This is a genomic window from Rhizobacter sp. P5_C2 (assembly GCF_054049715.1).
The window spans coordinates 54,191-110,082 of the sequence record NZ_JBFULV010000004.1 but is presented as its reverse complement, the minus strand read 5'-3'; the positions used below and the strand labels follow the sequence as shown (position 1 = coordinate 110,082).

The window sequence follows — 55,892 nt, the reverse complement described above, 5'->3', positions numbered from 1 at the left end:
GCGCGCAGGCCTCGTCGGGCGTCACGCGGTGCAGCGTGGCCGGGTCGCGGGTGCGGAACGGGCCGCCCGACGCGGTGAGCAGGATGTGGTCGATGCGGGCCGGCCAGGTGGAGCGGTCTTCGGGCAGGCACTGGAAGATCGCCGAATGCTCGCTGTCGACCGGCAGCAGCGTGGCGCCGCCGGTGCGCACCGCGTCCATGAAGAACGCGCCGCCGACGACCAGCGCCTCCTTGTTGGCCAGCAGCAGCCGCTTGCCGGCGCGGGCCGCGGCCAGGCACGACGGCAGGCCGGCGGCGCCGACGATCGCGGCCATCACGCTGTCGACCTCGGGGTGGGCGGCCATGTCGTCCAGCGCGGCGGCGCCTTCCAGCACCTCGGTGGCCGACCCGGCCTCGCGCAGCGCGGCGCGCAGGCGCTTCGCGTGCGCGGCGTCGGTCATCACCGCGAAGCGTGGTTTCCATTGCAGGCACTGCGCGAGCAGTTCATCGCTGCGGCTGTGCGCCGACAGCGCGAACACCTCGAAGCGGCCGGGATGGCGCGCCAGCACGTCGAGCGTGCTGCTGCCGACGCTGCCGGTGGAGCCGAGGATGCACACCCGCTGGCGGTGAGACGAGACTTCTGACATCGGTGAGCCTGGCGAAAGAGGGCGTGGTGCCGGGGGATGCTGCCGAGGAGTGCTGCCGAGATCGGCTACTACAGCGAACTGAGTGCCATCGCGATCGGGAACACCGGCAGCAACGCGTCGACGCGGTCGAGCACGCCGCCATGGCCGGGCAACAGCCCGCTGCTGTCCTTGGCGCCGGCCGCGCGCTTGACCAGCGACTCGACCAGGTCGCCGACCACGCTCATCGCGGCCAGGAACACCAGCGACAGCACCAGGCCGAGGACCCCGAAGCGCTGCAGCAGCAGCGTGTAGAGGCTGGCCGAATCGGGCTGGACAGCCCGGTCGAGCGCGATCCAGGCGCCGGCCAGCACCAGCACGCCGAGCATGCCGCTCCAGACGCCTTCCCAGCTCTTGCCGGGGCTGATGGCCAGGGCCAGCTTTCGGCGACCGAAGGCCTTGCCCCCGAAGTAGGCGGCGATGTCGGCCACCCACACCAGGCACAGCACCGACAGCAGGTAGTTGACGCCGATGGTCTTGGCGCTGGCCAGTGCCAGCCACGCCGTCCACAGCGCGGCGAAACCGAGCACCCAGCGCGCCACGGCCGGCAGTTGCGGCCAGGCCGACGGCCCGACGCGCAGCGCCAGCGCACCGCCCAGCACCCAGACCGCAAACGCCAGCCACCAGGCCGGGCTCGCCCCGGGGTGCACCCAGCCGGCCGCCATCGCAGCGGCACAGGCGGCGGCCAGCAGCACACCGAAGCCGATCGCCAGCGCCGGGCCGGCTGCATTCAGGCGTGCCCATTCCCAACCGGCCGCGCCGATCATCAGCAGCGTGATCAGCGCGAACGGCCAGGCCATCGGCGCGAACATCGCCGGCAGCAGGATGATCAACAGCACGACGGCCGTGATGATGCGTTGCTTCAGCACGCTCAGGCCCCCGCCTCGGCGGTCACGTCGCCGCTGTTCACGCGGCCGAAGCGGCGGTCGCGGCTCGCGTAGTCGGCGAGCGCGGCATCGAGCTGCGCGACGCCGAACTCCGGCCACAGGCATTCGCTGAACACCAGCTCGGAATACGCCACCTGCCACAGCAGGAAATTGCTGATGCGCACCTCGCCGCCGGTGCGGATGAACAGATCGGGATCGGGCGCGAAGTTCATCGCCATGTAGCTGCCGAGCTTCGCTTCGTCGAGCTCGTGCGCCGGCACGCCGGCGGCGATGGCCTGCTGGCAGGCCTGCACGACGTCCCAGCGGCCGCCGTAGTTGAACGCGACCGACAGCGTGATGCGCCGGTTCTCGGCGGTGGTGCGCTCGGCCTCGTCCCAGGCGGCACGCACCTTGTCGGACACCTGCGAGCGGTCGCCGACGATGCGGATGCGCACGCCCTCTCCCGCCAGCTTGGCCAGGTACTTCGACACCGCGACCAGCACCAGGCTCATCAGCCCCGACACCTCTTCGGTCGGACGCTTCCAGTTCTCGGACGAGAACGCGAACACGGTGAGGTACTCGATGCCGCGGTCGGCGCAGGCCTCGACGGTGCGCACCAGCGCATCGACGCCCTGCTTGTGGCCGAAGAAGCGCGGCATCAGCCGCTTCTTGGCCCAGCGGCCGTTGCCGTCCATCACGATCGCCACGTGGCGCGGGACGCGGGCGGCGGCTTCCACGACAGGCGCTCTGGAAAAAAGAGAAGAAACGATGCTGGTGTTCATGGCCACGTCGTCAGACGGCCATGATCTCCGCTTCTTTGCCGGCGATCAGGCGATCGATCTCGCCGATCGTGCGGTCGGTCAGCTTCTGCACCTCGTCGAGCGAGCGGCGCTCGTCGTCTTCGGTGATCTCCTTGTCCTTCAGCAGCTTCTTCGCGTGCTCGTTGGCATCGCGGCGCAGGTTGCGCGCCGCGATCTTGGCGTCTTCACCGGCGTTGCGCACGACCTTGGTCAGGTCGCGGCGGCGCTCTTCGGTCAGCGCGGGCATCGGCACGCGCAGCAGGTCGCCCTGCGACGACGGGTTCAGGCCCAGGTCGGATTCGCGGATGGCCTTCTCGATCTTCGCGCCCATGCCCTTTTCCCAGGGCTGCACGGTGATCGTGCGCGCGTCCAGCAGGGTCACGTTGGCGACCTGGCTGATCGGCAGCATCGAGCCGTAGTAGTCGACCTGCACCTGGTCGAGCAGGCCGGGGTGGGCCCGGCCGGTGCGGATCTTCTGCAGTTCACCCTTGAACGATTCGATCGTCCGGCCCATCTTCTGCTCGGCCGTCTTCTTGATGTCGGCGATGCTCATGTCGGTTTCCTCACACGCTCATACGTGGACGAGAGTTCCCTCGTCCTCACCCATCACCACACGCTTCAGTGCGCCGGCCTTGAAGATGCTGAACACCTTGATCGGCAACTTCTGGTCGCGGCACAGTGCGAACGCCGTGGCATCCAGCACCTGCAGGTTGCGGGTGATGGCCTCATCGAAACTGATCTGACTGTAGCGCGTCGCGCTCGGGTCTTTCTTGGGGTCGGCACTGTAGACGCCGTCGACCTTGGTCGCCTTCAGCACGATCTCGGCGCCCATCTCGGCACCGCGCAGCGCGGCGGCCGTGTCGGTCGTGAAGAACGGGTTGCCGGTGCCGGCCGCGAAGATCACGACCTTGCCTTCCTCGAGGTACTGCAGGGCCTTCGGCCGCACATACGGCTCGACGACCTGCTCGATGCTGATGGCCGACATCACGCGCGCCGTCATGCCTTCCTGGCGCATCGTGTCGGCCAGCGCCAGCGAGTTCATCACGGTGGCGAGCATGCCCATGTAGTCGGCGGTCGCGCGGTCCATGCCGACCGCACCGCCGGCCACGCCGCGGAAGATGTTGCCGCCGCCGATCACGACGGCGACCTCGCAGCCGAGCTGCGTGACCTCTTGCACCTCGCGCACCATGCGCACGATGGTGGCGCGGTTGATCCCGTAGGCGTCGTCGCCCATCAGGGCCTCGCCCGAGAGCTTGAGCAGGATGCGCTTGTACGCCGGCATGCGATTTTCTCCCCGTGTTGACCAAGCCTTGCGGCGCTGAAGTCTAACCATCGCGGCGGAGCGCCTCGTGAGCGCCCCGCCGTTTCAATCGCGTTGTGCGATCAGCCGCCCTTGGCAGCAGCGACCTGCGCCGCCACTTCGGCCGCGAAGTCGTCGACCTTCTTCTCGATGCCTTCGCCGACGACGTACAGCGTGAAGCCCTTGACCGACGTGTTCGCGCCCTTGAGCATCTGCTCGACGGTCTGCTTGTCGTTCTTGACGAAGGTCTGGTTCAGCAGGCTGACTTCCTTCAGGAACTTCTGCACCGAGCCTTCGATGCGCTTCGTGACGATCTCGGCCGACTGCACCGGCTTGCCGGCGGCTTCGGCAGCCTTCGCATCTTCGGCGGCCTTGCCGGCGGCCACGGCGCGTTCCTTCTCGATCAGCTCGGCCGGCACTTCCGACGAGGCGAGCGACACCGGCTTCATCGCGGCGATGTGCATCGCGACGTCCTTGGCGGCGGTCTCGTCGCCGTCGAACTCGACCAGCACGCCGATGCGGGTGCCGTGCAGGTAGCTCGCGAGCTTGGCGCCTTCATAGCGCTTGAAGCGGCGGATCGTCATGTTCTCGCCGATGGTGCCGATCAGGCCCTTGCGGACGTCGTCGAGCGTCGGGCCGTAGCCGTCCTGCGAGTACGACAGCGCGGCCAGCGCGGCCAGGTCGGCCGGGTTCTTCTCGGCGGCCAGCTGCGCGCAGGCCTTCGCGAAGTTCAGGAACATGTCGTTCTTCGAGGTGAAGTCGGTCTCGCAGTTGACTTCGACCAGCGCACCGGCGCTGCCGACGACCGCTGCCGTGACCACGCCTTCAGCGGTGACGCGCGAGGCGGCCTTGCCGGCCTTGCTGCCCAGCTTGACGCGCAGCAGCTCTTCGGCCTTTTCCATGTCGCCGCCGGCTTCCGTCAGCGCCTTCTTGCATTCCATCATCGGGGCGTCGGTCTTCGCGCGCAGTTCGCCGACCATGCTTGCAGTGATTGCAGCCATCTTGAATCTCCGTTTGCTGGACGCCCCGCCGGAGGCCGGGCGCCTGAATCATCTCGGGTTGAAAAAAAGGGGCTGTAAAGCCCCTTTGTGTGCTCGCCTTTCAGCGCGCAGGGGCGTCGTGATCAGGCGTTTTCGCTGACTTCCACGAACTCATCGCCCTCGGCCGAAACGGCTTGCACCACTTCGTTGGTCGCGTTCGCGCGGCCGTCGATGATGGCATCGGCCACCGCCTTGGCGTACAGCGCCACGGCCTTCGACGAGTCGTCGTTGCCGGGGATCACGTAGTCGATGCCTTCGGGCGAGTGGTTCGAGTCGACGATGCCGATCACCGGGATGCCGAGCTTCTTGGCTTCGGCGACGGCGATCTTGTGGTAGCCGACGTCGATCACGAACATCGCGTCAGGCAGCGCGTTCATGTCCTGGATGCCGCCGATGTCCTTCTCGAGCTTGGCCAGGTCGCGCTGGAACATCAGCGCTTCCTTCTTGATGCGGATCTCGGTGCCGGCTTCGATCTGGGCCTGCATGTCCTTCAGCTTCTTCAGCGAGCCCTTGACCGTCTTGAAGTTGGTCATCATGCCGCCCAGCCAGCGCTGGTCGACGAAGGGCATGCCGGCGCGGCGGGCTTCCATCGCGATGACGTCGCGAGCCTGGCGCTTGGTGCCGATCATCAGGATGGTGCCGCGGCGTGCTGCCAGCTGGCGGATGAATTTCAACGCGTCGTTGAAGAGCGGCTGCGTCTTCTCGAGGTTGATGATGTGGATCTTGTTGCGATGGCCGTAGATGTACGGAGCCATCTTCGGGTTCCAGAAGCGGGTTTGGTGGCCGAAATGGACGCCGGCTTCCAGCATCTCACGCATGGTGATGGTCATGTGAACTCCAAAGGTTGGTTCTAGAATCCGTCTCGAATTGCAAGGGTCTTGTCACTGAGTGACATCTGCCTTCGCAACACCTTTCAACAGCCGGATTCGCGATTTGTTTTCTGCTGCACAAACCTCCCTCGACATGAGTGAAGAAGTGCATTCAGATAAACCCGTAGAGTGTAGCACGGCCTCCTCCCCTCCCCATGCCTCTTGACCTCACCGCTGCCGTCAGCGACATCCAGCAGCGTCGCTCGACCGCCGTCGACGCCCTCGCGCGCAGCCAGGCCGCCGCCGACCTCCCCGTCAACCGGCACACCTTCATCCGACGCTTCGCCGGCACGCAGGCCGTCGCGGCCGGCATCGACGCGCAGGCCGCGGCCGGCCTGCCGCTGCCGCCGCTCGCGGGCCTGGCCGTCAGCATCAAGGACCTGTTCGACGTGGCGGGCCATCCGACAACCGGCGGCTCGCGCGCCCTCGCCGACGCGCAGCCTGCCAAGCGCGACTGCAGCGCCGTGTCGCGCCTGCGAGCCGCCGGCGCCGCGCTGGTCGGCCACACGAACCTGACCGAGTTCGCGTTCTCCGGCGTCGGCATCAACCCGCACCACGGCACGCCGCTGAATGCAGCCACCGCCGTGCTCGATACACCGCCGCGCATTCCCGGCGGCTCGACCTCGGGCGGCGCGACCTCGGTCGCGAGCGGCGCCGCCTGGGCCGCGCTCGGCTCCGACACCGGCGGCTCGATCCGCATCCCGGCGGCGCTGCAAGGCCTGGTCGGCTTCAAGAACACCGCGCGCCTGACGCCGCTCGACGGCGCGATCCCGCTGTCGACCTCGCTCGACACCGCGAGCGCGATCACCCGCTCGGTGCGCGATGCGGTGCTGCTGCATGAAATCCTGTCCGCGCGCCGCGTCGTGCTGGCGCACCGGCCGGTCGCCGCGTTGACGCTGGCCGTGCCCGGCGGCGCCTTCCTCGAAGGCCTCGACACCGCCGTCGCCTCGGCCTTCGAGCGCAGCCTCGCGACGCTGCGCCGCGCCGGTGCCCGCCTGCAGGAGATCGCGCTGCCCGAGGTCGACGAGCTGGCCGCGATCAACGCCGCCGGCGGCCTGCCCGCCGCCGAGAGCTGGGCCTGGCACCGCTCGCTGCTGACCGCACGCGAAGCCGACTACGACCCGCGCGTCGCGCTGCGCATCCGCCGTGGCGAGCGCATGAGCGCCGCCGACTACATCGCCGTGCTCAATGCCCGCGCCGACTGGATCGCCCGCATGACACCGCGGCTCGCACCGTTCGACGCGCTGCTGAGCCCCACCGTGCCGATGCTCGCGCCGCTGGTGGCCGATCTGCACAGCGACGACGCCTTCTTCTCGACCAATGCGCGCCTGCTGCGCAACCCGTCGGTCGTCAACATGCTCGACGGCTGCGCGCTGTCGCTGCCCTGCCAGCGTGCCGGCGAGCTGCCGGTCGGCCTGATGGTGTGGAGCAGCGCGCTGCGCGACGACACCGTGCTCGACGCCTCGCTCGCGATCGAGCGCGCGCTGTCCGACGCGGAGGCCGCCTGATGCGCGTCGCCGTGATCGGCGCCGGCATCGTCGGCGTCACGTCCGCCTATGAACTGGCCGTCGACGGCCATGACGTGACGGTGTTCGAACGCCGCGGCAGCGTGGCCGCCGAAACCAGCTTCGCGAATGCCGGCGTGATCGCCCCCGGCTACGTGACGCCGTGGGCCGCGCCGGGCATGCCGGGCAAGGTGCTGCGCCATCTCTTCAGCAAGCATTCGCCGGTGCGCGTGAACCCGACGCTCGACCTGGCAACGCTCGGCTGGATCTGGCGCTGGTGGCGCGCCAGCAGCCTGCACAGCTTTCGTGCCAACCGCACGCGCATGCAGCGGCTCGCGCTGTTCAGCCGCGACCGCCTGCACAAGCTGACGGCCACGCTGCAGCTCGAGTACGAGCGCACCGACGGCTACCTGGTGCTGTGGCGCAGCGCGCGCGACGCCGCCCATGCGCAGGCCGGCATCGCGATGCTGCACGACCTGGGCATCCGTTTCGAGACGCTCGATGCCGCGCAATGCCGCCGTGTCGAACCCGGCCTGAACCCCGACACGCCGCTGCACGGCGGCCTGTACCTGCCGAACGACGAGGTCGGCAACTGCCGCCAGTTCGCCGGGCTGATGCGTGCCGAGGCGCAGCGCCTGGGCGCGCGCTTCAACTTCCATTCCACCGTCAGCCGCATCGAGCCCGGACTGCGGCCGCAACTCACGCACCTGCAGCTGTCGGCCGACGAATCGACGCTCGCGACGCCGAGCAGCGACAGCGGCCGCCGCAGCACGCCGCCGGCGATCGCCGAATCGCAGACGCTGACCTTCGACGCGATCGTCGTGTGCGCCGCGATGGGCGCGCCGGAGCTGCTGTCGCCGCACGGCCTGCGCCTGCCGCTCGCGCCGGTCTACGGCTACTCGGTGACCGCGCCGCTGCGCCACCACGAGGCGCATCCCGACGTCGGCCCCCGCTCGGCACTGATGGACGAGCGCTACAAGGTCGCCGTCAGCCGCATGGGTGCCCGCGTGCGGGTGGCCGGCAGCGCCGAGCTGGGCGGCTCGCCGCAGGCGATGAACAAGGGCTCGCTCGACACCTTGTACAAGGTGCTGAACGACTGGTTCCCGGGGGCGGCGCGCATGAGCCAGGCGCAGCGCTGGAAAGGCGCGCGGCCGATGCTGCCGGACGGACCGCCGGTGCTGGGCGCAAGCGGGCTGGCCGGCATCTGGCTGAACCTCGGCCACGGCTCCAGCGGCTGGGCGCTCGCCTGCGGCTCGGCGCGCGTGCTGGCCGACCAGGTCGCGCAGCGCGCACCGGCGATCGACGTCGACGGCCTCGGCATCGAGCGCTTGCGGCGCTGACCGATCGCGATGCTGCAGCGGATCCACGCCACCCCCGCGCCGTGGCCGCTGCACGGGCTGGCGCGCACGCGGGAGATCGAGGGCGCGGCACTGCAGTCGCTGCCGCCCTTCACGCTGATGCAGCGCGCCGGCGATGCGGTGGCGCGCCTCGCCCGGGCGCTGGCGCCGCACACGCGGCGCGCGTGGGTGGCGGCCGGCCCCGGCAACAACGGCGGTGACGGCCTGGTCGCCGCCATCGCGCTGCGCCGGGCCGGCATCGAGACCTTCGTGACGCTGGCGGGCGATGCCGCGCAGTGGCGCGGCGATGCGAAGCAGGCCCATGCGCTGGCGCTCGCCGAAGACCTGCACTGGGTCGACCAGGCGCCCGCCGGCTTCGGCCGTGCTGGCGACCTCGCGCTCGACGCGCTGCTCGGCATCGGCGCGAGCCGCGCGCCCGAGGGCCGGCTCGCGGCGTTGATCGACGCGCTGAACGCCCTCGCCTGTCCGGTGCTCGCGATCGACGTGCCGTCGGGCCTGGCCGCGGACACCGGCCAGCCGCACGGCGACGCGTGCGTGACGGCGACGCACACGCTGTCGCTGCTGACGCTGAAGCCCGGGCTGTTCACCGGTCAGGGGCGTGACCACTGTGGCGAGGCCTGGCTCGACGATCTCGATGTCGACCCGGGGCTGGCCGACGCCTGGCTCAGCGCGCCGCCCTCACCCGCCGGATGGCAGCGCGCGCACGCGCAGCACAAGGGCAGCTTCGGCGACCTGGTCGTGATCGGCGGCGCGCCCGGCATGGCGGGCGCCGCCTTGCTGGCCGCGCGCGCCGGGCATGCCGYCGGCGCCGGCCGCACCTACCTGAGTTTTCTCGACGACACCGGCCCGGCGCTCGATGGCGAGCATCCGGAACTGATGATCCGCCGCGCGCTGTGGCAGGACGACCTGCTGCGCGAGGCCACCGTGGTCTGCGGCTGTGGCGGCGGCGATGCGGTGCGTGCCGTGCTGCCGCGGGTGATCAGCCTGGCCGGTCGGTTGGTGCTCGACGCCGATGCGCTGAACGCGGTCGCGGCCGACACCAGCTTGCGGCAACTGCTGATCGCGCGCGGCCGCGGCGGCCGGCCGACCGTGCTGACACCGCATCCGCTGGAAGCCGCGCGGCTGCTCGGCAGCAACACCGCGAGCGTGCAAGCCGATCGCCTGCGCGCCGCGCAGACATTGGCCGATGACCTGACAGCCATCGTGTTGCTGAAGGGATCCGGCAGCGTGATCGCCGCATCGGCTTGCGTGCCGCTGATCAATCCGACCGGCAACGCCGCGCTGGCCACCGCCGGCACCGGCGACGTCCTCGCCGGCTGGATCGGCGGACGCTGGTCGACTGCGCATTCATCGTCGACGGACGGCGCCCGATGGGCGGCGAGCGCAGCCGCGTGGCAGCACGGCCTCGCGGCCGATCTGTCGCCGACGACGCCGTTGCGGGCGTCGGACCTGATCGCCGCGCTGCATGCGCAACTGCGGCGCGGCTGACTTAAATCCTCAGCGCCGGCGAGCCGTCTTCGCCGCCGTCTTGCCGCCGCCCTTGCGCGCCGCCGACTTGGCCGCCCGCACCGGATGCGGCGCCCTGCTCTTGGCCGCCTTGGTCCCGGCCTTGGCCACGCGGTCCGCGCCCTTCACCGATGCCAGCTCGGCCGCCGCGCCGCCGGTCTTGTCGACCACCTTGCGCGGACGTGCGGGAATGCCGTCGTCCGTGCCTTCGTGCACCATGCGGAAGTCGATCTTGCGGCCGTCGAGGTCGACGCGGCTGACCTGCACCCGCACGCGCGCGCCGACGGTGTAGCGCACACCGGAGCGCTCGCCGCGCAGTTCCTGGCGCGCCTCGTCGAACTTGAAGTACTCGCCGCCCAGTTCGGTGATGTGGATCAGGCCTTCGACGTACAGGCCGTCGAGCGTGACGAACAGCCCGAAGCTCGTGACGGCCGTGACGGTTCCGCCGTATTCCTCGCCGAGGTGCTCGCGCATGAAGCGGCACTTGAGCCAGGCTTCGACATCGCGCGAGGCCTCGTCGGCGCGGCGTTCGTTCGCGCTGCAATGCGTGCCCGCGGCCTCCCAGGTCTCTTCCTCGGTGTGTGCGCCGCGCTTCGCCTTGGATGCTGGCTCGAGCGCGCCGGTCACGATGCTGTAGCGCTTGCCGTGCAGCAGCGCCTTGATCACGCGGTGCACCAGCAGGTCGGGGTAGCGGCGGATCGGGCTCGTGAAGTGCGTGTAGGCCTCGTACGCGAGGCCGAAGTGGCCGCTGTTGATTGGCGTGTAGATCGCCTGCTGCATCGAGCGCAGCAGCATCGTGTGGATCTGCATCGCATCCGGCCGATCCTTGGTGGCCGCGGCGATCGCCTGGAACTCGCCCGGCTTCGGGTCGTCGCTGACGCTCAGGCCCAGGCCGAGCGCCTTCAGGTAGTTCTGCAGCAGCGTCTTCTTCTCGGGCGTCGGGCCCTCGTGCACGCGGTACAGCGACGGGTGCTTGTGCTGCGCGATGAAATCGGCCGAGCAGACGTTGGCGGCGAGCATCGCCTCTTCGATCAGCTTGTGCGCCTCGGTGCGCGTGCGCGGCACGATCTTCTCGATGCGGCCGTTGTCGTCGCAGACGATCTGCGTCTCGGTGGTCTCGAAGTCGACCGCGCCGCGCTTGGCGCGCTCTTTCAGCAGCGCGCGGTACACCTCGTGCAGGTGCAGCAGGTGCGGCACCAGATCCTTGCGGCGCGCCGCCTCGGGGCCGCGCGTGTTGCCGAGGATCGCGGCGACCTCGTTGTAGGTGAAGCGCGCCTGCGAGCAGATCACCGCCGGGAAGAACTGGTAGGCGTGGATCTCGCCGCCGGCCGTGATCAGCATGTCGCACACCATCGCGAGGCGGTCCTCGTTCGGGTTCAGCGAGCACAGGCCGTTCGACAGCTTCTCGGGCAGCATCGGGATCACGCGCCGCGGGAAGTAGACCGAGGTGGCACGCTCGTAGGCGTCCTCGTCGATCGGCTCGTTCGGCTTCACGTAGTGGCTGACGTCGGCGATCGCGACGACCAGGCGCCAACCGTCGAAGGCGGCCTTGCCGCGGCCGAGCTTGACCGGCTCGCAGTACACCGCGTCATCGAAGTCGCGCGCGTCCTCGCCGTCGATCGTGACCAGCGCCACGTCGGTGAGGTCGATGCGGTCCTTGCGGTCGACCGCGCGGATCTTGTCGGGCAGGCCCGCGGCCTGCGCCAGCGTCTCGGGCGAGAAGCGGTGCGGCACCTCGTACTTGCGCACCGCGATCTCGATTTCCATGCCGGGGTCGTCGATCTCGCCGAGCACCTCGGTGACGCGGCCCATCGGCTGCGAGTACAGCGACGGCGGCTCGGTCAGCTCGATCGCGACCACCTGCCCCGCGGTCGCGTTCGCGATCGCGTTCTTCGGGACCATGATGTCCTGGCCGTAGCGCTTGTCTTCGGGGGCGACCAGCCAGATGCCGCTCTCGTGCAGCAGCCGGCCGATGATCGGCGCCTTCTTGCGCTCGATGATCTCGAGCACGCGGCCCTCGGGCCGGCCCTTGCGGTCGTAGCGGATCACGCGCGCCTTCACGCGGTCGCGGTGCAGCACCGCGCGCATTTCCTGCGGCGAGAGGTAGAGATCGGGCTGTCGGTCGTCGCGGACCAGGAATCCGTGACCGTCGCGGTGCCCTTGCACCGTGCCCTCGACTTCGCTCATCAGTTCGTTGCTGACCGGCGTTGCATTGGAGAAGTTGTTGTTTTTGATGATATAGTCCAAGACTTCCTGAAATGCCCAGGTGGCGGAATTGGTAGACGCACTAGTTTCAGGTACTAGCGGGTAACTCCGTGGAGGTTCGAGTCCTCTCCTGGGCACCAAGAATAATCAATAAATGCGGGAATTTTGAGAAGGCCAGCACCAACGTGTTGGCCTTTTGCTTTTGTGAGAGCGATTGTTGCCTGCAACTGAAGAGAGCGTAAATGCTCATGCTATAGTCGCAGGCTTCCTGAGATGCCCAGGTGGCGGAATTGGTAGACGCACTAGTTTCAGGTACTAGCGGGTAACTCCGTGGAGGTTCGAGTCCTCTCCTGGGCACCACGATCGAAAGATCGGTTTCGAAGGAACAAGCAAAGCCAGCACATCGTGCTGGCTTTTTGCTTTGTGCGATCGACTCGATGGATCTCGTCAAATCGCAAACTTCTTGGCGAGGCCGTCGGGACGGAGTTCGTCGTACTCCTCGAACGGCTGGTGGATCCACGGGCTCGTCGGCAGCAGCTCGACGTAGTAGTCCGGCGTGTAGCTCGACACGCCCTTGGTCCAGATCACCGCCGAGCGCAACTCGGCGATCGCCGGCATGCCGCGCAGCCGGTCGACCACCGCGCGCAGCGTGATGCCCGAATCCGCCAGGTCATCGACCAGCAGCACGCGCCCGGCCAGCTCGCCCTTCGGCAGGGTGATGTACTTCGCCATGTCGAGCCGGCCCTGGATGGTGCCGGCCTCGGCCCGGTACGAGCTCGTCGACATGATGCCCAGCGGCTTGTCGAACACGCGCGACAGCACGTCGCCCGGTCGCATGCCGCCGCGCGCCAGGCACAGGATCTGGTCGAACTCCCAGCCCGAGGCATGCACCTTGAGCGCGAGGCGCTCGATCAGCATGTGGTACTCGTCCCAGGACACGTAAAGGTGTTTGCCGTCGTCGGTCAGCATGTTCAAAGGCTCCAGGCGTCAGGCTTGATAAGGGTGGCGCAGCAGGATCGTGTGCTCGCGGTCGGGGCCGGTCGACACCATGTCGATCGGGCGCCCGATGAACTCCTGCACCCGCTCGAGGTAGCGCCGCGCGTTCAGCGGCAGCGCATCCCATTGCGTGATGCCGGCGGTGCGCTCGGTCCAGCCCGGGAAGGTGTCGTAGATCGGTTGGCAGGCTTCGATGTCGTCGGCATCCAGCGGCAGGATGTCGATGCGCTTGCCACCGAGTTCGTAGCCGACGCAGACCTTGATCTCCGGCAGGCCATCGAGCACGTCGAGCTTGGTGATGCACAGGCCCGAGATGCCGTTGATGATCATCGAACGCTTCAGCAGCGCGGCATCGAGCCAGCCACAGCGGCGCGGGCGGCCGGTGACGGTGCCGCGCTCCTGGCCGACGGTCGACAGGTGGTGGCCGACCGTGCCGGGCTCGTTCATGTCGAGCTCGGTCGGGAACGGCCCACTGCCCACGCGCGTGGTGTAGGCCTTCGTGATGCCGAGGATGTAGTGCAGCAGGTCCGGCCCGACGCCGGCGCCTGCCGCCGCATTGCCGGCGACGCAGTTGCTGGACGTGACGTACGGGTAGGTGCCATGGTCGATGTCGAGCAGCGTGCCCTGCGCGCCCTCGAACAGGATGTTGGCGCCCTCGCGGTGCTTCGTGAACAGCGTGTAGCCGACATCGGCCAGCATCGGCTTCAGCTGTTCGGCGACCTTCATCGCCAGGTCGAAGATCGGCTGGAACTCGAGCGGCTTCGACTTCAGGTAGCCGCCCAGCGCGAAGTTGTGCAGCTCCAGCAGATCGCGCAGCTTCTTCGCGAAGCGGTCGGGGTGCTTCAGGTCCTGCACGCGCAGCGCGCGGCGCGCCACCTTGTCCTCATAGGCCGGGCCGATCCCCTTGCCGGTGGTGCCGATCTTGCCAGCACCGCTGCTCTCGCGCAGCGCCTCGCGCGCCTTGTCGACCTCGACGTGGAACGGCAGGATCAGCGGGCAGGACTCGCTGATGAACAGGCGCGAGCGCACCTCGAGCCCGATCGCTTCGAGCCGCTCGATCTCGCCGAGCAAGTGCACCGGGTCGACCACCACGCCGTTGCCGATGTAGCAGGCCACGCCCTCGCGCATGATGCCCGACGGGATCAGCTGCAGCGCGGTCTTCACGCCCTTGATCACCAGCGTGTGGCCGGCGTTGTGGCCGCCCTGGAAGCGCACCACCGCCTGCGCGTGGTCGGTCAGCCAGTCCACCACCTTGCCCTTGCCTTCGTCGCCCCACTGGGTGCCGACCACGACCACGTTGTGGCCGCCGCGTGTCTGTTCCATGTCTGTCCTGTCCAATGTCTTGAATGGGGTGGGGCGGCAGGCGGCGTCAGAGCGCTCGCACCTGCCACTGGCCGGCCTGCGCGACCAGTTCGCGGTCGCAGTCGAATTCCTGGCCTTCGTGTTCATGCCCCGGCAGGATGCAGACGACCGACTCGCCCTGCTCCCTCAGCTGCCGGATCGCGGCGCGCAGCGCGGCATCCTCGCCCCAGGGCGCGCGGATCGCCGGGCGCATCGCCCGGGGCGGCGCGAGCAGCACCAGCTCCTTCAGGTCGATCAGGCTGAAGCCGACCGCCGGGCGGGTGCGGCCGAACACTGCACCGACCTCGTCGTAGCGGCCGCCTCGCGCCACCGCGTCGCTGGAGCCGGCGGCATACACCGCGAAGCGCGCGCCGCTGTAGTAGTCGTAGCCGCCCAGGTCGGCCAGGTCGAAGCCGATGCGCACGCCCGGGTGCGCCTGCTTCAGGTGCTGCGTGAGCCACTGCAGGTCGTCGAGCGCCGCGGTGAGCATCGGCAGCGCGGGCAACTGCGTGCGCGCCGCGGCCAGCACCTCGTCGCCGCCGTAGAGGCGCAGCAGGGCCAGCAGGCCGTTGCGCGACGGCTGCGGCAGCGTGGCCGTGAGCTCGGCCACGGCGGGCTGGTCCTTGGCGGCGAGTGCCGCATACAGCGCGGCGACCGCCACCGCCGGCAGCCCGCTGTCAGCCAGCAGCGCGCGCACGATGCGCGCGTCGCCCATGTCGAGCGTCAGCTGGCTCGCGCCGGCGCGCTGCAGCAGGTCGAGCGCGAGTTCCTGGATCTCGAGGTCGGCCTCGAGGCCGCGGTGCCCGTAGATCTCGGCACCGAACTGCAGCGGCTCACGCGTCACGTGCAGCCCGGCCGGGCGGGTGTGCAGCACCGGTCCGCAGTAGCACAGCCGGGCCACGCCCTGGCGGTTCAGCAGGTGGGCGTCGATGCGGGCGACCTGCGGCGTGGTGTCGGCGCGCACGCCGATCGTGCGGCCGCTGAGTTGGTCGATCAGCTTGAAGGTCTTCAGGTCGAGCTCGCGACCGGTGCCCGACAGCAGCGATTCGATGTGCTCCAGCAGCGGCGGCATCACCAGCTCGAAACCATAGCTGCGAGCCCCGTCGAGCAGGTCTCGGCGCAGATCCTCGATGCGCCGTGCCTGCGCAGGCAGGACGTCGGCGATGTGCTCGGGCAGGAGCCAAGCAGACGACATAAAAATCACCGGGGGATTTAAAAACAGGATTGTACGTGGGGCTACGTCAACCCAGGCAGAGGTAAAGCGCGATCAATCCGGCGAGCATGCTGCTCAGGCCGATGAATCGGATCTGGCCGTCAGACAGCCGGGTCGCCCGCTCGAACACGCGGCGCCATGCGCCGGGGCTCAGGAACGGCAACACACCTTCGAGCACGAGCATCAGCGCCAGCGCGGCCAGCAGGGTGTCCCACATGAGGCGCGGGGATCACTCGGCAGCGGCGGCAGAGGCAGCGTGCTTCTTGGTGCGGGCCGGCGATGCGGCCGACTCGCGGCCGGGGCCGCGCATCGCCTTGAAGAACTCGCCCGACGGATCGATCACCATCACATCGGACTTGCTGCGGAAGGTCGCGCGGTAGGCCTCGAGACTGCGGTAGAACTGGGCGAACTGCGGGTCGCGGCCGAACGACTCGGCATAGATCGCCGACGCCTTCGCATCGCCATCGCCCTGCACCTTCTGGGCATCGCGATAGGCCTCGGCGACGATCACTTCGCGCTGGCGGTCGGCATCGGCGCGGATCTTCTCGCCTTCGGCCGAGCCGGTCGAGCGCAGCTCGTTGGCCACGCGCTTGCGCTCCGATTCCATCCGGCTGTAGACCGAGCTGGTGACGTTGGCCGAGAAATCGACGCGCTTGATGCGCACGTCGATGATCTCGATGCCGAAGGCCTTCGCCTCGTCGGTCAGGCGCACCCGCACGCCCTGCATCACGCGGTCGCGGTCGGTCGCGAGCATCGCCTGCACCGTGCGCTTGGTCACCTCTTCATTGAAGGCAGCCTGCACGATCGGGCTCAGCCGGTTCTCGACATTGCGCATGTCGGTGCCGTTGTTGCGGATGAACTGCTTCGGATCGATCACGCGCCACTTGACCAGCCAGTCGATGACCAGGCTCTTCTTCTCGGCGGTGAAGATCGGGCGCGTCTCGGGGCTGTCGAGCGTCTGCACGCGGCGGTCGAGGAAGACGACGTTCTGCAGCGGCGGCGGCAGCTTGGCTTTCAGGCCCGGTTCGGAGATGACTTCCTTGATCTCGCCCAGTGCATAGATGACCGCGAACTGGCGCTGGTCGACGATGAACAGGACGGAGGACAGCAGCATCAGTGCCACCAGGGCACCGGCGACGAGCATGGCGAGTCGATTCATGGTGAGCTTTCTGCGGTTCTCTTCGCCGTCGGGTCAGCGGCCGTCGCGGTCGCGGCTGCGTTGGCCGTCGCGCGAGCGGATGTCCACGCTGCCGGTGGTGCTGCTGGGAGCTTCGGTCGGCGTCGTCGGCGCCACCGCGGCCGGCACGGCGCCGCCCACCTGCTGCATCAGCTTGTCGAGCGGCAGGTACAGCAGGTTGGAGTTGTCGCGCGTGTCGACCATCACCTTGCTGACGCTCGAATAGACCTGCCGCATCGTGTCGATGTACATGCGGTCGCGCGTGACGCCGGGCGCCTTCTGGTACTCGGTGAACACCTGGTTGAAGCGTTGCGCATCGCCGTCGGCCGTCGCGACGACGCGGGCCTTGTAGGCCTCGGCCTCCTCGCGCAACCGTGCGGCCGTGCCTTGCGCCTTCGGGATCACGTCGTTCGCATAGGCCTGCGCCTCGTTCTTCGCGCGTTCACGGTCGGCACCGGCGCGGAACGCGTCGTCGAACGCGGTCTGCACCTGCTCCGGCGCCTGCACGCTCTGCACGTTGACGTTGACGATCAGGATGCCGGTGCGCAGCCGGTCGAGCTGGGTCTGGATCAATTTGACGAGGTCGATCGCGATCGCGTCGCGCTGCTCGTACAGCACCGAGTCCATGTTCGCCTTGCCGACGATCTCGCGCACCGCCGATTCGGCCGCCTGCTCGACGACGATGTCATCGGGGTTGCGGTTCTCGTACAGGTACGAGCGCGCATCCTTCAGCCGGTATTGCACGCTGAAGCGGATGTCGATGATGTTCTCGTCCTGCGTCAGCATCGACGAGTCGCGCAGCCCGGTGGCCTGCACCACGTTGCTGCGGCCGATCTCCTTGGTGCGCAGCTGCGTGACCGGCACGGTCTCGTGCGCCTGGAACGGGTATGGGAAGCGCCAGGTGAAGCCGGCATCGACGGTGTGGCTGTACTTGCCGAACGAGGTGACGACCGCCTGCTGGCCTTCCTGCACGATGAAGAAGCCGCTGAAGGCCCAGATCAGCACGACGACGCCGGCGACCAGGCCGACGCCGATGCCGGCGCTGCGCATGTCGGGACCGCCGCCGTTGCCGCCACCACCACCGCCCGAACCGTTCGAACGCGAACCGCCCTTGCCGCCGAACAGGCCGCTCAGCTTGCGGTTGAAATCGCGCCACAGCTCGTCGAGGTCGGGCGGGCCGTCGCCGCGGCCGCCGCTGTTCAGCACCGGGGCCTGGACGCCGGAACGCACACCCTGCAAGCGTGCGAAGGCGGCGTTGCCCAGACCGGACAGCAAGGCCTTGACTGCCTGGGCCACGTCACGAACCTGCGAGGCGGGGCCGGCGGCAGGCAGAGGGGGGATGGGGCTCATGGTCATGTGGTGTGCAGAGGATTCGGGCTCACGCGGCGGCGTCGGGCAACTCGGGCTGGTCGGCATCATGGGGCGTCAGGTCGACCGGAAGCTGGGGGCTTGCCAGCAGCGAAGTTGAGGATGAATGCATGGCGTTCAAGTCGGCCTGCAACGTGCCGGACACCGCGGCCGACAGGATGCGGCGCAGTTCCGGCAGGCCGCGGCCATCGAGCGCGCTGACGAAGACGCGTGGGACACGCACGCCGCCTTCAAGTTCCAGCACATCGGTGTGGTTGCGCGGATGCTGCGCGAATTCGAGCTTGTCGAGCTTGTTGTAGACCAGCACCTGCTGGATGTCGGCCGCGCCGATGTCGCCCAGCACGCGTTGCACCTCGGCCATCTGCTCGGCCAGCACCGGGCTCGCGGCATCGATCACGTGCAGCAGCAGGTCGGCATCGGCCGCCTCCTGCAGCGTCGCCTCGAAGGCCTCGACCAGCTTGTGCGGCAGGTCGCGGATGAAACCGACGGTGTCGGAGAGCGCAGCCGAGCGACTGATGTCTTCGAGGTAGAGCTGGCGCGTGGTGGTGTCGAGCGTCGCGAACAGCTGGTCGGCCGAATAGCTCTTGGCCTTGACCAGCGCATTGAACAGCGTCGACTTGCCGGCGTTGGTGTAGCCCACCAGCGAGACGCGGAAGGTGCCGCTGCGCTCGCGCGAGCGGCGCTGCGTGTTGCGCTGCTTCTTCACGCGCACCAGCCGTTCCTTCACGGACTTGATGCGCTCGCCGATCATGCGGCGGTCGAGCTCGATCTGCGCCTCGCCGGGGCCGCCACGGTTGCCGATGCCGCCGCGCTGGCGCTCCAGGTGGCTCCAGCGGCGCACCAGGCGGGTCGACAGGTATTGCAGCCGTGCGAGTTCGACCTGCAGCTTGCCCTCGTGGCTCTGCGCGCGGGCGGCGAAGATCTCGAGGATCAGCATCGTGCGGTCGGCGACCGCCACGCCCAGGTGGCGTTCGAGGTTGCGCTGCTGCGCCGGCGACAAGGCCTGGTCGAACAGCACCGCTTCGGCCTGGTGGCCGAGCACCAGGGCCTTGATCTCGTCGGCCTTGCCCGAGCCGACGAACAACGCCGGGTCGGGCGACTTGCGCCGCGCGATGACCCGCGCGACCGGCAGGTCGCCGGCCGACTCGGCCAGCAGCGCCAGTTCATCGAGGCTGGCATCGAAATGCGAACCACCGTGCGAACTACCGTGAGAACCACTGCCGAAATCGACGCCAACCAGGATCGCCCGCGGCAACCCCGGCTGCGTCGTGGCGTGGGAGCCGGCGGCCGTCATGCGGGGCACCGCCTCGGAAGTTGGTGGCGCACCCACCCGAGCGGCCTCAGCGGTCTCAGGTCTGCTCCGGCGCCTCGGCGGCGTGGAAATTCACCGCGCGGCCGGGCACGACGGTCGAGATCGCGTGCTTGTAGACCATTTGCGTCACGGTGTTGCGCAGCAGGACGACGTATTGATCGAAGGATTCGATGTGGCCCTGCAGTTTGATGCCGTTCACGAGGTAGATCGACACCGGAACATGCTCTTTGCGAAGCAGGTTCAGAAACGGGTCTTGTAGAAGCTGCCCTTTATTGCTCACGATATGCTCCGTGATGGAAAGTGATGGAGGTCGTCACGTTAACACAGCGCCGTGCTGCATCGCAGCGCAGGCCGCCAAATGACTCAATCTTTGTCCGCGAACGGATTGCTCGACGAGCGCATCTCGATGCGCAGCGGCGTGCCGACCAGCTTGAAATGCGCGCGGAAACGCCCTTCGAGGAAGCGCTTGTAGACGTCGGTCACGTGCTCGAGCGAATTGCCGTGGATCACGATCAACGGCGGGTTCATGCCGCCCTGGTGGGCGTAGCGCAGCTTCGGGCGGAACGCGCCGGCGCGCTTGGGCGTCTGGAACTCGACCGCCTCGTGCAGCAGGCGGGTCAGCACCGGCGTCGTCATCTTGCGCGTCGCCGACGCATGCGCATCGGCGATGCCCTTCCACACCGGGCCGAGCCCCTGGCGCTTGATCGCCGAGATCAGCAGCACCGGCGCGAACTTCAGGAACGCGAGGCGCTGATCGATCGAGCGCTCGAGCGTCTGCTTCTGGTAGTCGTCGACCGCATCCCATTTGTTGACGGCCACCACCACCGCACGGCCGCTCTCGAGGATGTAGCCGGCGATGTGGGCATCCTGGTCGGTCACGCCCTGGGTCGCATCGAGCAGCAGCAGCACGACGTTCGCGTCGGCGATGGCCTGCAGCGTCTTGACGACCGAGAACTTCTCGATCGCCTCGAACACCTTGCCCTTGCGGCGCAGCCCGGCGGTGTCGATCAGCTCGAACTTCTGGCCATGGCGCTCGAACGGCACGGTGATCGCATCGCGCGTGGTGCCCGGCTGGTCGAAGGCCACCAGGCGCTCTTCGCCGAGCCAGGTGTTGATCAGCGTCGACTTGCCGACATTCGGCCGGCCGGCGACGGCCAGGCGGATCGGGGCGCCCTCTTCCGGCTCCTCGGGCTCCTCGTCGAACACGAAGTCCTCGAGCGCGGCCTCGGTCAGGCTGCGGATGCCCTGGCCGTGCGCCGACGAGATCGGGTGCGGCTCGCCCATGCCGAGCTCGTAGAACTCGCCCAGCAGCGGCGAGTCGACCATGCCCTCGGCCTTGTTGACGGCCAGCAGCACCTTCTTGCCCACCGAGCGCAGGTAGCGGGCGATGTCGTGGTCGTGCGCCGACACGCCGGCGCGCACGTCGACGACGAAGATCACCGCATCGGCCTCGGCAACGGCCTGGCGCGTCTGCTTGGCCATCTCCTTGACGATGCCGGTGGTGCTGTCGGGTTCGAAGCCGCCGGTGTCGACGACGATGAACTCGCGGTCGCCCAGGCGGCCGTCGCCGTAGTGGCGGTCGCGCGTGAGGCCGGCGAAGTCCGCGACGATGGCGTCGCGGCTCTTGGTCATCCTGTTGAACAGGGTCGACTTCCCCACGTTGGGGCGGCCGACAACCGCGATCACAGGTTTCATGGGAAGGCTCTCAGTCTCACTCGGGGCGGAAGGCGTAGAGCCCGCCGTTGCGCGTGGTCACCAGCAGCGTGGTGCCGTTCAGCACCGGCTTGCCGATCACCGGGCTGCCATCGGTCGGCAGGCGCAGCTTGAACGTGCCGTCGGCGGTCGAGAGCCAGTGCACATAGCCTTCGACATCGCCGAACACGGCCATCTTGTTGACGACGATCGGCGACGAGAGGCCGCGGTACAGCAGCTTCTCGACGCTCCACGCCACCTCGCCGCTGGCGGTGCGCCAAGCGGTGACGCGGTCGCTGGCATCGGCGGCGACGGTCACGTCGTCATCGGCCGCAACCCCTTGCAGGCCGCCGATGTTGCGCGTCCAGGCGAGGCTGCCGCGGTCGGCGTTGACGCAGGCCACCGCGGCCTGGAAGGCCCGCGCGCAGACGTTGTCGCCGATGCGTGCGGCCGGGGCGACCAGGTCGGCCAGCCGCTCGATCTCGTTGGTGCCGCGCGGCGAGGCGAGCGACACCTCCCAGCGCACGGTGCCGCGCAGCGGGTCGAGCCCGGCGAGCTTGGCGCCCTGCCCGACCAGCAGCGTGTCCTTGAACGCCATCACGACGCCCGGCTGCGACAGCGTCAGCGCATCGCCCGGGCGCTGGAAGGTCCAGAGCTTGCGGCCGTCGAGCACGTCGAAGGCCTGCACGACGCGGTCGACGCTCATCACGAAGACCCGCTCGCCGGCCACCAGCGGCGCGCTGCTGACGCGTGCCGGCAGTTGCTTGCGCCAGATTTCCTTGCCGGCATCCAGCGTGACCAGCTGGTTGTCGCGGGTGACGACGCTCGCGAACCGGCCGTCGCTGCCGACGCCGGCGCTGAGTCGGCCGTCGGCCGTGCCGCGCCAGACTTCCTGGCCATTGTCGGCCCGGTAGGCGAAGACGCTGCCGTCATCGCTGGCCGCGATGAAATTGCCGCCGGCCGCGACGACCGCCATCGGGAACTTCAGCGTGCCGATCGATTGGGTCCAGACCTGACGACCGGCGATCGACGGCGTCAGCTCCTCGAGCACCGTCGGGTCGGGACGGGTCGACTTGCTCGCGCACGCGGCCAGCACCGCGACCGCCATGCCGAGCGCGAGACGGGTCAGTCCCCTCATTGGCCGGCCTTCTTGACGACAACAGCACCCGCGGCGGCGCTGGCCGCCGGCGCGGCGCCCAGCGCCGTCAGCTTGGCCTCGACCAGCTGGCGGTAGTCGATCGTGCTGTCGAAGGCCTTCCAGGCCTGGTTGTAGGCGGCCTTGGCTTCTTCGGCCTTGCCCTGCGCCAGCAGCACGTCGCCGCGGCGGTCGGCCACCAGGCCCTCGAAGCCGGGCGTGGTGGCGGCATCCAGCGCCTTCAGCGCTTCGTCGTACTTCTTCTGGTCGAGCAGCAGGCCGGCCAGGCGCAGGCGGGCGATGGTCTGGTACTCGGCTTCGCTCGCGTTCTCGCTGGCCCAGGTCAGGCTGGCGCGGGCGGCGTCGGCCTGGCCCTTGTCGAACTGCAGCTTGGCAGTGAGCAGCGCGGCCTGCTGCGCGAAGGCGGTGCGCGGGAAGCGCTCCTTCATCTCGCCGAAGACGCGGCCGGCCTGGTCGGTGTTGCCGGCGGTCACCGCCTTGTCGAGCTCGTCGAACAGCATGCCGGCCTTGGCCGACTGCTCGCGCTGCCAGTAAGTCCAGCCGTTCCAGGCAGCGAAGCCGCCCAGCGCCAGGATCAGCACCCAGGTGATCAGGTTGCCGTACTGGCTCCAGAACGCCTTCAGCTGGTCGATCTGTTCTTGTTCTTCGAGGTCGAGGTGGGTGGCCATGGGGATCGTTGGAAATTTCGGACGAAGCCGGGATTATGCGTTGAGCAGTTCAGCTGCCCAATCGGACACGCCGGAGAGCGGCAAGTTGCGTTGTGTGACAGCCGGGTCACGCAATGATTTCAACGCCACCTCGCCGGCCGCCAGCTCCGATTCGCCGAAGATCAGCGCCCAGGCGGCACCGCTCTGGTCGGCCTTCTTGAACTGCGCCTTCATGCCGCCGCCGCCGGCATGCATCTGCACCGAGACGCCGGCCGCGCGCAGGGCGTGCAACGTGCTCATGGCCTGCGGCAGCACCGCGGGCGACATCAGCACCGCATAGGCGCGCGGCGCCGCCGACGGCACCGGCAGCTTCAGCTCCTGGATCAGCAGCAGCAGCCGCTCGATGCCCAGGCCGAGGCCCACCGCCGGTGCCGGCTTGCCGCCGAGCTGCTCGATCAGCCCGTCGTAGCGGCCGCCGCCGCACACCGTGCCCTGCGAACCGAGGTGGTCGGTGACCCACTCGAAGACCGTGAGGTTGTAGTAATCCATGCCGCGCACCAGGCGCGGGTTGACGCGGTACGGCAGCCCGGCCGCGTCGAGGATCGCGCGCACCGCATTGAAATGCGCGAGCGAGGCCTCGCCGAGGAAATCCATCAGCTTCGGAGCCGCCTCGATCAGCGCCTGCAGCGCCGGGTTCTTGCTGTCGAGGATGCGCAGCGGGTTGCTGTGCAGGCGGCGCTTCGAATCCTCGTCGAGCGACGCGGCATGCTGCTCGAAATACGCGACCAGCGCCTCGCGGTGCGCGCGCCGCTCGTCGGGCTGGCCGAGGCTGTTCAGCTCGAGCCGCACGTGCGAGCCCTCGACCAGGCCGAGTTCGCGCCACAGCAGGCGCGTCATCAGGATCAGCTCTGCATCGACATCGGGGCCTGCGAAACCGAGCGCCTCGACGTCCAGCTGATAAAACTGGCGATAGCGGCCCTTCTGCGGCTTCTCGTGGCGGAACATCGGGCCGAGCGTCCAGATGCGCAGCGGGCCGTTGTACAGCGCGTTGTGCTCGACCATCGCGCGCACGATGCCGGCGGTGGCTTCCGGGCGCAGCGTCAGGCGGTCGCCGTTCATCGCATCGGTGAACGAGTACATCTCCTTCTCGACGATGTCGGTCACCTCGCCGAGGCCGCGCACGAACAGCGCGGTCGGCTCGACGATCGGCGTCAGCAGGTACTGGTAGCCGTGGCGCGCGAGCACCGAGCGCACCGTGGTCTCGAACCACAGCCACAGCCCGGCGTCGGGCAGTTTCTCGGTGCGCGGCACGCTGGCCGGCAGGATGTCGTTCATGCCCTTCACGGCCTGGAGGGCGGCTTGCTTGGTGTCAGCCATGGAGACCTTGGATCAACGTGGATCAATGGACGATGGAGCCGCCCGGAGGCGGCCGCGGCAACGCGGGTGCGGCGGCGAGAACGCGGCGGGGCGCGCGCGTCAGGCCGTCGCGGTCGAATGCTGGGCGGTGGCCGAGCCGAAGCGCTTCTCGATGTAGTCCTCGACCAGCGTCTGGAACTCCTGCGCGATGCGCTCGCCGCGCAGCGTCAGCGCCTTCTCGCCGTCGATGAAGACCGGCGCGGCCGGCGCTTCGCCGTTGCCCGGCAGGCTGATGCCGATGTCGGCATGCTTGCTCTCGCCCGGGCCGTTGACGATGCAGCCCATCACCGCGACCTTCATCTTCTCGACGCCCGGGTAGCGGGCGCGCCACACCGGCATCTGCTCGCGCAGGTAGTCGTCGATCTGCTTGGCCAGCTCCTGGAAGGTGGTGCTGGTCGTGCGGCCGCAGCCGGGGCAGGCGGTGACGCTCGGGTTGAACGCCCGCAGGCCGAGCGACTGCAGGATCTCGAGCGCGATCACGACTTCTTGCGTGCGGGCCTCGCCGGGCTGCGGCGTCAGCGAGACGCGGATCGTGTCGCCGATGCCCTGCTGCAGCAGCAGCGAGAGTGCCGCGGTGGAGGCGACCGTGCCCTTGGTGCTCATGCCGGCCTCGGTGAGCCCGAGGTGCAGCGGGTAGTCGCAGCGCTTCGCGAGCGCCTGGTAGACGCTGACCAGGTCTTGCACGCCGGACATCTTGCACGACAGCACGATCTGCTCGCGCCGCAGGCCGATCTCTTCGGCGCGCTTCGCGGACTCGATGGCCGACGTGATGATCGCGCGGTACATGATCTGCTGCGGCTCGAACGGCTCGGCGCGGCGGCCGTTCTCGTCCATCATCTGCGCGAGCAGTTCCTGGTCGAGGCTGCCCCAGTTGACGCCGATGCGCACCACCTTGTCGTAGCGTGCGGCGGCTTCGATCATCTGGGCGAACTGCTTGTCGCGCTTGTCGCCCTTGCCGACGTTGCCGGGGTTGATGCGGTACTTCGACAGCGCCTCGGCGCAGGCCGGGTGCTCGGTGAGCAGCTTGTGGCCGTTGTAGTGGAAGTCGCCGATCAGCGGCACGTCGATGCCCATGCGGTCGAGCTGGTCGCGGATGTGCGGCACGGCCGCCGCTGCCTCGGGCGTGTTGACGGTGATGCGGACCATCTCGGAGCCGGCCACCGCCAGCTCCTTCACCTGGATCGCGGTCTCGATCACCTGCACCGTGTCGGTGTTGGTCATCGACTGCACGCGCACCGGTGCGCCGCCACCGATCGTCACGATGCGGTCGCCCCAGCGCACCTTCGCCTGGACGGTCGAGCGCTGCAGCGGGCGGGCCGGTTCGATGAACTCGTCGTCCAGCAGGGAGGCCGACGGTGAGGGGATGGCGGTCATGGCTTACTCGAGATCGAACTTGGCGATGTTGTCACGCGTGGGCGTCATGGAAACGGCGCGGCCCCGGTAAGTGACGGTGGTGGCCGAGACGTTCCCGATTCTGACGTGAAGCGGAGAAGCCCCGTCCAGCCCCAAGGATTCCCCGGGCTGCAGCGAGCGCGACACCAGCACGGTGCCGCGGCCGTCGATCACCTCGATCCACGATTCGGCGCTGGCCTTCAGCAGCAGCGCACCGGACGTACCCCGTGGCGCGGCGGCGCTCGCGATGCCGGCGGCAGGCAGCGCCGGCGCCGGGGCCACCGGCGCGGTGGATGAGGTCAGGGCGGAAGTCGGGGCCGTCGTCGCCGAGCTCGTCGGCACCGAGGGCGCTGCAGCAGGCGCCGAAGCGGCCGGCAGCGTGACGGTCTCGACCACCGTGTTGGGCGGCAGCACGGGCGGCATCAGCGGGTCCGACGCAGCGGGATCGGCTGGGCCGGGCGCCGGTGCAGACACCGCCTCGGCGACGCGCGGCAGGTTGGACGCGATCCAGCCGCTGGGCAGCAGGTAGACCGCCGCGGCCGCCAACGCCAGCAGCACCGCGCCGATGACGCCCGGGTTCCTCAGGAAGCTCAGGTCGGTCGGCACGCCGCCCAGCGGCTTGTCGCGGAACGGCGCGTTCAGGCCCTGGCTCAGGTGGTCCAGCCGGTGCGCCTGCGGCTGCGGCAGCAGCGCGAGCACCGGCGCCGCATCGATCTTCAGCGTGCGGCAGACGGTCTGCGCCAGCGCGCGCGTGAACGTGGCATCGGGCAGTTCGTCGAAGCGGTCGGCCTCGAGCATCTCGAGCTTGCGCGGCGCGACCTTGATCGAGGTGGCCAGCGCGGCGATGTGCAGGCCGCGCGCCTGGCGGGCCTGGCGCAGCAGCATGCCGGCGGTCACCGTTTCGGCGACCGGGGCCGGCGCCGATGCGGGTTCCGCCGCCGGCGCGGCGTCAGCGGACGCGGCGCCTTCGGAGTCGGGTTCAACCGGCACCGGATCACTCATCGAACTGCCCCCGTTCGAACGCCGACGATTCGCGCGATTGCGGATAGCGGTCGCGCAACTGGCGCCCCAGGTCGACCACGCCTTGCCGGTTGCCGAGCTTGTTCTCGACGCGCGCGGCCAGCCACAGCGTCTGCGCGCTCGATTGATCGGCCACCGCGTTGACGCGGCGGATGTAGAAACGTGCGCGCTCGAAGTCGCCGCGGCGCAGCAGCACCTCGGCCAGGTTGACGCCGGTCGCGGCGTTGGCCGGATCGAGCTCGTAGGCGCGCAGCAGCGTCGCCTCGGCCTCGGGCCACTGGCCGGCGCGCGCCTGGCACACGCCCTTGGCCAGCATCGAACGGGTGTTGCCGGTGTACTGCGGTGCCGTCATCGCCTGTTCGAACAGCGGGAAGGCCTCGTCGAAGCGCTTCTGCTGGCACAGGTACCAGCCGTAGTTGTGCAGCGTGTCGCCGTCGCGCGGGCTCAGTTGCAGCGCGCGGCGAAAGCTCTCCTGCGCCAGCACGTCGTCGTTCAGCCCGGCATAGATCAGGCCGCGCAGGTTGTAACCCTCGACCAGGTCGGGCTGCGCCTGCAGCGCCATCTTCACTTCGTCGAGCGCCGTGGTCAGCTGGCCGCGCGCGAAATACGCACTCGCGAGCTCCATGCGCACACGGGCGCGCTTGCCGGCCTCGGTCTCATCGGACGACGTCACCCGGTCTCGGGTCGGCGCCTGCTCGACACCGTTCACGGTGGTGGTGGTGGTACAGCCTCCGATCAACGCGGAAAGGGCCGCAACGGCCAGCGTGGTCGACAAGCAACGACGTCCCCAGGTCATGAACGGCCCTCCTTCGAGCGTGATGTGATGTCTGCAGATTCGGAGGCAGGCCGGTGCACGCGGATCGGTGCACGGGTCATGCGCTTGTGGGCCTGGGTGCGGTCCTGCACCTCGCCGGCGAGCTGGCCGCAGGCGGCGTCGATGTCGTCGCCGCGCGTCTTGCGCACCGTCGTCACGACACCAGCCTCTTGCAGCACGTGCGCGAAGGCGGTCACGCGCTCGCGCGGCGAACGCTTCAGGCCGGATTGCGGGAACGGATTGAACGGAATCAGGTTGAACTTGCACGACACCGCCTGGCTGATGCGCACCAGTGCATGCGCGTGCTCCGGCGTGTCGTTGACCCCGTCGAGCATGCAGTACTCGAAGGTGATGAAGTCGCGCGGCGCCTTGTCGAGGTAGCGGTTGCAGGCCTCGAGCAGCTCGGAAATCGGGTATTTGCGGTTCAGCGGCACCAGGTCGTCGCGCAGCGCGTCGTCGGGCGCATGCAGCGACACCGCCAGCGCCACCGGGCAATCGTCGCGCAGGCGGTCGATCATCGGCACGACGCCCGAGGTCGACACCGTGACGCGGCGGCGCGACAGGCCGTAGCCGTGGTCGTCGAGCATCACGCGCAGCGCGGGCACCAGCGCCGAATAGTTCTGCAGCGGCTCGCCCATGCCCATCATCACGACGTTGGTGATGGCGCGGTCGCCGGCGGCCAGGTTCAGGCGGCGGCGCAGGTGGTGTTCGGCGAACCACAACTGGGCGACGATCTCGCCGGTGGTGAGGTTGCGGCTGAAGCCCTGGTGGCCGGTGGAGCAGAAGCGGCATCCGACCGCGCAGCCCGCCTGCGACGAGATGCACAGCGTGCCGCGATCGTCTTCGGGGATGAACACCGTCTCGACGGCATTGCCGCCGCCGACGTCGAACAGCCACTTGATGGTGCCGTCGGTCGAGGCCTGCTCGCTGACGACCGCCAGCGGCGTCACGCACGCGACACCCGCCAGCTTGTCGCGCAGCGACTTGGCGAGGTCGGACATCGCGTTGAAGTCCGACGCGCCTTTCTGATGGATCCAGCGGTACAGCTGGGTCGCACGAAAGCGCTTCTCGCCGAGCCGCTCGCAGTAGGCAGCGAGCCCGTCGAGGTCGAATTCGAGGAGGTTGGTGAGACTCATGCCAGCCTCCATCGCCACGGACGTCGCTCGCTCGGCTTCTCGCTCAGCGCGAGTAGACGTTCATGCCGGGGAAGAAGAACGCGATCTCGACAGCGGCCGTTTCCGGGGCGTCCGAGCCGTGCACGGCGTTGGCGTCGATGCTGTCGGCGAAGTCGGCGCGGATCGTGCCCTTCTCGGCCTTCTTCGGATCGGTGGCGCCCATCAGGTCGCGGTTCTTGCCGATGGCGCCTTCGCCTTCCAGCGCCTGGATCATCACCGGGCCGGAGATCATGAAGTCGACCAGGTCCTTGAAGAACGGACGGGCCTTGTGCACCGCGTAGAACGCTTCGGCTTCGCCGCGCGACAGGTGGGCCATGCGTGCAGCCACGACCTTCAGGCCTGCGCCTTCGAAGCGGGCATAGATCTGGCCAATCACATTCTTCGCGACGGCGTCGGGTTTGATGATGGAAAGAGTACGTTCGATCGCCATGATTTTTCTCCTGAATCAAGCACTTGGCAAAGCTTCGGATTGTATCGCTTGAAGCACCGGCGGCGCCTGCCGCCGAGTGCGTGAAGCGGTCTTGTCGCGCCGTGGACTCAGCGTCCGCCGCGGCGGCCACCACCGCCACCGCCGCCGCCATAACCCCCACCGCCACCACCACCGCCGCCGAATCCGCCGCCTCCGCCACCACCGCCCCGGTTGCTGCCGCCGCGGCCGCCACCGCCACCACCACCCTTGCCGCCACGGCGGTGGAAGGCATCGGCGCCGAGGTAGCCCATCGAGGTCTGCAGCGGATCCGGCTCACGCGGGCCGCCACCCTTCTTCGGCGCAGCCGGCCGCGGCGGCGCACTGCCGCCCGGGCCGAAGCCGCCACCGCCGCGGCCGAAACCGGCACCGCCTGCGGGCGTGCGCGGCTTCTGCACGAAGCGCTTGTCGAAGGTCTGCTCCAGCGGATTCGGGATCTTGGACGGGTCGAAATCCAGTCCTTCGTCGTCGCGGTCGAAGTCATCGGGCTGGCGCTCGCGCGCCTGCTGCGCCTGTGCCGGCACCTGCTGCGGCGGGTTCTGGCCCGGGGCGTTGCGGTTGTTGCCGCGCGGCCCCCGGTCCTGGCGATCGTTCGGACGCTGCTGCGCGTCGCGGTCGTTGCGCGGCCTGTTCTGGCCGCCGGCGTTGTTGCTGTTGCCACGGCCGCGGTCGTTGCCGCGGTTGTCGCCGCCACGGCCTTCATTGCCGCGGTTGGCGTCCCCGCGGTTTTCGCCACGGTTCTCGCCACGGCCTTCCTGGCGCGGCTGCGGCTGCTGGTTGCCCTCGCGCCGCTGGCCTTCGCCGCCGCCGGCAAGGCGCCGGATCGTGCGCACGTCACCTTCATCGAGGTCGACCCAGACGCCGCGCTTGAGCCCGCGCGGCAGCACCACGGTGCCGTAGCGGATGCGGATCAGGCGGCTGACGGTGAGACCGACCGTGTCGAACAGCTTGCGCACCTCGCGGTTGCGGCCTTCGGTGATGACGACGCGGTACCAATGGTTCGCACCCTCGCCGCCGCCGTCGACGATCGACTTGAAGCCCGCGATCTGGCCCTCGACCATCACGCCGGCCAGCAGCTTGGCCTTGTCGCCCTCTTCCAGCGTGCCGAGCACGCGCACCGCGTACTCGCGCTCGACGCCGAAGCGCGGGTGCATCAGCTGGTTGGCCAGTTCGCCGGAGTTGGTGAACAGCAGCAGGCCTTCGGTGTTCAGGTCGAGGCGGCCGACCGATTGCCACTTGCCCTGCTGCAGGCGCGGCAGGCGGCGGAACACGGTCGGACGGTGCTGCGGATCGTCGTGCGTGACGACCTCGCCGACCGGCTTGTGGTACGCGATGATGCGCGGCGCCGGCGGCACGATGCGCACGCGCACCGGCTTGCCGTCGACCTTGATGCGGTCGCCGAACGAGATGCGCTGGCCGGTGTGGGCCGGCTGGTCGTTCACGGTGACGCGGCCGTCGGCGATCATGTCTTCCATGTCGCGGCGCGAGCCGACGCCGGCCTGGGCCAGCACCTTGTGCAGCTTCGGCGCATCCGGATCGGCCTGCAGCACGCGCTTGCGCTCGGCGACTTCTTCGGGGGTGAACTCGGTGGCCTGTTCGCCGGCCTCGTCGGACTCATCGGCGTCATCGCCTTCGGCATCCTCGCCGGCGGCATCGTCGCCATCGCCGTCGCCAGCGTCGTCGGAAGCCGATTGCGCGACCGGCTCGCCGGACGGCAGGCCTTCGGGCTCGGGCACCTCGGCATCGAAATCGCCCGACACCACGATCGCGAACAGGTCGCCCGCGTCGGGCATCGCCGGTGCGGACAGGTGCGCGTCGGCAACGCCGAGCACGGCATCCTCACGGCGGCGATCCTTGCGCCCGCCGCGGCGGCGGTTGCGCGATGCACGGGTCGGCTGGCCGTTCTCGTCGACCTCGCGTTCCAGGCCGGGCGGATCCCAATCCGGCGGCAGTTCGGCACCAGGCTCCTTGACCACCGTGAAGACCGGCGCGTCGGCGGCGGCCGCAGCCGGGGACGACTCCGCGGACGCCGTCGCGGCGGCCGGTGCCGCCTCGGAGACGGCAGCAGCCGCCTCGACGGGCTTGCGCGGCCGCTTCGTCTCGACCTGGATCATCTGCTCGACCGGCGGGGCTGCAGCAGCAACGGCAGAGCCCTCGCCGGCATCCGCTTCAGCCTCGGCCTTCACCGCCGGCTTGCGCTTGCGCGCCGGCTTGGCCGCCGGCTCGGCCGCGTCCTCCGCGGGAACGTCAGCCGGTCCCGCTTCGACCGCTGCCTCGGGGGCGTCGGCGGCCGTGGCCTTGGGGGCGCGTCGACGCTTGGGCTTCGCGGCCGAAGCCTCGTCGCCCGGGGCGTCGGCAGGCAGGGTCGTCGAAGAGTCGTCAGCTTGGTTCATGCGGTGTGTCCTCGGAGGCGGCATCGGCCGCTGGCTCGGAATGGGAAAGCGATGGGGTGGGGGAATCGGCGACGGTGTCGGCGACGGGTTCGGCTGGGGGGGCAGCCGCGGGTTCGGCAAAGGGTTCGGTCGCGGTTTCGGCGACAGGTTCGGCAGGCACTTCGGCGACCGTTTCAACGACCGCTTCGGCCGGCAACGACACCTCGATCTCCAGCTCGCCGTCGAGCGCCAGCGCGCCCTGCTCCGGCTCCAGCAGCGACGGCTGGCCGGCCAGGGCCTCGGCCATCGCGCCGGGGTTCAGCGCCGAGCTTTCCAGCATCGGCAGCTGCTCCAGGCTGGCGAGCCCGAGGTCGTCGAGGAACTGCCGGGTCGTCGCGTACAGCGCCGGTCGGCCGGGCGCTTCGCGGTAGCCGATCGCGTCGATCCAGCCGCGGTCCTCGAGCTGCTTGACGATCTGGCTGCTGACGGTGACGCCGCGGATGTCCTCGATGTCGCCGCGCGTGACCGGCTGGCGGTACGCGATGATCGCGAGCGTCTCCATCACGGCGCGCGAATACTTCGGCGGCTTCTCGGGGTTCAGGCGGTCGAGGTACTCGCGCATCTCGGGCCGGCTCTGGAAGCGCCAGCCGTGTGCCAGCGCCACCAGCTCGACCCCGCGCTCGTCCCAGTCGCGCATCAGCTCGTCGAGCAGCGCACGCAGGGTGTCGGGGCCGAGTTCGTCGGCAAACAGCGCACGCATGTCCCGCAAGGGCATCGGCTGCTGGGCGCAGATGAGCGCGGTCTCAAGGACGCGCTTTGCATCCTGTGTGTTCATTGACGTTCGTTCACATCCTAGGCCGGCTCTGCCGGCAGGCATTCAGGGGGCTGGCTCCGTTCGCATCAGCCTTCGGGCGAATCGGTGAACGCACCGATATGTCGTTGACGAAGGCTGTCGAGTGCTGGAGCGTCTGGCTCGGAGCGTCTTTTGACGGCATGACGCTGGGAACCGTGCTGCGCGCCACTCGTGTTGGCGCATCGGGCACGATCGCTTCCTGGGGTGGGAGCGATTGTGCGCCATTGTATAGGCCCTCGGGCCAGCGTGTCACGGGGCTTTCTATGGCGTTTTCGCCGAGACCTCGATCACCTGCTGCCAGGCGCGCGCCAAGTCAGCCGGCGGCGCGGCCTCGAACAGCATCGGCTGGCCGCCCGCCGGGTGCGCGAAACCGAGCCGCGCGGCATGCAGCGCCTGCCGCGTCAGGCCGAGGCCCGGGCGCCCGCCGTACAGCGCGTCCGACAGCAGCGCATGGCCGCGCGTGGCCATGTGCACGCGGATCTGGTGGGTGCGCCCGGTGTGCAGCTTGCAGCGCACCGCGCTCACGGCGCCCTCGTCGAACTCCGCGAGCGCGACCCGGCTCACGTCGGTCTGCGCCGGCTTGCCGCTGCCCACCACCGCCATCTTGACGCGCGATTGCGGGTCGCGCGCGAGCGGTGCATCGATGCGGAACGGTTGCGACGGCACCCGCCCGTGCACCAGCGCCTGGTACTCGCGCTGCACCTCGCGGGCGGCGATGGCGCGCACCAGCGCCGTCACCGACTGCAGCGTCTTGCCGACCACCAGCAGCCCCGAGGTGTCCTTGTCGAGCCGGTGCACGATGCCGGCGCGCGGCAGCGTCGCCGAGGCCGGGTGGTGCGCCAGCAGCCCGTTGAGCAGCGTGCCCGACCAGTTGCCGGCCGCGGGGTGCACCACCATGCCGGCCGGCTTGTCGACAATGATCAGCGACTCGTCCTCGAACATGATCGGCAGCACCATCGCCTCCGGGCGGAACGCGCGGCTCTCGGGCGTCGGCACCAGCTCGACCACCAGTTGCTGGCCGGCCGACACCTTGCGCGAGGCCTGCGTCATCGGGCGATCGTCGACCCACACATGGCCGCCTTCGATCAGCGTCTGCAGGTGGTTGCGCGAGAACTCGCCGGCCATCGCGACCAGCGCCTTGTCGAGCCGCACGCCGTGCAGGCTGCGGTCGATCAGCGCGACGCGGCGCTCGGGCGCGTCGGCAACGCCGGCCTCGAGCGCCTCGTCGCCGGGCTCGCCGGGATCGATGCCCTGCACGGACTCAGGGGGGAGCGACAGGTCGCTGGGGGGGTGAACCATATAATCGCCGCTCTTCTTTCGACAGGAAGCGCCGCGGCAGTGGCGCCACGAGGCTCATGAATGTGATTCGCTTGGTTGGCCGGTGGTCGGGCCTGGCATCGGTGGCCGTTCTGGCCGCCCTGCTCGCAGCCTGTGGCTCGACCCCGAAAGACGAAACGGCCGGGATGACCGTCGAGAAATTGTATGCAGAGGCGAAGTCCGAAGCCGATGCCGGCAGTTACGAGCGCGCGCTGAAGCTCTACGAGCGCCTCGAAGGCCGTGCGGCCGGCACGCCGCTCGGGCAGCAGGCCACGCTGGAGCGAGCCTACCTGAATTACAAGACCGGCGAGAAGGCGACCGCGCTGTCGATCCTCGAGCGCTTCCTGAAGCTGCACCCGACCAGCCCGGCCTTCGACTACGCGCTGTACCTGCAAGGCGTCGTCAACTTCAACGACAACCTCGGCCTGTTCAGCAGCATCGCGCGGCAAGACCTGTCCGAGCGCGACCAACAGGCCTCGAAGGACTCGTTCCAGTCGTTCAAGCAGCTGGTCGACCAGTTCCCGCAATCGAAGTACACGCCCGACGCGCAGGCGCGCATGCGCTACATCGTCAACTCGCTGGCCGCGTACGAGGTGCACGTGGCCCGCTACTACTACCGCCGTGGCGCCTACGTGGCAGCCGCCAACCGGGCGCAGCAGACGGTGCAGGAGTTCCAGCAGAGCCCGGCGACCGAAGAGGCGCTGCACCTGATGGTGATGAGCTACGACAAGCTCGGCCTGGTCCAGTTGCGCGACGACGCGGGCCGGGTGCTGCGCCAGAACTACCCGAACAGCGAGTTCATCGCGTCGGAACCGATCCCCGCCACCACGCCCTGATCAGAACGGCAAGGCCTGCGCCTGCAGGCTTTCCAGCCATTCCAAGGCCTCGCCCTCGCTCATCACCCGCGTCATCGGCGGCAACGCATCGCGCAGCCGCTTGCCGTAGTTCATGCCCGCCATGCGCGGATCGCAGATCACCAGCAGCCCGCGGTCGGTCTCGCTGCGGATCAGCCGCCCCGCGCCCTGCTTCAACGACACCGCCGCCTCGGCGATGAAGTACTCGGAGAACGGGTTGCGGCCCTCGCTCTCCAGCCGCTTGACGCGCGCCTCCACCAGCGGATCGTTGGGCGGCGGGAACGGCAGCTTGTCGATCATCACGCACTGCAGCGCATCGCCGGGGACGTCGATGCCCTCCCAGAAGCTCTGCGAGCCGACCAGCACCGAGCGCGGCTGCGCGAGGAATTGCTGCAGCAGCTGCCGCTTCGGCATCGAGCCCTGCATCAGCACCTGGATGTTGTCGCCCTCGGTCTCGAAGGTGTCGCGCAGGCGGTCGCCCACCGTCTGCAATGCCCGCAGCGTGGTGGTCAGCACGAAGGTGCGCCCGCCGAGCGCACGTGCGCAGCGCGCCGCCAACGCGGCCACCGCCGGCGGATGCCCGGGCTCGTTCGGCTTCGGGAACGCGGCCGGGATGTACAGCCGCGCGTGCGCCTCGTAGTCGAACGGGCTGCCGACGCGCAGCGTCAGCGCGTCGTCGAGCCCGGCCGATTCGGTGAACCACGACAACCGCTCGTCGTCGCCGAGCGTGGCCGACGTGAAGATCCAGGCGCGCGGCGCCGCCTCCATCTGCTCGCGCAGCGCGTCGCGGATGTCGAGCGGCGATTCGACCAGCCGCGCCTGGTGCGGCGACAGGTCGATCCAGCGCACCCGTCCCGGCGTCGCCGGCTGCTCGAACAGGGCCGCCATGCGGCGGAAGTTCTGTGCCCGCTCCATCAGCTTCGAGAAATCGGGGGCGATCTCGCTGACGGTGTCCAGTCCCACCTGCGCCGCCTCGCAGGCCTGCGCCACGCCCTGCAGCGCGGTGCTGAAATCGGCGCGCTCGGCGCGTTCGTCCCAGCGCAGCTTCAAGCTGCCGCGCACCTCGCGCATCGGCCCGGCCGCGGCCATGCGCAGCTCGCGCGCGGCCTTGTCGCAGGCGGCTGCCAGGTCCTGCCACGGCGCGAGGCCGCGGGCCAACTGCAGGCCGGCGCCGAGCATGTCGCGCGCGAAATCGATCACCTGCCCGGTGCCGAGCGTCGTGCCGAGGAACGCGACCCCGGCCTCGGCGAGCTGGTGTGCTTCGTCGAACACCGCCACCTCGACGCTCGGCAGCAGCTCGGCCACGCCGGAATCGCGCAGCGCCATGTCGGCGAAGAACAAGTGGTGGTTGACGACCACCAGGTCGGCGGCCATCGCGTCGCGCCGGGCCTTCATCACATGGCACTGGCGGTAGTCGGGGCACTCGCTGCCGAGGCAGTTGTCGCGCGTGGAGGTGACGAGCGGGATCACGCTGGAGCGCTCGTCCAGCCCGTCGAGCTCGGCCAGGTCGCCGCTGGTGGTGGCACGCGACCAGGTCTCGATCTTGGCCAGCGTGCGCACCGCCCAGCGGTCGGGCAGCTGGGCCGACTGGCGCGCCTGGTTCATGCGGTGCGTGCACAGGTAGCTGGCACGGCCCTTCAGCAGCGCGATCGTCAGCGGCAGGCCGAGCGCATCGCGCAGCCTCGGCAGGTCGCGCAGGAAGAGCTGGTCCTGCAGGCTCTTGGTCGCGGTGCTCACCAGCGCGCGGGCGCCCGACAGCAGCGTCGGCACCAGGTACGCGAAGGTCTTGCCGACACCGGTACCCGCCTCGGCGACCAGCGCATGCCGCCCGTCGATCGCCTGGGCCACGTGCTGCGCCATGCGCTGCTGCACCTCGCGCTCGACGTAGCGCTCGTCGGCCTGCGACAGCGCGCCGCCCTGGGCGAAGGCTTCGGCCACGGCCTCTTCGAGCGGGGACAGGTCAGGCAGGTTCGGGAGGGTCAAGCTGGGCTTCCAGGCGGGCGATCTGATCGCGCAGGGCGAGGCGCCGCTTCTTCAGGCGGCGCATGACGAGTTCATCAGGCGGGGCGTCCTCGCTGGCCAGGTCGATCAGGCTGTCGAGGTCGGCGTGTTCCATCCGAAGCTCGATGAGGCGGCGCTGCGGCGAGTGCAGGTTGTCGTCCATCGAGGAGAACGTCGCGGAGTATTGCAGGTGGGTGTGAGAGCAAAGCGATTATAGTTTTCGCCCATGAGCACACCCCCAGGATATCGGCTGAATGCCGCCACCGGCATGCACCGCGGCGACCGCGCCTACCAGCAGGACCAGGTCGAGATCCTGCCGCATCACCGGGTTCCCGGGTGCGCCATGGCGGTGCTCGCCGACGGCATGGGCGGCAAGAGCGGCGGGCGCAAGGCCGCCGACCAGGTGGTGCTCACCGCACGCCAGCTGTTCGAGCGCTACAGCCCCAACCAGGACGATCCGTCCGAGCTGCTGAAGCAGCTGGTGCTCGAAGCCCACCTGATGATCAAGCTGACGGCGATCACCGCCGAGGAAGAGCCCCACAGCACCGCGGTGGCCTACCTGATCAGCCCGTCGCGCGAGTGCGACATGATCCACGCCGGCGATTCGCGCTGCTACCACTTCCGCGGGCCGGACATGGTCCGCCGCACCATCGACCATTCGTTCGTGCAGCGCCTGGTCGACGAAGGCCAGATCAGCGAGGACGAGGCCAACACCCATCCGCAGTCGAACCTGCTGACCGGCTGCCTCGGCACCTACCAGGACCCGCCGCTGACGCTGCACCACATCGACCAGTTGCAGGTCGGCGATTCGGTGCTGTCCTGCAGCGACGGGCTGTGGCACTACTTCAGCCCGAAGGAACTCGGCGCGATCGTGCACACGCTGCCGCCGCGCGAAGCGAGCGAGATGCTGGTGACGAAGGCTCGCCAGCGGGCGCGCGGGACGGGCGACAACCTGTCGCTGGCGTTGGTCCGGATCGACGCGCTGGGTTGACGCCCTTTACGGCGACGATGCCGCAGGCATCGGCAATGCCGGCTTGCGCGCCGCCGCCTTCTTGCGGTTGCGCTCCTCGATCTCGGCCTTGTGGGCCTGCGCCTCACGCTGGCGCGCCTCGAAACGCTCGCGCGCCTGCTGCTCGTCGGCACTGCGGTCGACCTGGGCTGGCCGGGAGGCCGCCGACGGCGGCAGCAGCGGCTTCGATTCGCGCGCCTTCGGCTCGCGCGGCGCGCGCGGCTCCGGCGCCGGCTTGTTGATCTCGTCCCAGGCCTTGGCCTCGCGCCGGCGGCGGTGCTCGGCACTGCGCTGCTGGCGCTCCACCTCGTCGAGCGCGATCTCCTGCTGGTGCAGGTTGTCGAGCGACTGGCGCCGATCGGCACGCGCCTGGTCGATGCACGAGGTCACGACGAAGCGCCGCTTGCACTCGGCCTCGCGCTGGGCGTACTGCGCCTCGGCCACCTGGCGCTGCTTCGCGATGCGCTCGCGCTCGGCCTGGCTGGACGGCTTGTCGGAGGTCGGCGCTTGCGCCTGCGCCAGCGCGGCGACCAGCAGGAGTGCGAAGACGAGCAGCCTTTTCATGTCAACCGAGTATCCACGTCTCGCCGCTCGAGCGACAGGAATTCCTTCGACTGCATCTCGTTGAGCCGCGACACCGTCCGCGGGAACTCGTGCGCCAGCGGGCCGTCCTTGTACAGCTCCTCCGGCGGCACCGCGGCCGACATGATCAGCTTCACGCGCCGGTCGTACAGCACGTCGACCAGCCAGGTGAAGCGCCGCGCCTCCGAGGCCAGCCGAGGCGGCATCTGCGGCACATCCGACAGCAGTACGGTGTGGAACTGCGTCGCCAGCTCGAGGTAGTCGTTCTGCGAGCGCGGCCCGCCGCACAGCGTCTTGAAGTCGAACCACACCACCCCGCCGGCCTTGCGCCGCGCGTGCAGCTCGCGGTGCTCGATGTGCAGCACCGGCGGCTCGTCCTTGGCCTCGGCCAGCCGCGTGAAGGCCTCGGCCATCGCGGCATCGGCCTCAGGCCCGAGCGGCGTGTGGTACAGCGTCACCTGCTCCAGCGTGCGGCGCCGGTAGTCGGTGCCGTTGTCGACGCTGATGACCTCGAGCTTCTGCTTCAGCAGTTCGATGGCCGGCAGGATGCGGTCGCGGTGCAGCCCGTTCGGGTACAGGTCGTCGGGCTTGAAATTCGAGGTCGTGACGATGCTGACGCGGTGCGAGAACAGGCTGTCGAGCAGCCGGTGCAGGATCATCGCGTCGGTCACGTCGGCGACGTGGAATTCGTCGAAGCAGATCAGCCGGTGGCGACGCGAGATGCGCGCGCCCAACTCCTCGAGCGGGTTGACGATGCCCTTCAGCTCGGCGAGCTCGCGGTGCACCTCGCGCATGAACTCGTGGAAGTGCAGCCGCGTCTTGCGCTGCAGCGGCACGGCGTTGAAGAAGCAGTCCATCAGGAAGCTCTTGCCGCGCCCCACCCCGCCGTGCATGTAGACGCCGCGCGGCAGCGGCGGGCGCACCAGCAGCTTCGTGATCGCGTTGCTGCGCCGTGCCTTGTAGGCCTCCCACTCGTCCTGGCAGCGCTGCAACGCGGCGACCGCGGCGATCTGCGCCGGGTCGCTCTGGTAGCCGCGCTCGGCAAGCGTCTGCCGGTACAACTCTGTGACGGAGACCATCGAGCGCGGCAGCTTCCGTTCAGAAGTTCAAGGTGCGCTTGTCGACGGCCAGGGCCGCTTCCTTCGTGGCTTCGCTCAGCGACGGGTGCGCGTGGCAGATGCGCGCGATGTCCTCGGCCGAGGCCTTGAACTCCATCGCGACCACCGCTTCGGCGATCAGCTCCGACGCCATCGGCCCGACGATGTGCACGCCCAGGATCTCGTCGGTCTTCGCGTCGGCCAGGAACTTGACCATGCCGGTCGTGTCACCCAGCGCACGCGCCCGACCGTTCGCGAGGAACGGGAAGGTGCCGGCCTTGTAGGCCCGGCCCGCGGCCTTCAGCTGCTGCTCGGTCTGGCCGACCCACGCGATCTCCGGCGAGGTGTAGATCACCCACGGGATCGTGTTGAAGTTGACGTGCCCGTGCTGGCCGGCAATGCGCTCGGCCACCGCAACGCCCTCTTCCTCGGCCTTGTGCGCGAGCATCGGGCCGCGCACCACGTCGCCGATCGCCCAGACGTTGGGCAGGTTGGTCTTGCAGTCGTCGTCGACCACCACCGCGCCGCGTTCGTCGAGCTTCAGACCGACCGCCTCGGGGTTCAATCCGATGGTGTTGGCAACCCGGCCGATCGAGACGATCAGCTTCTCGACCTCGAGCGTCTGCGCCTCGCCCTTCGCGTTGGCATACGAGACGGTGACGCCCTTCTTCCCCGTCTTGACTTCGCTGATCTTGACGCCCAGCTCGACCTTCAGGCCCTGCTTGTTGAAGGCCTTCTGCGCCTCCTTGGCGATCTGCTCGTCGACCGCGCCGAGGAAGGTCGGCAGCGCTTCGAGCACCACCACCTCGGCACCCAGGCGGCGCCACACCGAGCCCATCTCCAGGCCGATCACGCCGGCGCCGATCAGGCCCAGCTTTTTCGGCACCGCCGGGATGCGCAGCGCGCCGTCGTTGCTGAGGATGAGGTCCTCGTCGAACGGTGCACCCGGCAGCGCGCGCGGGTTGGAGCCGGTCGCGACGATCACGTGCTTGGCAATGATCGATTCTTCAGCAGCACCGGCGACCTTGATCTCGTAGCCGCCCTCGGCGGCCTTCACGAACGAGCCGCGGCCGTGGAAGAACGACACCTTGTTCTTCTTGAAGAGGTACAGGATGCCGTCGTTGTTCTGCTTCACGACCGCGTTCTTGCGGCCCAGCATCTTGCCGATGTCGATGCTGAGATCCTTCAGGCCGATGCCGTGGTCGGCAAAGGCATGGCCGGCGTGCTCGAAGTGCTCGCTCGACTGCAGCAGCGCCTTCGACGGAATGCAGCCGACGTTGGTGCAGGTGCCACCCGGGGCCGGGCCGCCCTTCTCGTTCTTCCACTCGTCGATGCAGGCGGTGTTGAAGCCCAGCTGCGCCGCGCGGATCGCCGCGATGTAGCCGCCGGGGCCGCCGCCGATGACCACCACGTCAAATGATTTGCTCATCGTGGTGTCCCGTTAGATGTCGAACAGCAGGCGGGCCGGATCTTCCAGCGCGTCCTTCATCGCGACCAGGCCCAGCACGGCTTCGCGGCCGTCGATGATGCGGTGGTCGTACGACATCGCGAGGTAGTTGATCGGGCGGATCACGATCTGGCCGTTCTCGACCACCGCGCGGTCCTTCGTGGCGTGCACGCCCAGGATGGCCGACTGCGGCGGGTTGATGATCGGCGTCGACAGCATCGAGCCGAAGGTGCCGCCGTTGCTGATCGAGAACGTGCCGCCGGTCAGCTCGTCGAGCGACAGCTTGCCGTCCTTGGCCTTCTGGCCGAAGCCGGCGATGGTCTTCTCGATGTCGGCAAAGCTCAGTTGATCCGCATTGCGGATGATGGGCACCACCAGGCCGCGCGGCGATCCGACCGCGATGCCGATGTCGAAGTAGCCGTGGTAGACGATGTCGTTGCCGTCGACGCTGGCGTTGATCACCGGGTACTTCTTCAGCGCGGCGACCGCGGCCTTCACGAAGAAGCTCATGAAGCCCAGCTTCACGCCGTGCTCCTTCTCGAACTTCTCCTGGAACTTCTTGCGCATCTCCATCACCGGGGCCATGTTCACTTCGTTGAACGTGGTCAGGATGGCGTTGGTGGCCTGCGACTGCAGCAGGCGCTCGGCAACGCGGGCGCGCAGGCGGCTCATCGGCACGCGCTGCTCCGGGCGCTCGCCAAGGGACGCCAGGTTCTGCGCGGCCGGCGCGGCCACCGACGGCAGCGGCTTGGCGACCGACGGTGCAACGGGTGCGGCCACCGCGGCGGTGGCGGGTTTGGCGCCGGCGGCGATCGCGCCGAGCACGTCGCCCTTGGTCACGCGGCCGTCCTTGCCGGTGCCGGCCACCGAGCTGGTCGACAGGTTGTTGTCGGCCAGCAGCTTGGCAGCGGCGGGCATCGCGACATCGCCCTTGCTGCCACCGGCAGCAGGGGCAGCGGCGGGCGCGGCAGCAGCAGGCGCGGCGGCGGGTGCAGGCACTGCCTTGATCTCGAGCGGGCTCACCTGCGCGGCCGCCTCGGTGTCGATCCGGGCGATGACTTCATCGCTGGTGCAGCTCTCGCCGTCGTTCTTGACGATCTGCGCGATCACGCCGGCGGCCGGTGCCGGCACTTCCAGCACGACCTTGTCGGTTTCGATCTCGATCAGGATCTCGTCGATGGCCACGGCTTCGCCGGGCTTCTTCTTCCATTGCAGCAGCGTGGCTTCGGCCACCGATTCGGACAGCTGCGGAACTTTGACTTCTACGATTGCCATGAGGTTCTTTCTTGGTGTTCAGCACGGTCGCAGCCGAACCGGCCACCGGGCCGGCAGGCTGCGCCACGACTTGCTTATTTGGTGAGGATGAAGCCCTTGAGCTTGGCGAAGGCCTGGTCGAGCAGCGCCTTCTGTTGCTCCTGGTGCAGGTGCGCGTAGCCCACTGCCGGCGAAGCCGACGCGGGGCGACCCGCATAGCCCAGCCGCTGGCCTTCGACCATGTTCTCGTGGATGTAGTGCTGCACGAAGAACCAGGCACCCTGGTTCTGCGGCTCGTCCTGGCACCAGACGATCTCGGTCAGGTTCGGGTACTTCTTCACCTCGGCCGCGAAGGCCTTGTGCGGGAACGGATAGAGCTGCTCGACGCGGATGATCGCCACGTCGGTGGCCTTCTTCTCGGCACGCGCCTTCACCAGGTCGTAGTAGACCTTGCCGGAGCAGGCGACGATGCGCTTGACCTTGTCGGCCGCGATCTCGGCGCTCGCCTCGGGGATCACCGTCTTGAACTCGCCCTTCGTGAACTCGGCGAGCGGCGACGTGGCGTCCTTGTTCCGCAGCAGCGACTTCGGCGTCATGATCACCAGCGGCTTGCGGAACATGCGCACCATCTGGCGGCGCAGCACATGGAAGATCTGGCTGGCCGAGGTCGGCTGCACGATCTGCATGTTGTTGTCGGCGGCCAGCTGCATGAAGCGCTCCAGGCGTGCCGACGAATGCTCCGGGCCCTGCCCTTCATAGCCGTGCGGCAGCATCAGCGTCAGGCCGTTGGCACGGCCCCACTTGACCTCGCCCGAGGCGATGAACTGGTCGATCACCACCTGCGCGCCGTTGACGAAGTCGCCGAACTGCGCTTCCCAGATGGTCAGCGTGTTCGGATCGGCGCTCGCGTAGCCGTACTCGAAACCGAGCACCGCTTCTTCGGACAGCAGCGAGTCGATCACGACGAACGGGGCCTGGTTGTCGGCCACGTGCTGCAGCGGCGTCCAGGTGCCTTCGTCCCACTTCTCGCGGTTCTGGTCGTGCAGCACCGAGTGGCGGTGCGTGAAGGTGCCGCGGCCGCTGTCCTCGCCGGACAGGCGGATCGGGTAGCCGCTCGCGACCAGCGACGCGAAGGCGAGGTGCTCGCCCATGCCCCAGTCCATGTTGATGTCGCCGCGGCCCATCGCGGCGCGATCGGCCAGCACCTTCTCGACCAGCGGGTGGGCCTTGAAGTTGGCCGGCAGCGTGGTGATGCGCTCGGCCAGGCGCTTGACCTCGGCCAGCGGCAGCGCGGTGTCGGCCGAATCGGTCCACTTCTTGTTCAGGTACGGCGACCAGTCGACCGCGTACTTGCTCTTGTAGTTGGTCAGCACCGGGTCGATGGTGTGCTTGCCGGCGTCCATCGCGGCGCGGAACTCCTTGACCATCGCGTCCGGACCGTCGGCCGGCAGCACGCCCTGGGCCACCAGCTTGTCGCCGTACAGGCGGCGGGTGCCCGGGTGCTGGGCGATCTTCTTGTACATCAGCGGCTGCGTGAGCGCCGGCGTGTCCTGCTCGTTGTGGCCCAACTTGCGGAAGCAGACGATGTCGACCACCACGTCCTTGTTGAACTCCTGGCGGTAGTCGAGCGCGAGCTGCGTGCACAGCACGACCGCCTCGGGGTCGTCGCCGTTCACGTGCAGCACCGGGGCCTCGATCATCTTGACCACGTCGGTGCAATACAGCGTCGAGCGGGTGTCGCGCGGGTCGCTGGTCGTGAAGCCGATCTGGTTGTTGATGACGATGTGGACGGTGCCGCCGGTGTAGTAGCCGCGCGTCTGCGCGAGCGCCAGCGTTTCCATCACGACGCCCTGGCCGGCGAAGGCCGCGTCGCCGTGCACCAGCACCGGCAGCACGGTGTCGCCTTCCTTGTCGCCGCGGCGGTCGAGGCGGGCCTTGACCGAGCCCTCGACGACCGGGTTGACGATCTCGAGGTGGGACGGGTTGAACGACAGGCTCAGGTGGACCGGGCCGCCGTCGGTGGTGACGTCGCTCGAGAAGCCTTGGTGGTACTTCACGTCGCCCGAGGGCAGGTTCTCGGGGGCGGTGTGGTCGAACTCGGCGAACAGGTCCTTGGGCATCTTGCCCAGCGTGTTGACCAGCACGTTCAGGCGGCCGCGGTGGGCCATGCCGATCACGATCTCCTGCACGCCCTTTTCGCCGGCGCGCTGCACCAGTTCGTCCATCGACGCGATGAAGCTTTCGCCGCCTTCGAGCGAGAAGCGCTTCTGGCCGACGTACTTGGTGTGCAGGTAGCGCTCCAGGCCTTCGGAGGCCGTCAGGCGGTTCAGGATCTGCTTCTTCTGCTCGGCCGTGAAGTTCGGCTTGGAGCGGATGGCTTCGAGGCGTTGCTGCCACCAGCGCTTTTCAGGCTGGTCGGTGATGTGCATGTACTCGGCGCCGATCGAGCCGCAGTAGGTCTCGCGCAGCGCCTGCACGATCTGGCGCAGCGTCATCTGCTCCGAGGTGCTGAAGTAGGTGTTCGTGGCGCTGAACGAGATGTCCATGTCGGACTCGCTCAGGTCGTAGAACGCCGGCTCCAGCTCGGGGATCTTCGGGCGCTCGACGCGCTTGAGCGGGTCGAGGTCGGCCCAGCGGGCGCCGAGCACGCGGTAGGCGGCGATCAGCGACTGGACGTGGACCTGCTTGCGGGCGACCGCCAGGTCGGCGCCGCTGGCCTTGTTGCCGAAGGCGTTGGCCTTGGCGCGTTGAGCGAATGATTCGACGACCGGTGCGTGCGGGACGTCGGCAGCCGACGAACCGTCGGCGGCAGGAACGTGCTGGAGGGCGTCGAAGTAGGCGCGCCAGTTGTCGGGCACCGAGCCCGGGTTGTCGAGGTAAGCCTCGTACATCTCTTCGACATAGGGCGCATTGCCCCCGAACAGGTACGAGTTCGACCTGTATTCCTGCATCATTTCGCTCACCTTTCGCACTGGTTTCCAGTGCTGTAGTGGGTTGATAAACCTTCCGCGACACGGCTAGACCGGCTGGCGGATTGCGACCCGCCTTGACTGTTACCAGCAAGGGGACGGGAAGGACCTGAAAGTCACCGGCAGGGACTGTAACACCGTTGGAATTCTGCGGTCCACCTCGTGGGATCGCCGTGTTTCCTGCGGACGACAATCGCCGAACTCCTTTGGCGGATTCATCTGCCCGACATGCGCCGCACCATCGAAATCCACCCCGCCGCGCCGCGCAAGCCGCCGCTCGGCGAGCCCTGCAACGGCTGCGGCGTGTGCTGCGCGAGCGAGCCCTGCCCGGTCGGCATGCTGGTCAGCCGGCGCCGGCACGGGGCCTGCGCGGCGCTGGTGTGGGGGGTACAAGGCGGTTACCGCTGCGGCGTGCTGGTGCGGGCGCGCGGGCTGCGCGGGCCGGCCTGGCTGCGCCGCGCGGCCGCGCGGCTGGTGAGCCGCTTGATCGCCGCGGGCCAGGGCTGCGATTGCGACTACGAGGTCGAACCGCGCCACTGACCCCGGCACCGACAGCCGCGGACAGGTGCTCGGCCTTCATCGAGCCGCCACCCTGCCCGTGCGGGCCCGGCCACATGTCATAGCCGGCCTTGCTGGAGATCACCAGCTCGTCGCGGTAGGTCATGGTCTCGCAGCGGTTCGCCGCGGCGGTGCAGGTCATGGTTCCCGGGGTGTCATTTGACGAAGTCGTACAGCGGTGCATTCTTGTCGACGATGTGCACGGTGAACAGCTTCAAGGGCATTTCGCCAACCACCTTGAAGCTGCCGTGCTGCACGTCGCGCAGGTTCAGCCCGGTCAGGCCGGTGGGCATCATCGACGCATCCTTGCCCGGCGCCTGCACCATCGCGCCCTGCAGCACATGGAAGGCTTCGACGCCGTGGTGCACATGCAGGTTGCTGCTCTGGCCCGGCTTCAGTTCGACGATGGAGGCGATCACCTCCATGTTGGGCGTGCCGCTCAGGTCGGCGCGCTTCTGCTCGGCGCGCTGCGGCGAATCGGTGAGCGTCTGCGCCGTGAGGCCGGTGGTGAGGCCGAGTGCGAACAACAGCGCACCGGACAGCGTGAGCGTCAGCCGGGAAGTCTTCATGTCAATCTCCTCGCGCGACATGCGCCGCGGCACTGTGCGCGCGGGTGCCGGGAGCGTCAACCAGATCCCACCCTATGGCCCGCCGCCCCTCGCCGCCCTCAACACCCGCGCACAAACCGCCAGCGTCGCCGCCGGCGACGACGGCTTCGCGATGTGCGCGCTGAACCCCTGGTCCAACGCCCGTTGCCGGTCTTCGGGCCGCGCGAAGGCGGTCAGCGCGATCGCGGGCATGCCGCTGGTGCGGCGCACCTCGCGCAGCAGCGCGTAGCCGTCGGTCTGCGGCATGCCGATGTCGCACAGCATCAGCGCGAAGACCCTGCTGCCCACCAGCGCCAGCGCGGCCTCGGCGCTGTCGGCCGCCACCGCATCCACGCCGTACTGCGCGAAGGCCGTCACCAGGATCGTGCTGCCGTCGATGTCGTCGTCCACCACCAGCACGCTCGCGCCCTTCAGCACCAGCAGTTCGTCGCCGGGCGGCAACTCGTCCGCCGTGGTGTCGACACTCCCATCCGATCCGCCTTTCAGCGCCGACGGCATGCGCATCGGCAGCGTCACCGTGAAGCTCGTGCCCCGTCCCGGGCCGGCGCTCTCGGCCACGATGCGCCCACCGTGCAGTTCGACCAGGCTCTTGCAGATCGACAGCCCCAGGCCCAGCCCGGCATGGTGGCGCGTGCTGGAGCTGTCGGCCTGAGAGAAGCGCTCGAACAGGTGCGGCAGAAAATCTGCCGCCACGCCGATGCCGTTGTCGCTGATCTTCACCCGCACTTCGTCGGCGTCGGCCTCCACGCCCAAAGCGATGGTCCCGCCCTCGGGCGTGAACTTCACCGAGTTGCTCAGCAGGTTCCAGAACACCTGCTGCAGCCGCGTGGCGTCGCCGTCGATCTCGGGCAGCCCGGCGAGCGCCGGCTCGGCCAGCGCGATCTTCTTGCGCTGCGCATCCAGCCGCGTCGCGTCCAGCGCGGCGGCCACCGGCACGGCCATCGATTCGCGCCGCACCGCGAGCCGGATCTTGCCGGTCATGATGCGATTGACGTCCAGCAGGTCGGCGATCAGTTGCGCCTGCGCGCGGGCGTTGCGGTGGATGCGCTCGGCGGCCTCGCGGATCCGGTCGGCATCCAGGCGGCCGCTGCGGATCAGCTCGGTCCAGCCGAGGATGGCATTCAGCGGCGTGCGCAGCTCGTGGCTCAGCGTCGCCAGGAATTCGTCCTTCAGCCGGCTCGCGCGCTCGGCCTCGGCGCGCGCGGCACGCTCGCTGGCGTTCAGCTCGGCCAGCCGCCGCTCCTGCGCCAGCCGCGCGGTCACGTCGCGCGTGGAGCCGGCCACGCTGGCCACGCTGCCGTCGGGCGCGAACACCGGGTTGAAGATGTACTCGAACCAGCCCTGCGCACCGGTCGGGCTCTGGTAGAAGGTCTCGCCGACGACCCGCTCGCCACTGACGAAGACCTGCTCGATCTCCGCACCCAGCCGGTCGGCCAGCTCCTTCGGGTACGGCAGGTCCCAGAAAGTCTTGCCGACGATCTCGTCGAGCGTGATGCCCAGCAGCTGCAGCAGCGGCCGGTTCGAGTAGGTGAAGCGCAGCTGCCGGTCGAAGGTGTAGGCAAAGTCCTCGATGCCCGACAGCGTGACGTCGAAGCGGTGCGCCTGCGCCGCCCGCTGCTCGGCCTCGCGCGCCAACATGCGCTCGGCCGCCACCTGGTCGGTGACCTCGTGCCCCTGCACGAAGATGCCGGTGACGCGGCCGTCGTCGCCGCGCACCGGCTGGTAGACGAAATCGACGAAGCGCGTCTTGGGTTGCAGGTGCGCGGCCCGCTCGGGCACGAAGGCCATGCGCCGGCCGACGAAGGGCTCGCCGCTGGCATACACCGCATCGAGCAGCCCGACGAAGCCTTGCTCGTCGGCCTCGGGCAGCGCCTGCGCGATCGCGCGGCCCGTCAGCGGGCGGTCGAGGCCCACCAGCCGCTGGTAGGCCGGGTTCGCGAGCGTCACCACGTGGGTCGGCCCCTCCAGCACCACGATGAAGCTGGGCGACTGCTCGAACAGCAGCCGCAGCATCGGTTCCGAGACGGCAGGCTGACCGAGGGGGGGAGCACTCATCGGGCCATTGTGTGTCATCGGCCCCGAGGGGATCCGTTCAGGCCGGCACCAGCCTCCGCCGCGCCGCCTCGTACTCGCCGTGCAGCCGCTCGACCAGCACGCGCGTCGGCACCACCTTGTCGATCGCGCCGATCCCCTGCCCGCAGCCCCAGATGTCCTTCCAGGCCTTGCGCGCGTCGCCGCCGAAGTTCATCTTGCTCGGGTCGCTCTCGGGCAGCTTCTCGGGATCGAGCCCGGCCTTCAGGATCGAGCCCTTCAGGTAGTTGCCGTGCACGCCGGTGAAGAGGTTGCTGTAGACGATGTCGTCGCTGTTGCTGCTGACGATCATCTGCTTGTAGTCGTCGCTCGCGCGCGCCTCGTCGGTGGCGATGAAGGCCGAACCGATGTAGGCCAGGTCGGCGCCCATCGCCTGCGCCGCGAGGATCGCGTTGCCGCTCGCGATCGAGCCGCTCAGCGCGAGCGGGCCGTCGAACCAGGTGCGGATCTCCTGCACCAGCGCGAACGGGCTCTTCACGCCTGCATGGCCGCCGGCACCGGCCGCCACCGCGACCAGGCCATCGGCGCCCTTCTCGATCGCCTTCTTCGCGAAGAAGTTGTTGATGACGTCGTGCAGCACGATGCCGCCCCAGGCATGCACCGCATCGTTCACGTCGGTGCGCGCGCCGAGCGAGGTGATGATGATCGGCACCTTGTACTTCGCGCACAGCGCCATGTCGTGCTCGAGCCGGTCGTTGCTCTTGTGCACGATCTGGTTGATCGCGAACGGCGCCGCCGGGCGCTCCGGGTGCGCGCGGTCGTGCGCGGCCAGCGTCTCGGTGATCTCGGCCAGCCACTCGTCGAGCAGTTCGGCCGGGCGCGCGTTGAGCGCCGGCATCGCGCCGACGATGCCGGCCTTGCACTGCTCGATCACGAGCTTCGGGTTGCTGATGATGAACAGCGGCGAGCCGATCACCGGCAGCGGCAGGTTCTGCAGAACGGGCGGAAGCGACAAGGCAGGTCTCCGTGGGATTGAATGATCAGAACGCGTCCATCGCCAGCGCCATCACGCTGTCGGCGCCTTCGAGGATCGCATCGCGCTGGCCGGGCACGCGGCTCAGGATGTGCTCGGCGTAGAAGCGGGCGGTGGACAGCTTGGCGTTCAGGAATCCCGCATCGCCCTCGCCCGCCGCCAGCTGCGTCTCGGCCACCAGCAGCGCACGCGCGAGCTGCCAGCCGGCCATCAGGTTGCCAGCCAGCATCAGGTACGGCACCGAGCCGGCGAACACCGCGTTCGGGTGCGCCTTGGTCGAGCCGGCGACGAACTCGACCACCTGCACGAAGGCCTCGCGGGCCGCGGCCAGGCGCTTCAGCACCGCACGGGCGGCCGGGCTGTCGCGCTGGCCGAGTTCGGCCTCGGTCTTGCGGATCTGCTCCGCGATCGCCTTTGCCGTCTGGCCACCGTCGCGCGCTGTCTTGCGGCCCACCAGGTCGTTCGCCTGGATCGCGGTCGTGCCTTCGTAGATGGTCAGGATCTTCGCGTCGCGGTAGTACTGCGCCGCGCCGGTCTCCTCGATGAAACCCATGCCGCCGTGCACCTGCACGCCCAGGCTCGTCACCTCCAGGCTCATCTCGGTGCTGAAGCCCTTCACCAGCGGCACCATGAATTCGTAGAAGGCCTGGTTCTGCTTGCGCACCTCGGCATCGGGGTGCGCATGCGCGGCGTCATAGGCAGAGGCAGCCGTCAGCGCCATCGCGCGGCAGCCTTCGGTCAGTGCGCGCATTGTCATCAGCATGCGACGCACGTCGGGGTGGTGGATGATGCTGGCGCTGCCGGCCACCGAGCCGTCGACCGGGCGCGATTGCACGCGGTCCTTCGCATAGGCCACCGCCTTCTGGTAGGCCCGCTCGGCCACCGCGATGCCCTGCACGCCCACCGCGTAGCGGGCCGCGTTCATCATGATGAACATGTACTCGAGGCCGCGGTTCTCCTGGCCGATCAGCTGCCCCACGGCACCGCCGTGGTCGCCGAACTGCAGCACCGCGGTCGGGCTGGCCTTGATGCCCAGCTTGTGCTCGATGCTCACGCAATGCGCATCGTTGCGCGCGCCCAGCGAGCCGTCGGCGTTGACGATGAACTTCGGCACCAGGAACAGGCTGATGCCCTTCACGCCCTCGGGCGCGCCGACCACGCGGGCCAGCACCAGGTGGACGATGTTGCCCGCCATGTCGTGCTCGCCGTAGGTGATGAAGATCTTGGTGCCGAAGATCTTGTAGCTGCCGTCGGGCTGCGGCTCGGCGCGGGTGCGCACCAGCGCGAGGTCGGAGCCGGCCTGCGGCTCGGTCAGGTTCATCGTGCCGGTCCACTCGCCGGAGATCATCTTCGGCAGGAACAGCGCCTGCTGCTCGGGCGTGCCGGCCGTCAGCAGTGCCTCGATCGCGCCATCGGTCAGCAGCGGGCACAGCGCGAAGCTCATGTTGGCGCTGTTGAGCATCTCGATGCAGGCCGCGCCGATGGTCTTCGGCAGGTTCTGCCCGCCGAAATCCGACGGGTGCTGCAGCCCCTGCCAGCCGCCCTCGGCAAACTGGCGGAAGGCCTGCTTGAAGCCCGGCGTGGTGGTGACGTTGCCGTCCTTCCACGACGACGGGTTCTTGTCGCCCTCGAAGTTCAGCGGCGCCAGCACCTCCTGGTTGAAGCGCGCGCATTCCTCGAGCACGGCCTGTGCCGTCTCCAGCCCGGCGTCCTCGAAGCCGGGCAGCTGCGCGACGGCCTCCAGGCCGGCCAGCTCCTTCATGCAGAACAGCATGTCCTTGACGGGGGCGACGTAGCTCATGGTGTTGTCTCCTTGTTCTCATTCAGGCAGAAGAAAGCCCGTTGATTCGATCGAGCCAACGGGCTTTGCAGGCACGCGCGCAGCGCTGGCGCAGGGTGGCTTTACAGCGCCTTCACCAGCTCCGGCACGGCGACGAACAGATCGGCCTCGAGGCCGTAGTCGGCCACGCTGAAGATCGGCGCCTCGGGGTCCTTGTTGATCGCGACGATCACCTTCGAATCCTTCATGCCGGCCAGGTGCTGGATCGCGCCGGAGATGCCGGCGGCAATGTACAGCTGCGGCGCAACGATCTTGCCGGTCTGGCCGACTTGCCAGTCGTTCGGCGCGTAGCCGGCATCGACCGCAGCGCGGCTCGCGCCCAGCGCGGCGCCGAGCTTGTCGGCCAGCGGCGTCAGCACCTCGTTGAACTTGTCGCTGGAGCCGAGCGCGCGGCCACCGGACACGATGATCTTCGCGGCGGTCAGCTCGGGGCGGTCGTTCTTCGCGATCTCGGAACCGACGAAGCTGCTCTTGCCGTTGTCGGCCACGGCAGCCGTGCTCTCCACCGCAGCCGAGCCACCACTGGCGGCGGCCGGGTCGAAGCCGGTCGTGCGCACGGTGAGCACCTTCACCTTGTCGGCGCTCTGCACGGTGGCGATGGCGTTGCCGGCGTAGATCGGGCGCTCGAAGGTGTCGGGGCTGTCGACCTTGGTCACGTCGCTGATCTGCGCGACGTCGAGCTTGGCGGCCACGCGCGGCGCGATGTTCTTGCCGCTGGCGGTGGCCGGGAACACGATGTGGCTGTAGGCCGAGGCCACCGCCAGCACCTGGGCCGCGATGTTCTCGGCCAGGCCGTGTTCGAAGTACGCGGCGTCGGCGTGCAGCACCTTGGTGACGCCGGCGATCTGCGCGGCGGCCTGCGCGGCGGCAGCGGCATTGCTGCCGGCCACGAGCACGTGCACCTCGCCGCCACACTGGGCGGCCGCGGTCACGGTGTTGAGGGTCGCGCCCTTGATCGAGGCGTTGTCGTGTTCAGCAATCACGAGTGCGGTCATTCAGATCACCTTGGCTTCGGTTTTCAGCTTCGAGACGAGGGTGGCGACATCGGGCACCTTGATGCCGGCGCTGCGCTTCGGCGGCTCGCTCACCTTCAGGGTCTTCAGGCGCGGTGTCACGTCGACGCCCAGGTCGGACGGCTTCAGCACCTCGAGCGTCTTCTTCTTCGCCTTCATGATGTTGGGCAGCGTCACGTAGCGCGGCTCGTTCAGGCGCAAGTCGGTCGTGACGACCGCCGGCAGCGTGACCTTCAGCGTCTCGAGACCGCCATCGACCTCGCGCGTGACGAGGGCGACGCCATCGGCGATCTCGACCTTGCTCGCGAACGTGGCCTGCGGCAGGTCGGCCAGCGCGGCCAGCATCTGCCCGGTCTGGTTGCAGTCGTCGTCGATCGCCTGCTTGCCGAGGATCACGAGCCCCGGCTGCTCCTTGTCGACCAGCGCCTTCAGAAGCTTGGCAACCGCCAGCGGCTGCAGCTCTTCGGTGGTCTCGACGAGGATCGCGCGATCGGCGCCGATCGCCATCGCGGTGCGCAGCGTCTCCTGGCACTGCGTGACGCCGAGCGAGACGGCGATGACCTCGGTCACCGCGCCCTTCTCCTTCAAGCGGACCGCTTCTTCGACGGCAATCTCGTCGAACGGGTTCATGCTCATCTTGACGTTGGCGATGTCCACGCCGCTGCCATCGCTCTTGACCCGCACCTTGACGTTGTAGTCCACAACGCGCTTGACCGCGACCAATACCTTCATTCGCACGCTCCTGATGACTCTGAAAGGGTTGATCGATTCTAGTGGCGGGGCTTCGGGCACCCCGCACGCGACAACGGGGGAGACCCTGCTGCGGCATCGAAATAGAACGATCGTGCTTTTTTATTCTCGCACAGGTCGGGGCGATTTCCGAGTCACCCACGCGACGTTCGCGATGAATGCGTTGCTAGACTGCGCCGCCATGCCCGAGCCACAGCCCCCTGAATCCGCTGCCGTCGACCGCATCGGCGTGTTCGATTCGGGGCTCGGCGGGCTCTCGGTGCTGCGGGCCTTGCGCCGGCAGTTGCCGCAGGCGCCGCTGCGCTACCTGGCCGATTCGGCTAACGCGCCGTATGGCGATCGCAGCGAGGCCTTCATCGTCGAGCGCTCGCAGCGCATCGCGCAGCACCTGGTGGCGCACGGCGCGAAGTTGCTGGTGGTCGCGTGCAACACCGCGACGGCTGCGGCGGTCGCGAGCCTGCGCGAGCGCTGGCCTGCGCTGCCGATCGTCGGCGTCGAGCCGGGGCTGAAGCCGGCGGCGGCCGCGACCCGCAACCGCCGCATCGGTGTGTTGGCCACCACCGGCACCTTGCGCAGCGAAAAGTTCCGGCAACTGCTGGCGCGCCAGGGCGATGCGGTGCGGATCACCGCCCAGCCCTGCCCGGGCCTCGCCGACCTGATCGAGCGCGGCGCGCTCGACACGCCGGAGCTGCGGGCCATGGTCGAGCGCTGTTGCGCGCCACTGCGCGAAGCGGATGTCGACACCGTCGTGCTCGGCTGCACGCACTACCCGTTCGTGCAGCACCTGATCGCCGCCGCGATGGGGCCGCAGGTGCTGATCGTCGACACCGCCGATGCGGTGGCCCGGCGTGCAGCGCAGTTGTGGCAGGCCACAGAGGCCGCGCCCGCGGCCGCAGACGTGGTGACGTTGGAGACGACCGGCGATGTCGAGTCGCTGCGACGGGTGGCCGCAAGCTGGCTGTCGTTGCGCTGCGAGGTGCGCGCAGCGGACGCCTGATCACCCCGCCTCATCGCGCCATGAACTGCGCATAGGCCTGCTCTGCGGCATCGTCCACCGGAAACATCGATTCGAGCCGCAGCTCCTGCGACGCGGCCGCCTGCGGCGTGCCGACCGTGGTCACCAGCGAGAAGAAGCTCAGCGTGAAGCCGTCGTGCGAGAAGCTCATCGGCACCAGCGGGAGCGCCGCTGCGGCGGTGTCCACCAGCAATGCCTTCGTGTGCTTCCACGCCGGATCGATGCCGGGATACGCCAGCAACTCGGACAACAGCGCCTGCGTCTGCAGGTCGACGACCCGCTCCGTCGATTCGCGGTGCACGCGCTGGATCAGGCTGCGCCCCACGTCGTCCCAGTTCGCGATGAAAGGGCGCATGCCGGCCGGGTCGAACATCAGGTGAAGCAGGTTGCGCGGCGGGCTGCGGCGCGACAGGTCGACGAAGCGGTTGAAGAACTGGGGCGCCGCCTCGTTGGTCATCAGCACGTTCCAGTGGCGGTCCATCACCACCGCAGGAAACGGCTCCTGCTGCTGCAGCATGCGCCGCAACGCCTTCTCGATGCCCTGCATCTCGACCGCATTCCATGGCGACTCGGAGTACAGCGGCGCGAACCCGGCCGCAAGCAGCAAGGCATTGCGCTCGCGCAACGGCACCCCCAGCGTCTGCGCGATTTGCATCAAGGTCTGGCGGCCAGGAGCGCTGCGGCCGCTCTCGATGAAGCTGATGTGCCGCTGCGAGATGCCCGATTCCAGCGCCAGGTCGAGCTGGCTGCGGCCACGCACCGCACGCCAGTGCCGCAACAGGTGGCCGACATCGGCGCGCTCGGTGCGAGCGGCGGAACTGGAGGGATTCATGGCGCACAGCGTATCGCGTGACCGCGGCGCGGTTCAATGACCTCGGATGTAATTGCCGCGTGCACAGCCGCTGCCTAACCTGCCGTCATGCGAACACAGCTCGTTCGCTCAACACGAAAGGCAAGGCCCACCATGTCCGACTTCCCGATTCATTCCATCCACTCTGCGCCGGAGGCCTCGAAGGCCCCGCTGCGCGCCCTCGAAGAGGTGTTCGGCTTCGTGCCGAACCTCGCCGGTGCCATGGCGGGATCGCCGGTGCTGCTGAAGGGCTTCATCGGCCTGTTCCAGAACGTCCACGCCGGCAGCTTCAGCGAGGCGGAGATCCAGGTGCTGCTGCTGACCAACGCGGTGACCAACAGCAGTCGCTGGGCCGTCGCGTTCCACACGCACCTGGCGCTCGCTCAGGGCGTTCCGGAGGTCGACGTGGCGGCCATCCGGGCGCATCGTGCCCCGTCCGACCTGCGGTACGCGGCGCTGTCTGCGGCGGCCAGGTCCTTGATCGAGAGCCGGGGGAATCTCGATGCGACCGTCCGCACCGGCTTCCTTGCGGTGGGCTACCGGCCCGATCAGCTGCTGGAACTCATCGGCGTCGTGGCCGCCTCGACGCTGACGAACCATGCCGGCAACGTCGTGCAACCGCCGCTGGAAGACTTCCTGCAGGCCACCGAGGCTACTGCTGCGCTTGCAGCATCGCCCCCATCTTCTGGTGGATCAGATTGATCGCCTTCAAGGGCCGGATGAGGACCTTGAACTCGACGATCCGGCCTTCGTCGTCCCACTGGAGCATGTCGACGCCATTGACGGCGATGCCGTCGATCTCCACCTGGAACTCCAGCACCGCGTCACGCGGGCCGACGATCTCCCGGACGTACTTGAAGGTCTCGTTGAAGAAGACGTGGAACGCCGCGCCGAGGTACTGGGCCGTGACGGCCTTCCCGACCTGCGGCGTGTGCACCACCGGCGAATGGAAGACGACCTGGTCCGAGAGCAGTGCCCCCAGGCCCTTGGCGTTGCGCGTGGCGACGAGTTCGTGCCAGACGGCCAGCGTGTCGATGCTCATGGGGTTTCCTCTCAGGGAATCTGCATGTCCTCGCGGGAACGGCCATTCGCGATCTGGTCGCGGAACCACTGGGGCGGCTTGCCCATCCCGACCCAGGTCTGG

General features: G+C 68.8%; 52 protein-coding genes and 2 tRNA genes (2 of these 54 running past the window's edge). 10 read left to right on the top strand and 44 right to left on the bottom strand.

Features of this window, described 5'->3' with window-relative positions; all coding sequences use genetic code 11:
• The 7 genes from ispC to rpsB form a co-directional block, all read right to left on the bottom strand.
• Positions 1 to 625 carry the 5' portion of a 1-deoxy-D-xylulose-5-phosphate reductoisomerase gene (gene ispC, locus ACXJLU_RS02515; RefSeq protein ID WP_457328915.1) on the bottom strand. It extends 578 nt beyond the left edge of the window, so only the first 625 of its 1,203 coding nucleotides appear in the window; its start codon is at positions 623 to 625; the stop codon falls past the left edge of the window.
• Between the two features lie 68 nt (positions 626 to 693).
• Positions 694 to 1,530: a phosphatidate cytidylyltransferase gene (locus tag ACXJLU_RS02510; RefSeq protein ID WP_457328914.1), complete on the bottom strand. Its 837-nt coding sequence runs from the start codon at positions 1,528 to 1,530 to the stop codon at positions 694 to 696.
• Positions 1,531 to 1,532: 2 nt separating this feature from the next.
• Positions 1,533 to 2,264 (bottom strand): polyprenyl diphosphate synthase, encoded by a 732-nt coding sequence (uppS, locus tag ACXJLU_RS02505; RefSeq protein WP_457328913.1) that lies wholly within the window; start codon positions 2,262 to 2,264, stop codon positions 1,533 to 1,535.
• 55 nt (positions 2,265 to 2,319) lie between these two features.
• Positions 2,320 to 2,880 carry a ribosome recycling factor gene (gene frr, locus ACXJLU_RS02500; protein ID WP_457328912.1) on the bottom strand — a complete coding sequence of 187 codons (561 nt, stop codon included), beginning with the start codon at positions 2,878 to 2,880 and terminating at the stop codon, positions 2,320 to 2,322.
• Positions 2,881 to 2,898: 18 nt separating this feature from the next.
• A complete protein-coding gene (gene pyrH / locus ACXJLU_RS02495; RefSeq protein WP_073464069.1) occupies positions 2,899 to 3,609 on the bottom strand; it encodes a UMP kinase in 711 nt (236 codons plus the stop codon).
• 101 nt (positions 3,610 to 3,710) lie between these two features.
• The gene (gene tsf / locus ACXJLU_RS02490) at positions 3,711 to 4,628 is read right to left on the bottom strand and encodes a translation elongation factor Ts (RefSeq protein ID WP_073464068.1); all 918 of its coding nucleotides are present in this window, start codon (positions 4,626 to 4,628) and stop codon (positions 3,711 to 3,713) included.
• A gap of 122 nt (positions 4,629 to 4,750) precedes the next feature.
• The gene (gene rpsB, locus ACXJLU_RS02485) at positions 4,751 to 5,497 is read right to left on the bottom strand and encodes a 30S ribosomal protein S2 (RefSeq protein WP_073464067.1); all 747 of its coding nucleotides are present in this window, start codon (positions 5,495 to 5,497) and stop codon (positions 4,751 to 4,753) included.
• 194 nt (positions 5,498 to 5,691) lie between these two features.
• Between rpsB and ACXJLU_RS02480 the strand changes: the two genes are divergently transcribed.
• From ACXJLU_RS02480 to ACXJLU_RS02470, 3 genes are read left to right on the top strand one after another with little or no spacing between them, the layout of a single operon-like run.
• Positions 5,692 to 7,044 (top strand): amidase, encoded by a 1,353-nt coding sequence (locus ACXJLU_RS02480; protein ID WP_457328910.1) that lies wholly within the window; start codon positions 5,692 to 5,694, stop codon positions 7,042 to 7,044.
• Complete coding sequence (locus ACXJLU_RS02475; protein ID WP_457328909.1) at positions 7,044 to 8,381, top strand: FAD-dependent oxidoreductase; 1,338 nt, start codon at positions 7,044 to 7,046, stop codon at positions 8,379 to 8,381. Before ACXJLU_RS02480 ends, ACXJLU_RS02475 begins: the two co-directional genes overlap by 1 nt.
• Positions 8,382 to 8,390: 9 nt before the next feature.
• The gene (locus tag ACXJLU_RS02470; RefSeq protein ID WP_457328908.1) at positions 8,391 to 9,887 is read left to right on the top strand and encodes an NAD(P)H-hydrate dehydratase; all 1,497 of its coding nucleotides are present in this window, start codon (positions 8,391 to 8,393) and stop codon (positions 9,885 to 9,887) included.
• A 9-nt stretch (positions 9,888 to 9,896) separates the two neighbouring features.
• Here the strand turns inward: ACXJLU_RS02470 and rnr are convergent, their stop codons facing one another.
• Entirely contained in the window at positions 9,897 to 12,140 is a 2,244-nt protein-coding gene (gene rnr, locus ACXJLU_RS02465; RefSeq protein WP_457328929.1) for a ribonuclease R, read from the bottom strand.
• 25 nt (positions 12,141 to 12,165) lie between these two features.
• Here rnr and ACXJLU_RS02460 point away from each other — a divergent pair.
• A tRNA-Leu gene (locus tag ACXJLU_RS02460) sits at positions 12,166 to 12,250 on the top strand.
• A 135-nt stretch (positions 12,251 to 12,385) separates the two neighbouring features.
• Positions 12,386 to 12,470, top strand: a tRNA-Leu gene (locus ACXJLU_RS02455).
• 87 nt (positions 12,471 to 12,557) lie between these two features.
• Here ACXJLU_RS02455 and ACXJLU_RS02450 read toward each other — a convergent pair.
• The 20 genes from ACXJLU_RS02450 to ACXJLU_RS02355 all read right to left on the bottom strand — a co-directional run bounded on the left by ACXJLU_RS02450 (position 12,558) and on the right by ACXJLU_RS02355 (position 33,819).
• Positions 12,558 to 13,079, bottom strand: a complete 522-nt coding sequence (locus tag ACXJLU_RS02450) for a phosphoribosyltransferase (protein WP_073464129.1) — start codon at positions 13,077 to 13,079, stop codon at positions 12,558 to 12,560.
• An 18-nt stretch (positions 13,080 to 13,097) separates the two neighbouring features.
• Positions 13,098 to 14,429 carry an adenylosuccinate synthase gene (locus tag ACXJLU_RS02445; protein WP_457328907.1) on the bottom strand — a complete coding sequence of 444 codons (1,332 nt, stop codon included), beginning with the start codon at positions 14,427 to 14,429 and terminating at the stop codon, positions 13,098 to 13,100.
• A gap of 46 nt (positions 14,430 to 14,475) precedes the next feature.
• Positions 14,476 to 15,642: an ATP phosphoribosyltransferase regulatory subunit gene (locus tag ACXJLU_RS02440; RefSeq protein WP_457328906.1), complete on the bottom strand. Its 1,167-nt coding sequence runs from the start codon at positions 15,640 to 15,642 to the stop codon at positions 14,476 to 14,478.
• 46 nt (positions 15,643 to 15,688) lie between these two features.
• A complete protein-coding gene (locus ACXJLU_RS02435; RefSeq protein ID WP_457328905.1) occupies positions 15,689 to 15,877 on the bottom strand; it encodes a DUF2065 domain-containing protein in 189 nt (62 codons plus the stop codon).
• A gap of 12 nt (positions 15,878 to 15,889) precedes the next feature.
• The gene (gene hflC, locus ACXJLU_RS02430) at positions 15,890 to 16,819 is read right to left on the bottom strand and encodes a protease modulator HflC (protein WP_073464059.1); all 930 of its coding nucleotides are present in this window, start codon (positions 16,817 to 16,819) and stop codon (positions 15,890 to 15,892) included.
• 33 nt (positions 16,820 to 16,852) lie between these two features.
• Positions 16,853 to 18,187, bottom strand: a complete 1,335-nt coding sequence (gene hflK / locus ACXJLU_RS02425; RefSeq protein ID WP_457328904.1) for an FtsH protease activity modulator HflK — start codon at positions 18,185 to 18,187, stop codon at positions 16,853 to 16,855.
• A 28-nt stretch (positions 18,188 to 18,215) separates the two neighbouring features.
• Positions 18,216 to 19,499 (bottom strand): GTPase HflX, encoded by a 1,284-nt coding sequence (gene hflX, locus ACXJLU_RS02420; protein ID WP_457328903.1) that lies wholly within the window; start codon positions 19,497 to 19,499, stop codon positions 18,216 to 18,218.
• A gap of 55 nt (positions 19,500 to 19,554) precedes the next feature.
• Positions 19,555 to 19,797 carry an RNA chaperone Hfq gene (gene hfq / locus ACXJLU_RS02415; protein WP_047502530.1) on the bottom strand — a complete coding sequence of 81 codons (243 nt, stop codon included), beginning with the start codon at positions 19,795 to 19,797 and terminating at the stop codon, positions 19,555 to 19,557.
• Positions 19,798 to 19,880: 83 nt separating this feature from the next.
• Positions 19,881 to 21,212: a ribosome biogenesis GTPase Der gene (gene der / locus ACXJLU_RS02410; protein ID WP_073464058.1), complete on the bottom strand. Its 1,332-nt coding sequence runs from the start codon at positions 21,210 to 21,212 to the stop codon at positions 19,881 to 19,883.
• A 16-nt stretch (positions 21,213 to 21,228) separates the two neighbouring features.
• On the bottom strand, positions 21,229 to 22,347 hold the full coding sequence (gene bamB, locus ACXJLU_RS02405; RefSeq protein ID WP_457328902.1) for an outer membrane protein assembly factor BamB: 1,119 nt from the start codon (positions 22,345 to 22,347) through the stop codon (positions 21,229 to 21,231).
• On the bottom strand, positions 22,344 to 23,033 hold the full coding sequence (locus ACXJLU_RS02400) for a YfgM family protein (RefSeq protein WP_457328901.1): 690 nt from the start codon (positions 23,031 to 23,033) through the stop codon (positions 22,344 to 22,346). The genes bamB and ACXJLU_RS02400 overlap by 4 nt, the downstream gene beginning before the upstream one ends.
• A gap of 33 nt (positions 23,034 to 23,066) precedes the next feature.
• Entirely contained in the window at positions 23,067 to 24,389 is a 1,323-nt protein-coding gene (gene hisS / locus ACXJLU_RS02395) for a histidine--tRNA ligase (protein WP_457328900.1), read from the bottom strand.
• Between the two features lie 99 nt (positions 24,390 to 24,488).
• Positions 24,489 to 25,802, bottom strand: coding sequence for a flavodoxin-dependent (E)-4-hydroxy-3-methylbut-2-enyl-diphosphate synthase (gene ispG, locus ACXJLU_RS02390; protein ID WP_457328899.1), 1,314 nt, complete (start codon positions 25,800 to 25,802; stop codon positions 24,489 to 24,491).
• Between the two features lie 3 nt (positions 25,803 to 25,805).
• The gene (locus tag ACXJLU_RS02385; protein ID WP_457328898.1) at positions 25,806 to 26,822 is read right to left on the bottom strand and encodes a helix-turn-helix domain-containing protein; all 1,017 of its coding nucleotides are present in this window, start codon (positions 26,820 to 26,822) and stop codon (positions 25,806 to 25,808) included.
• Positions 26,815 to 27,636, bottom strand: coding sequence for a type IV pilus biogenesis/stability protein PilW (gene pilW / locus ACXJLU_RS02380; protein ID WP_073464055.1), 822 nt, complete (start codon positions 27,634 to 27,636; stop codon positions 26,815 to 26,817). The genes ACXJLU_RS02385 and pilW overlap by 8 nt, the downstream gene beginning before the upstream one ends.
• Entirely contained in the window at positions 27,633 to 28,790 is a 1,158-nt protein-coding gene (rlmN, locus tag ACXJLU_RS02375) for a dual-specificity RNA methyltransferase RlmN (RefSeq protein ID WP_457328897.1), read from the bottom strand. Before rlmN ends, pilW begins: the two co-directional genes overlap by 4 nt.
• 43 nt (positions 28,791 to 28,833) lie before the next feature.
• Positions 28,834 to 29,259 carry a nucleoside-diphosphate kinase gene (gene ndk / locus ACXJLU_RS02370; RefSeq protein ID WP_073464053.1) on the bottom strand — a complete coding sequence of 142 codons (426 nt, stop codon included), beginning with the start codon at positions 29,257 to 29,259 and terminating at the stop codon, positions 28,834 to 28,836.
• Positions 29,260 to 29,366: 107 nt separating this feature from the next.
• Positions 29,367 to 31,688: a pseudouridine synthase gene (locus tag ACXJLU_RS02365; protein WP_457328896.1), complete on the bottom strand. Its 2,322-nt coding sequence runs from the start codon at positions 31,686 to 31,688 to the stop codon at positions 29,367 to 29,369.
• Positions 31,675 to 32,442 (bottom strand): SMC-Scp complex subunit ScpB, encoded by a 768-nt coding sequence (gene scpB / locus ACXJLU_RS02360; protein ID WP_457328895.1) that lies wholly within the window; start codon positions 32,440 to 32,442, stop codon positions 31,675 to 31,677. The genes ACXJLU_RS02365 and scpB overlap by 14 nt, the downstream gene beginning before the upstream one ends.
• A 339-nt stretch (positions 32,443 to 32,781) precedes the next feature.
• Positions 32,782 to 33,819, bottom strand: coding sequence for an RluA family pseudouridine synthase (locus tag ACXJLU_RS02355; RefSeq protein WP_457328894.1), 1,038 nt, complete (start codon positions 33,817 to 33,819; stop codon positions 32,782 to 32,784).
• Positions 33,820 to 33,875: 56 nt separating this feature from the next.
• On the opposite strand from ACXJLU_RS02355, the gene ACXJLU_RS02350 reads away from it, so the two are divergent.
• A complete protein-coding gene (locus tag ACXJLU_RS02350) occupies positions 33,876 to 34,673 on the top strand; it encodes an outer membrane protein assembly factor BamD (RefSeq protein WP_073464050.1) in 798 nt (265 codons plus the stop codon).
• Here ACXJLU_RS02350 and yoaA read toward each other — a convergent pair whose 3' ends face one another.
• Entirely contained in the window at positions 34,674 to 36,674 is a 2,001-nt protein-coding gene (gene yoaA, locus ACXJLU_RS02345; protein WP_489742046.1) for a DNA repair helicase YoaA, read from the bottom strand.
• The gene (locus ACXJLU_RS02340) at positions 36,652 to 36,855 is read right to left on the bottom strand and encodes a YdcH family protein (protein WP_073464049.1); all 204 of its coding nucleotides are present in this window, start codon (positions 36,853 to 36,855) and stop codon (positions 36,652 to 36,654) included. The genes yoaA and ACXJLU_RS02340 overlap by 23 nt, the downstream gene beginning before the upstream one ends.
• A gap of 63 nt (positions 36,856 to 36,918) precedes the next feature.
• Here ACXJLU_RS02340 and ACXJLU_RS02335 point away from each other — a divergent pair, with 63 nt between their 5' ends.
• Positions 36,919 to 37,683 carry a PP2C family protein-serine/threonine phosphatase gene (locus ACXJLU_RS02335; protein ID WP_073464048.1) on the top strand — a complete coding sequence of 255 codons (765 nt, stop codon included), beginning with the start codon at positions 36,919 to 36,921 and terminating at the stop codon, positions 37,681 to 37,683.
• A 6-nt stretch (positions 37,684 to 37,689) separates the two neighbouring features.
• Here the strand turns inward: ACXJLU_RS02335 and ACXJLU_RS02330 are convergent, their stop codons facing one another.
• The 5 genes from ACXJLU_RS02330 to ACXJLU_RS02310 all read right to left on the bottom strand — a co-directional run bounded on the left by ACXJLU_RS02330 (position 37,690) and on the right by ACXJLU_RS02310 (position 45,035).
• Positions 37,690 to 38,265, bottom strand: coding sequence for a hypothetical protein (locus tag ACXJLU_RS02330; RefSeq protein WP_457328893.1), 576 nt, complete (start codon positions 38,263 to 38,265; stop codon positions 37,690 to 37,692).
• Positions 38,262 to 39,362, bottom strand: coding sequence for a cell division protein ZapE (gene zapE, locus ACXJLU_RS02325; RefSeq protein WP_073464046.1), 1,101 nt, complete (start codon positions 39,360 to 39,362; stop codon positions 38,262 to 38,264). Before zapE ends, ACXJLU_RS02330 begins: the two co-directional genes overlap by 4 nt.
• A gap of 19 nt (positions 39,363 to 39,381) precedes the next feature.
• On the bottom strand, positions 39,382 to 40,809 hold the full coding sequence (lpdA, locus tag ACXJLU_RS02320) for a dihydrolipoyl dehydrogenase (RefSeq protein WP_457328892.1): 1,428 nt from the start codon (positions 40,807 to 40,809) through the stop codon (positions 39,382 to 39,384).
• 12 nt (positions 40,810 to 40,821) lie between these two features.
• Positions 40,822 to 42,102: a 2-oxoglutarate dehydrogenase complex dihydrolipoyllysine-residue succinyltransferase gene (odhB, locus tag ACXJLU_RS02315; RefSeq protein WP_457328891.1), complete on the bottom strand. Its 1,281-nt coding sequence runs from the start codon at positions 42,100 to 42,102 to the stop codon at positions 40,822 to 40,824.
• A gap of 74 nt (positions 42,103 to 42,176) precedes the next feature.
• The gene (locus ACXJLU_RS02310) at positions 42,177 to 45,035 is read right to left on the bottom strand and encodes a 2-oxoglutarate dehydrogenase E1 component (protein ID WP_457328926.1); all 2,859 of its coding nucleotides are present in this window, start codon (positions 45,033 to 45,035) and stop codon (positions 42,177 to 42,179) included.
• Positions 45,036 to 45,278: 243 nt separating this feature from the next.
• Between ACXJLU_RS02310 and ACXJLU_RS02305 the strand changes: the two genes are divergently transcribed.
• Positions 45,279 to 45,590 (top strand): hypothetical protein, encoded by a 312-nt coding sequence (locus ACXJLU_RS02305; protein ID WP_457328890.1) that lies wholly within the window; start codon positions 45,279 to 45,281, stop codon positions 45,588 to 45,590.
• A 173-nt stretch (positions 45,591 to 45,763) separates the two neighbouring features.
• On the opposite strand, the gene ACXJLU_RS02300 is transcribed toward ACXJLU_RS02305, so the two are convergent.
• From ACXJLU_RS02300 to ACXJLU_RS02275, 6 genes are all read right to left on the bottom strand, one after another.
• Complete coding sequence (locus tag ACXJLU_RS02300; protein WP_073464122.1) at positions 45,764 to 46,177, bottom strand: cupin domain-containing protein; 414 nt, start codon at positions 46,175 to 46,177, stop codon at positions 45,764 to 45,766.
• Between the two features lie 72 nt (positions 46,178 to 46,249).
• Entirely contained in the window at positions 46,250 to 48,271 is a 2,022-nt protein-coding gene (locus ACXJLU_RS02295; protein ID WP_457328889.1) for a PAS domain-containing hybrid sensor histidine kinase/response regulator, read from the bottom strand.
• A gap of 37 nt (positions 48,272 to 48,308) precedes the next feature.
• Positions 48,309 to 49,262, bottom strand: coding sequence for an NAD(P)H-dependent flavin oxidoreductase (locus ACXJLU_RS02290; protein ID WP_457328888.1), 954 nt, complete (start codon positions 49,260 to 49,262; stop codon positions 48,309 to 48,311).
• A gap of 25 nt (positions 49,263 to 49,287) precedes the next feature.
• Positions 49,288 to 51,081: an acyl-CoA dehydrogenase gene (locus tag ACXJLU_RS02285; RefSeq protein WP_457328886.1), complete on the bottom strand. Its 1,794-nt coding sequence runs from the start codon at positions 51,079 to 51,081 to the stop codon at positions 49,288 to 49,290.
• A 101-nt stretch (positions 51,082 to 51,182) separates the two neighbouring features.
• Positions 51,183 to 52,115 carry an electron transfer flavoprotein subunit alpha/FixB family protein gene (locus ACXJLU_RS02280; RefSeq protein ID WP_457328885.1) on the bottom strand — a complete coding sequence of 311 codons (933 nt, stop codon included), beginning with the start codon at positions 52,113 to 52,115 and terminating at the stop codon, positions 51,183 to 51,185.
• A complete protein-coding gene (locus ACXJLU_RS02275) occupies positions 52,116 to 52,865 on the bottom strand; it encodes an electron transfer flavoprotein subunit beta/FixA family protein (protein ID WP_457328884.1) in 750 nt (249 codons plus the stop codon).
• A 199-nt stretch (positions 52,866 to 53,064) separates the two neighbouring features.
• On the opposite strand from ACXJLU_RS02275, the gene murI reads away from it, so the two are divergent.
• Positions 53,065 to 53,880 carry a glutamate racemase gene (gene murI / locus ACXJLU_RS02270; RefSeq protein WP_457328883.1) on the top strand — a complete coding sequence of 272 codons (816 nt, stop codon included), beginning with the start codon at positions 53,065 to 53,067 and terminating at the stop codon, positions 53,878 to 53,880.
• A 10-nt stretch (positions 53,881 to 53,890) separates the two neighbouring features.
• Here the strand turns inward: murI and ACXJLU_RS02265 are convergent, their stop codons facing one another.
• Positions 53,891 to 54,730, bottom strand: a complete 840-nt coding sequence (locus ACXJLU_RS02265) for a helix-turn-helix domain-containing protein (RefSeq protein ID WP_457328882.1) — start codon at positions 54,728 to 54,730, stop codon at positions 53,891 to 53,893.
• A gap of 132 nt (positions 54,731 to 54,862) precedes the next feature.
• Between ACXJLU_RS02265 and ACXJLU_RS02260 the strand changes: the two genes are divergently transcribed.
• Positions 54,863 to 55,450, top strand: coding sequence for a carboxymuconolactone decarboxylase family protein (locus ACXJLU_RS02260; RefSeq protein WP_457328925.1), 588 nt, complete (start codon positions 54,863 to 54,865; stop codon positions 55,448 to 55,450).
• Here ACXJLU_RS02260 and ACXJLU_RS02255 read toward each other — a convergent pair.
• On the bottom strand, positions 55,401 to 55,790 hold the full coding sequence (locus ACXJLU_RS02255) for a nuclear transport factor 2 family protein (RefSeq protein WP_457328881.1): 390 nt from the start codon (positions 55,788 to 55,790) through the stop codon (positions 55,401 to 55,403). The genes ACXJLU_RS02260 and ACXJLU_RS02255 overlap by 50 nt on opposite strands.
• An 11-nt stretch (positions 55,791 to 55,801) precedes the next feature.
• Positions 55,802 to 55,892: the end of an H-NS histone family protein gene (locus ACXJLU_RS02250; protein ID WP_457328880.1), read on the bottom strand. The gene runs 257 nt beyond the window's last position; only the last 91 of its 348 coding nucleotides appear in the window; its start codon lies beyond the right edge, outside the window; the stop codon is at positions 55,802 to 55,804.

Coding starts and splice junctions, on each gene's coding strand:
- frr (WP_457328912.1), bottom strand. CDS start 2,880: ATGAGCATCGCCGACATCAAGAAGACGGCCGAGCAGAAGATGGGCCGG.
- pyrH (WP_073464069.1), bottom strand. CDS start 3,609: ATGCCGGCGTACAAGCGCATCCTGCTCAAGCTCTCGGGCGAGGCCCTG.
- tsf (WP_073464068.1), bottom strand. CDS start 4,628: ATGGCTGCAATCACTGCAAGCATGGTCGGCGAACTGCGCGCGAAGACC.
- rpsB (WP_073464067.1), bottom strand. CDS start 5,497: ATGACCATCACCATGCGTGAGATGCTGGAAGCCGGCGTCCATTTCGGC.
- ACXJLU_RS02480 (WP_457328910.1), top strand. CDS start 5,692: ATGCCTCTTGACCTCACCGCTGCCGTCAGCGACATCCAGCAGCGTCGC.
- ACXJLU_RS02475 (WP_457328909.1), top strand. CDS start 7,044: ATGCGCGTCGCCGTGATCGGCGCCGGCATCGTCGGCGTCACGTCCGCC.
- ACXJLU_RS02450 (WP_073464129.1), bottom strand. CDS start 13,079: ATGCTGACCGACGACGGCAAACACCTTTACGTGTCCTGGGACGAGTAC.
- ACXJLU_RS02445 (WP_457328907.1), bottom strand. CDS start 14,429: ATGGAACAGACACGCGGCGGCCACAACGTGGTCGTGGTCGGCACCCAG.
- ACXJLU_RS02440 (WP_457328906.1), bottom strand. CDS start 15,642: ATGTCGTCTGCTTGGCTCCTGCCCGAGCACATCGCCGACGTCCTGCCT.
- ACXJLU_RS02435 (WP_457328905.1), bottom strand. CDS start 15,877: ATGTGGGACACCCTGCTGGCCGCGCTGGCGCTGATGCTCGTGCTCGAA.
- hflC (WP_073464059.1), bottom strand. CDS start 16,819: ATGAATCGACTCGCCATGCTCGTCGCCGGTGCCCTGGTGGCACTGATG.
- hflK (WP_457328904.1), bottom strand. CDS start 18,187: ATGAGCCCCATCCCCCCTCTGCCTGCCGCCGGCCCCGCCTCGCAGGTT.
- hflX (WP_457328903.1), bottom strand. CDS start 19,499: ATGACGGCCGCCGGCTCCCACGCCACGACGCAGCCGGGGTTGCCGCGG.
- der (WP_073464058.1), bottom strand. CDS start 21,212: ATGAAACCTGTGATCGCGGTTGTCGGCCGCCCCAACGTGGGGAAGTCG.
- bamB (WP_457328902.1), bottom strand. CDS start 22,347: ATGAGGGGACTGACCCGTCTCGCGCTCGGCATGGCGGTCGCGGTGCTG.
- ACXJLU_RS02400 (WP_457328901.1), bottom strand. CDS start 23,033: ATGGCCACCCACCTCGACCTCGAAGAACAAGAACAGATCGACCAGCTG.
- hisS (WP_457328900.1), bottom strand. CDS start 24,389: ATGGCTGACACCAAGCAAGCCGCCCTCCAGGCCGTGAAGGGCATGAAC.
- ispG (WP_457328899.1), bottom strand. CDS start 25,802: ATGACCGCCATCCCCTCACCGTCGGCCTCCCTGCTGGACGACGAGTTC.
- ACXJLU_RS02385 (WP_457328898.1), bottom strand. CDS start 26,822: ATGAGTGATCCGGTGCCGGTTGAACCCGACTCCGAAGGCGCCGCGTCC.
- pilW (WP_073464055.1), bottom strand. CDS start 27,636: ATGACCTGGGGACGTCGTTGCTTGTCGACCACGCTGGCCGTTGCGGCC.
- rlmN (WP_457328897.1), bottom strand. CDS start 28,790: ATGAGTCTCACCAACCTCCTCGAATTCGACCTCGACGGGCTCGCTGCC.
- ndk (WP_073464053.1), bottom strand. CDS start 29,259: ATGGCGATCGAACGTACTCTTTCCATCATCAAACCCGACGCCGTCGCG.
- ACXJLU_RS02365 (WP_457328896.1), bottom strand. CDS start 31,688: ATGAACCAAGCTGACGACTCTTCGACGACCCTGCCTGCCGACGCCCCG.
- scpB (WP_457328895.1), bottom strand. CDS start 32,442: ATGCCCTTGCGGGACATGCGTGCGCTGTTTGCCGACGAACTCGGCCCC.
- ACXJLU_RS02355 (WP_457328894.1), bottom strand. CDS start 33,819: ATGGTTCACCCCCCCAGCGACCTGTCGCTCCCCCCTGAGTCCGTGCAG.
- ACXJLU_RS02350 (WP_073464050.1), top strand. CDS start 33,876: ATGAATGTGATTCGCTTGGTTGGCCGGTGGTCGGGCCTGGCATCGGTG.
- ACXJLU_RS02340 (WP_073464049.1), bottom strand. CDS start 36,855: ATGGACGACAACCTGCACTCGCCGCAGCGCCGCCTCATCGAGCTTCGG.
- ACXJLU_RS02335 (WP_073464048.1), top strand. CDS start 36,919: ATGAGCACACCCCCAGGATATCGGCTGAATGCCGCCACCGGCATGCAC.
- ACXJLU_RS02330 (WP_457328893.1), bottom strand. CDS start 38,265: ATGAAAAGGCTGCTCGTCTTCGCACTCCTGCTGGTCGCCGCGCTGGCG.
- zapE (WP_073464046.1), bottom strand. CDS start 39,362: ATGGTCTCCGTCACAGAGTTGTACCGGCAGACGCTTGCCGAGCGCGGC.
- lpdA (WP_457328892.1), bottom strand. CDS start 40,809: ATGAGCAAATCATTTGACGTGGTGGTCATCGGCGGCGGCCCCGGCGGC.
- odhB (WP_457328891.1), bottom strand. CDS start 42,102: ATGGCAATCGTAGAAGTCAAAGTTCCGCAGCTGTCCGAATCGGTGGCC.
- ACXJLU_RS02310 (WP_457328926.1), bottom strand. CDS start 45,035: ATGATGCAGGAATACAGGTCGAACTCGTACCTGTTCGGGGGCAATGCG.
- ACXJLU_RS02305 (WP_457328890.1), top strand. CDS start 45,279: ATGCGCCGCACCATCGAAATCCACCCCGCCGCGCCGCGCAAGCCGCCG.
- ACXJLU_RS02300 (WP_073464122.1), bottom strand. CDS start 46,177: ATGAAGACTTCCCGGCTGACGCTCACGCTGTCCGGTGCGCTGTTGTTC.
- ACXJLU_RS02295 (WP_457328889.1), bottom strand. CDS start 48,271: ATGAGTGCTCCCCCCCTCGGTCAGCCTGCCGTCTCGGAACCGATGCTG.
- ACXJLU_RS02285 (WP_457328886.1), bottom strand. CDS start 51,081: ATGAGCTACGTCGCCCCCGTCAAGGACATGCTGTTCTGCATGAAGGAG.
- ACXJLU_RS02280 (WP_457328885.1), bottom strand. CDS start 52,115: ATGACCGCACTCGTGATTGCTGAACACGACAACGCCTCGATCAAGGGC.
- ACXJLU_RS02275 (WP_457328884.1), bottom strand. CDS start 52,865: ATGAAGGTATTGGTCGCGGTCAAGCGCGTTGTGGACTACAACGTCAAG.
- murI (WP_457328883.1), top strand. CDS start 53,065: ATGCCCGAGCCACAGCCCCCTGAATCCGCTGCCGTCGACCGCATCGGC.
- ACXJLU_RS02265 (WP_457328882.1), bottom strand. CDS start 54,730: ATGAATCCCTCCAGTTCCGCCGCTCGCACCGAGCGCGCCGATGTCGGC.
- ACXJLU_RS02260 (WP_457328925.1), top strand. CDS start 54,863: ATGTCCGACTTCCCGATTCATTCCATCCACTCTGCGCCGGAGGCCTCG.
- ACXJLU_RS02255 (WP_457328881.1), bottom strand. CDS start 55,790: ATGAGCATCGACACGCTGGCCGTCTGGCACGAACTCGTCGCCACGCGC.